Source organism: Chloroflexota bacterium (assembly GCA_026389585.1).
In the GTDB taxonomy this organism is placed as follows: Bacteria; Chloroflexota; Dehalococcoidia; order UBA2247; family RBG-13-53-26; genus JAPLHP01.
In genome coordinates, this window is the sequence record JAPLHP010000099.1 from 1 (window position 1) to 53,451 (window position 53,451).

General features: G+C 53.2%; 49 protein-coding genes and 2 pseudogenes. 29 read left to right on the forward strand and 22 right to left on the reverse strand.

What is annotated here, in order from left to right; all coding sequences use genetic code 11:
- Window positions 1-202 precede the first annotated feature (202 nt).
- From mog to purL, 10 genes and pseudogenes are all read left to right on the forward strand, one after another.
- A complete protein-coding gene (gene mog / locus NTZ04_09120) occupies window positions 203-691 on the forward strand; it encodes a molybdopterin adenylyltransferase (protein MCX5992460.1) in 489 nt (162 codons plus the stop codon).
- Window positions 692-705: 14 nt separating this feature from the next.
- Complete coding sequence (trmD, locus tag NTZ04_09125) at window positions 706-1,452, forward strand: tRNA (guanosine(37)-N1)-methyltransferase TrmD (protein ID MCX5992461.1); 747 nt, start codon at window positions 706-708, stop codon at window positions 1,450-1,452.
- Window positions 1,453-1,460: 8 nt separating this feature from the next.
- Window positions 1,461-1,787, forward strand: a pseudogene (gene rplS / locus NTZ04_09130) (50S ribosomal protein L19).
- 123 nt (window positions 1,788-1,910) lie between these two features.
- On the forward strand, window positions 1,911-4,343 hold the full coding sequence (gene priA, locus NTZ04_09135) for a primosomal protein N' (protein ID MCX5992462.1): 2,433 nt from the start codon (window positions 1,911-1,913) through the stop codon (window positions 4,341-4,343).
- Window positions 4,344-4,394: 51 nt separating this feature from the next.
- On the forward strand, window positions 4,395-4,748 hold the full coding sequence (locus NTZ04_09140; GenBank protein MCX5992463.1) for a TM2 domain-containing protein: 354 nt from the start codon (window positions 4,395-4,397) through the stop codon (window positions 4,746-4,748).
- Between the two features lie 126 nt (window positions 4,749-4,874).
- Window positions 4,875-5,363 (forward strand): peptide deformylase, encoded by a 489-nt coding sequence (gene def / locus NTZ04_09145; GenBank protein MCX5992464.1) that lies wholly within the window; start codon window positions 4,875-4,877, stop codon window positions 5,361-5,363.
- A complete protein-coding gene (locus NTZ04_09150; protein MCX5992465.1) occupies window positions 5,360-6,859 on the forward strand; it encodes an HD domain-containing protein in 1,500 nt (499 codons plus the stop codon). The genes def and NTZ04_09150 overlap by 4 nt, the downstream gene beginning before the upstream one ends.
- Window positions 6,860-6,921: 62 nt before the next feature.
- A complete protein-coding gene (gene secD / locus NTZ04_09155; GenBank protein MCX5992466.1) occupies window positions 6,922-8,517 on the forward strand; it encodes a protein translocase subunit SecD in 1,596 nt (531 codons plus the stop codon).
- A 17-nt stretch (window positions 8,518-8,534) separates the two neighbouring features.
- The gene (gene secF, locus NTZ04_09160; GenBank protein ID MCX5992467.1) at window positions 8,535-9,467 is read left to right on the forward strand and encodes a protein translocase subunit SecF; all 933 of its coding nucleotides are present in this window, start codon (window positions 8,535-8,537) and stop codon (window positions 9,465-9,467) included.
- A 17-nt stretch (window positions 9,468-9,484) separates the two neighbouring features.
- Window positions 9,485-11,719: a phosphoribosylformylglycinamidine synthase subunit PurL gene (purL, locus tag NTZ04_09165; protein MCX5992468.1), complete on the forward strand. Its 2,235-nt coding sequence runs from the start codon at window positions 9,485-9,487 to the stop codon at window positions 11,717-11,719.
- Here purL and NTZ04_09170 read toward each other — a convergent pair.
- Window positions 11,716-12,078: a hypothetical protein gene (locus NTZ04_09170; protein MCX5992469.1), complete on the reverse strand. Its 363-nt coding sequence runs from the start codon at window positions 12,076-12,078 to the stop codon at window positions 11,716-11,718. The genes purL and NTZ04_09170 overlap by 4 nt on opposite strands.
- A gap of 459 nt (window positions 12,079-12,537) precedes the next feature.
- On the opposite strand from NTZ04_09170, the gene kdpF reads away from it, so the two are divergent.
- Genes kdpF through NTZ04_09200 form a run of 6 tightly spaced genes read left to right on the forward strand, consistent with a single transcriptional unit; the run spans window position 12,538 to window position 20,521 of the window.
- Window positions 12,538-12,630 carry a K(+)-transporting ATPase subunit F gene (kdpF, locus tag NTZ04_09175; GenBank protein ID MCX5992470.1) on the forward strand — a complete coding sequence of 31 codons (93 nt, stop codon included), beginning with the start codon at window positions 12,538-12,540 and terminating at the stop codon, window positions 12,628-12,630.
- Window positions 12,627-14,366: a potassium-transporting ATPase subunit KdpA gene (gene kdpA / locus NTZ04_09180; protein ID MCX5992471.1), complete on the forward strand. Its 1,740-nt coding sequence runs from the start codon at window positions 12,627-12,629 to the stop codon at window positions 14,364-14,366. Before kdpF ends, kdpA begins: the two co-directional genes overlap by 4 nt.
- 5 nt (window positions 14,367-14,371) lie before the next feature.
- Entirely contained in the window at window positions 14,372-16,498 is a 2,127-nt protein-coding gene (gene kdpB, locus NTZ04_09185; protein ID MCX5992472.1) for a potassium-transporting ATPase subunit KdpB, read from the forward strand.
- A 25-nt stretch (window positions 16,499-16,523) separates the two neighbouring features.
- Window positions 16,524-17,093, forward strand: a complete 570-nt coding sequence (gene kdpC, locus NTZ04_09190; GenBank protein MCX5992473.1) for a potassium-transporting ATPase subunit KdpC — start codon at window positions 16,524-16,526, stop codon at window positions 17,091-17,093.
- A gap of 48 nt (window positions 17,094-17,141) precedes the next feature.
- Window positions 17,142-19,835, forward strand: a complete 2,694-nt coding sequence (locus NTZ04_09195; protein MCX5992474.1) for a sensor histidine kinase KdpD — start codon at window positions 17,142-17,144, stop codon at window positions 19,833-19,835.
- On the forward strand, window positions 19,832-20,521 hold the full coding sequence (locus NTZ04_09200) for a response regulator (protein ID MCX5992475.1): 690 nt from the start codon (window positions 19,832-19,834) through the stop codon (window positions 20,519-20,521). Before NTZ04_09195 ends, NTZ04_09200 begins: the two co-directional genes overlap by 4 nt.
- 183 nt (window positions 20,522-20,704) lie before the next feature.
- On the opposite strand, the gene NTZ04_09205 is transcribed toward NTZ04_09200, so the two are convergent.
- The 3 genes from NTZ04_09205 to NTZ04_09215 form a co-directional block, all read right to left on the reverse strand.
- Complete coding sequence (locus tag NTZ04_09205) at window positions 20,705-21,433, reverse strand: DedA family protein (protein MCX5992476.1); 729 nt, start codon at window positions 21,431-21,433, stop codon at window positions 20,705-20,707.
- A gap of 263 nt (window positions 21,434-21,696) precedes the next feature.
- Window positions 21,697-22,095: a YbaN family protein gene (locus NTZ04_09210; protein ID MCX5992477.1), complete on the reverse strand. Its 399-nt coding sequence runs from the start codon at window positions 22,093-22,095 to the stop codon at window positions 21,697-21,699.
- Between the two features lie 89 nt (window positions 22,096-22,184).
- Window positions 22,185-22,421 carry an AAA family ATPase gene (locus NTZ04_09215; protein ID MCX5992478.1) on the reverse strand — a complete coding sequence of 79 codons (237 nt, stop codon included), beginning with the start codon at window positions 22,419-22,421 and terminating at the stop codon, window positions 22,185-22,187.
- A 177-nt stretch (window positions 22,422-22,598) separates the two neighbouring features.
- Between NTZ04_09215 and ffh the strand changes: the two genes are divergently transcribed.
- Complete coding sequence (gene ffh / locus NTZ04_09220; protein MCX5992479.1) at window positions 22,599-23,924, forward strand: signal recognition particle protein; 1,326 nt, start codon at window positions 22,599-22,601, stop codon at window positions 23,922-23,924.
- A gap of 119 nt (window positions 23,925-24,043) precedes the next feature.
- Here ffh and rpoD read toward each other — a convergent pair whose 3' ends face one another.
- The 15 genes and pseudogenes from rpoD to NTZ04_09295 form a co-directional block, all read right to left on the reverse strand.
- Window positions 24,044-25,270 carry an RNA polymerase sigma factor RpoD gene (gene rpoD / locus NTZ04_09225; protein ID MCX5992480.1) on the reverse strand — a complete coding sequence of 409 codons (1,227 nt, stop codon included), beginning with the start codon at window positions 25,268-25,270 and terminating at the stop codon, window positions 24,044-24,046.
- Window positions 25,271-25,282: 12 nt separating this feature from the next.
- Window positions 25,283-25,357, reverse strand: a pseudogene (locus NTZ04_09230) (hypothetical protein).
- A 1,012-nt stretch (window positions 25,358-26,369) separates the two neighbouring features.
- The gene (dnaG, locus tag NTZ04_09235) at window positions 26,370-28,202 is read right to left on the reverse strand and encodes a DNA primase (protein MCX5992481.1); all 1,833 of its coding nucleotides are present in this window, start codon (window positions 28,200-28,202) and stop codon (window positions 26,370-26,372) included.
- A gap of 32 nt (window positions 28,203-28,234) precedes the next feature.
- The gene (locus NTZ04_09240) at window positions 28,235-29,290 is read right to left on the reverse strand and encodes a deoxyguanosinetriphosphate triphosphohydrolase (GenBank protein MCX5992482.1); all 1,056 of its coding nucleotides are present in this window, start codon (window positions 29,288-29,290) and stop codon (window positions 28,235-28,237) included.
- A gap of 30 nt (window positions 29,291-29,320) precedes the next feature.
- Window positions 29,321-31,591 (reverse strand): phosphoenolpyruvate synthase, encoded by a 2,271-nt coding sequence (ppsA, locus tag NTZ04_09245; protein MCX5992483.1) that lies wholly within the window; start codon window positions 31,589-31,591, stop codon window positions 29,321-29,323.
- Between the two features lie 21 nt (window positions 31,592-31,612).
- Complete coding sequence (dapA, locus tag NTZ04_09250; protein MCX5992484.1) at window positions 31,613-32,509, reverse strand: 4-hydroxy-tetrahydrodipicolinate synthase; 897 nt, start codon at window positions 32,507-32,509, stop codon at window positions 31,613-31,615.
- A gap of 169 nt (window positions 32,510-32,678) precedes the next feature.
- The gene (locus NTZ04_09255) at window positions 32,679-33,680 is read right to left on the reverse strand and encodes an aspartate-semialdehyde dehydrogenase (protein MCX5992485.1); all 1,002 of its coding nucleotides are present in this window, start codon (window positions 33,678-33,680) and stop codon (window positions 32,679-32,681) included.
- A gap of 16 nt (window positions 33,681-33,696) precedes the next feature.
- Entirely contained in the window at window positions 33,697-34,491 is a 795-nt protein-coding gene (dapB, locus tag NTZ04_09260) for a 4-hydroxy-tetrahydrodipicolinate reductase (GenBank protein MCX5992486.1), read from the reverse strand.
- Between the two features lie 54 nt (window positions 34,492-34,545).
- Window positions 34,546-36,732, reverse strand: coding sequence for a polyribonucleotide nucleotidyltransferase (locus NTZ04_09265; GenBank protein MCX5992487.1), 2,187 nt, complete (start codon window positions 36,730-36,732; stop codon window positions 34,546-34,548).
- 69 nt (window positions 36,733-36,801) lie between these two features.
- Window positions 36,802-37,065 (reverse strand): 30S ribosomal protein S15, encoded by a 264-nt coding sequence (gene rpsO, locus NTZ04_09270; protein MCX5992488.1) that lies wholly within the window; start codon window positions 37,063-37,065, stop codon window positions 36,802-36,804.
- A gap of 133 nt (window positions 37,066-37,198) precedes the next feature.
- Window positions 37,199-37,678 (reverse strand): GNAT family N-acetyltransferase, encoded by a 480-nt coding sequence (locus NTZ04_09275; GenBank protein ID MCX5992489.1) that lies wholly within the window; start codon window positions 37,676-37,678, stop codon window positions 37,199-37,201.
- 5 nt (window positions 37,679-37,683) lie between these two features.
- Complete coding sequence (locus NTZ04_09280; GenBank protein MCX5992490.1) at window positions 37,684-38,679, reverse strand: ATP-grasp domain-containing protein; 996 nt, start codon at window positions 38,677-38,679, stop codon at window positions 37,684-37,686.
- Window positions 38,664-39,671 (reverse strand): ATP-grasp domain-containing protein, encoded by a 1,008-nt coding sequence (locus tag NTZ04_09285; protein MCX5992491.1) that lies wholly within the window; start codon window positions 39,669-39,671, stop codon window positions 38,664-38,666. The genes NTZ04_09280 and NTZ04_09285 overlap by 16 nt, the downstream gene beginning before the upstream one ends.
- Before the next feature lie 66 nt (window positions 39,672-39,737).
- A complete protein-coding gene (locus tag NTZ04_09290) occupies window positions 39,738-41,084 on the reverse strand; it encodes a KamA family radical SAM protein (GenBank protein ID MCX5992492.1) in 1,347 nt (448 codons plus the stop codon).
- A 233-nt stretch (window positions 41,085-41,317) separates the two neighbouring features.
- Complete coding sequence (locus NTZ04_09295) at window positions 41,318-42,598, reverse strand: SLC13 family permease (protein ID MCX5992493.1); 1,281 nt, start codon at window positions 42,596-42,598, stop codon at window positions 41,318-41,320.
- 494 nt (window positions 42,599-43,092) lie between these two features.
- Between NTZ04_09295 and NTZ04_09300 the strand changes: the two genes are divergently transcribed.
- On the forward strand, window positions 43,093-44,436 hold the full coding sequence (locus tag NTZ04_09300; protein MCX5992494.1) for a hypothetical protein: 1,344 nt from the start codon (window positions 43,093-43,095) through the stop codon (window positions 44,434-44,436).
- Between the two features lie 45 nt (window positions 44,437-44,481).
- Here NTZ04_09300 and NTZ04_09305 read toward each other — a convergent pair whose 3' ends face one another.
- Both NTZ04_09305 and NTZ04_09310 read right to left on the reverse strand, forming a co-directional pair.
- The gene (locus NTZ04_09305) at window positions 44,482-45,024 is read right to left on the reverse strand and encodes a hypothetical protein (protein MCX5992495.1); all 543 of its coding nucleotides are present in this window, start codon (window positions 45,022-45,024) and stop codon (window positions 44,482-44,484) included.
- Window positions 45,025-45,044: 20 nt separating this feature from the next.
- Window positions 45,045-45,620, reverse strand: coding sequence for a flavodoxin family protein (locus NTZ04_09310; GenBank protein ID MCX5992496.1), 576 nt, complete (start codon window positions 45,618-45,620; stop codon window positions 45,045-45,047).
- A 420-nt stretch (window positions 45,621-46,040) separates the two neighbouring features.
- On the opposite strand from NTZ04_09310, the gene NTZ04_09315 reads away from it, so the two are divergent.
- The 4 genes from NTZ04_09315 (at window position 46,041) to NTZ04_09330 (ending at window position 48,762) form a co-directional block, all read left to right on the forward strand.
- Window positions 46,041-46,601 carry a hypothetical protein gene (locus tag NTZ04_09315; GenBank protein ID MCX5992497.1) on the forward strand — a complete coding sequence of 187 codons (561 nt, stop codon included), beginning with the start codon at window positions 46,041-46,043 and terminating at the stop codon, window positions 46,599-46,601.
- Between the two features lie 66 nt (window positions 46,602-46,667).
- Entirely contained in the window at window positions 46,668-47,474 is an 807-nt protein-coding gene (locus NTZ04_09320; protein MCX5992498.1) for a patatin-like phospholipase family protein, read from the forward strand.
- Between the two features lie 78 nt (window positions 47,475-47,552).
- Entirely contained in the window at window positions 47,553-47,873 is a 321-nt protein-coding gene (locus NTZ04_09325; protein MCX5992499.1) for a DUF4282 domain-containing protein, read from the forward strand.
- A 109-nt stretch (window positions 47,874-47,982) separates the two neighbouring features.
- The gene (locus NTZ04_09330; protein MCX5992500.1) at window positions 47,983-48,762 is read left to right on the forward strand and encodes an SDR family NAD(P)-dependent oxidoreductase; all 780 of its coding nucleotides are present in this window, start codon (window positions 47,983-47,985) and stop codon (window positions 48,760-48,762) included.
- A gap of 30 nt (window positions 48,763-48,792) precedes the next feature.
- Here the strand turns inward: NTZ04_09330 and NTZ04_09335 are convergent, their stop codons facing one another.
- Entirely contained in the window at window positions 48,793-49,020 is a 228-nt protein-coding gene (locus tag NTZ04_09335) for a hypothetical protein (protein ID MCX5992501.1), read from the reverse strand.
- Window positions 49,021-49,682: 662 nt separating this feature from the next.
- Between NTZ04_09335 and NTZ04_09340 the strand changes: the two genes are divergently transcribed.
- From NTZ04_09340 to NTZ04_09370, 7 genes are all read left to right on the forward strand, one after another.
- Window positions 49,683-49,853, forward strand: a complete 171-nt coding sequence (locus NTZ04_09340; protein ID MCX5992502.1) for a DUF2683 family protein — start codon at window positions 49,683-49,685, stop codon at window positions 49,851-49,853.
- Between the two features lie 12 nt (window positions 49,854-49,865).
- Window positions 49,866-50,453, forward strand: coding sequence for a LemA family protein (locus NTZ04_09345; GenBank protein MCX5992503.1), 588 nt, complete (start codon window positions 49,866-49,868; stop codon window positions 50,451-50,453).
- A gap of 28 nt (window positions 50,454-50,481) precedes the next feature.
- Window positions 50,482-50,766 carry a hypothetical protein gene (locus NTZ04_09350; GenBank protein MCX5992504.1) on the forward strand — a complete coding sequence of 95 codons (285 nt, stop codon included), beginning with the start codon at window positions 50,482-50,484 and terminating at the stop codon, window positions 50,764-50,766.
- Between the two features lie 75 nt (window positions 50,767-50,841).
- The gene (locus tag NTZ04_09355; GenBank protein ID MCX5992505.1) at window positions 50,842-51,108 is read left to right on the forward strand and encodes a hypothetical protein; all 267 of its coding nucleotides are present in this window, start codon (window positions 50,842-50,844) and stop codon (window positions 51,106-51,108) included.
- Window positions 51,109-51,149: 41 nt separating this feature from the next.
- Window positions 51,150-51,662: an NUDIX hydrolase gene (locus tag NTZ04_09360; protein MCX5992506.1), complete on the forward strand. Its 513-nt coding sequence runs from the start codon at window positions 51,150-51,152 to the stop codon at window positions 51,660-51,662.
- A gap of 91 nt (window positions 51,663-51,753) precedes the next feature.
- Window positions 51,754-52,326: a 2'-5' RNA ligase family protein gene (locus NTZ04_09365; GenBank protein ID MCX5992507.1), complete on the forward strand. Its 573-nt coding sequence runs from the start codon at window positions 51,754-51,756 to the stop codon at window positions 52,324-52,326.
- 263 nt (window positions 52,327-52,589) lie between these two features.
- Window positions 52,590-53,417, forward strand: a complete 828-nt coding sequence (locus tag NTZ04_09370) for an InlB B-repeat-containing protein (GenBank protein ID MCX5992508.1) — start codon at window positions 52,590-52,592, stop codon at window positions 53,415-53,417.
- Window positions 53,418-53,451 lie beyond the last annotated feature (34 nt).

Genomic DNA, 53,451 nt, shown 5'->3' on the forward strand with positions numbered 1-53,451 from the left:
CCGGCCCCCATCCACCTCTCTCCCATCTTGTTCAAGACCATTAGCCTCTTCTGTTCCTTCCTGTTCAATGTCACCGTCTCCTTCATAGGGTGACATTTTCCCTGAACGCTTAACCCCTGTCATAATCGTAGAACATCCACACTTTTACGATGCAAATCTTTGCAATATGAACCTGCTATGGTATGATTACGATGAGGATTTTATGTTTACTGCAGGCGTGCTTACTGTGAGTGACAAGGGATCGAGGGGAGAGCGTGTAGATGAGAGCGGCAAAGTGATTCAGGAATGCCTGGCCTCCCTTGGGGTAGGGCAGACGAAGTATAGCATTGTGCCTGACGAAAGGGAGGCTATTTCGGATAAGCTCAGGGAGTGGGCTGATGAGGGCCTGGATCTTATTCTCACCACCGGGGGGACCGGATTAGCGCCCAGGGATGTGACTCCGGAAGCTACGCTTGACATACTGGACAGGGTTGCCCCTGGTTTTACCGAGGCAATGCGGGCACAGGGCCTCAAGTTAACCCCTCGGGCCATGCTGAGCCGGGCTGTAGCTGGTATTCGCAAGAAAACCCTGATTATCAATTTGCCCGGCAGTCCTAAAGCGGTAAAGGAATGTCTTGAAGCAATATTGCCTGCCCTCCCTCATGCCGTAGAGACCGTTAGGGGGCAAGCGGCCGAGTGTGCCCAGAGGTAGGCGGACGGGACAGCATGCGCATTGAAATAGTCAGCCTGTTTCCAAAGATGTTTGATGGCCCTTTTGGCGAGAGCATTGTGAAGAGGGCGGTTGATCATGGCTTGGTGAGCATAGCTATTCACAATTTCCGGGATTATGCGCACGATAGACATCACACAGTAGATGATTGTCCCTATGGTGGTGGTGGAGGAATGGTACTGAAGCCCGAACCTCTTTTTGAGGCCGTGGAGTCGATTAAGGGAATGATAAATGATAGCTCTGTTCCGGTAATCCTGCTTACACCACAGGGGCGGCTCTTCTGCCATCAGATTGCGCAGGAGTTGTCAAAGCAAAGAAACCTGATTCTCATTTGCGGTCATTACGAGGGGGTAGATGAGAGGGTGAGGCAGTATCTGGTTACGGATGAGATCAGTATTGGGGAATATGTGATCACTGGTGGGGAACTGGCGGCTATGGTGGTGGTAGATGCTGTAGTCAGGTTGCTGCCTGGCGCACTGGGGTCGGAACAAGCGGCAGGGGATGATTCTTATGCCAGGGGTTTTCTGGAATATCCGCAGTATACCCGGCCGCGTGTATATAGGGGATGGGAAATACCGCCGGTGTTGCTTTCAGGAGATCATCAGGAGATTGCCAGATGGCGATGCGAGCAGGCTATCGAACGCACATTGCTGCGTCGTCCTGACCTCTTCAGAAAGGCTGTTTTGTCTGAAGAGGAGAAGAAGCTGGCAGACAGAATAAAGGCGAGAAGGGGGTTCAATTGACCAAGAATATTAGCTGGCTAGTCGAGACTAAACCCAATCCGAATATTCCTCCGATTCACCCTGGTGACAGAGTGAAGGTGAGTGTGAAGGCCAAAGAGGGCGAGAAAGAGCGCACTCAGGTCTTCCAGGGGGTGGTCATTCGGGTGCGGAAGGGTGCCAATAGTGCCAACTTCACAGTGAGGCACATGGCTCAAGGTATAGGGGTGGAGCGAACCTTTTTCCTGAATTCACCCTATGTGGAGAAGGTAGAAGTGATACAGGAGGGGGACGTGCGTCGGGCGAGGCTCTATTACCTGCGTGGTCTTAGCAGCAAGGCCACTCGCGCCAAGTTGAAGTCCAAGGCCAAAGTAGCGCCGGAGCTGCAAGTGGAGCCGCAAGAGGAACAAGAGCTTATTGTGGAACAACAGCTGGAAGGGCAGCCAGAACCGAAGGAATAATACAAGAATGGGAAGGGAGACATGGGCTATGCCGAAGTTGCCGTTAACTCGCCGATAGCTCAGCGTCGAACCTTCAGTTACAGCATCCCGCCCTCTGTCAATCTCGCTGTCGGACAAGCGCTTTGGGTCCCCTTCGGTTCCAGGGTGCTTCAAGGTATCGTCTTACAACTGACCAACTACCCTGGAGTTGAGGAAACGAGAGAGGTAGTTGGTGTTATAGATCCCCACCCCCTCCTCTCACCCGTTCAGATTGAACTGGCTCGCTGGATAAGCGAGTATTATCTAGCCCCTCTTTTCGATGCTGTTGCCTTGATGCTTCCACCGGGGTTTGAGCGGAGGCTGGTCACCTACTTCCATTTATCTCCCGAGTATTCTTCGGTGGCTTCTGCTTCACTTACCCCTGAAGAAAGTCAACTGCTGAACCTCCTGGAGGGAGGGGGAAGGATAGCTCTGGGAGTGTTGGAGAGGGCTCTGGGTAAGAAGAAGGCCAAGTTGGCCCTGGGGCAGCTCCTCAGCAAGGGATTGGTGACCAGGAGCCAGGAGATGGAAGGGGTGAGGGTAAAGCCCAGGGTTCTACCTTATTTACACCTGGGAGTTGATGTTGAGGCAGCAAGACAGGAGGCGAGGCGCCTGGTTGCCAGAGCTCCGAAGCAAGCGGCACTGCTCGAGTTCCTCGCAAGCAGACGGAATTCCGTTTCTCTCGAAGAAGTCAGGAAAGCGGCTCATTTTACCCCTGCCGTAGCCAGGGCATTGCAGGGCAAAGGGTTGATTTCCATAGAGCGTGTCCAGGTGTGGCGTGATCCCCTTTTGGATCGCAGCTTCTCTCCCAGTGCTCCCCCACCCCTTACTGCGGCACAGGAAGCAGCTTTAGATCAGATTCGTATCAGCTTGAAGCAGCCAGTGGTGGGCAGCCCGGCGGTGTTTCTTCTTCATGGGGTCACCGGCAGCGGCAAAACAGAGGTCTATATGCAAGCTCTGGCAGAAGCCGTGACTCTGGGCAAGCGCGCTATTGTCCTGGTGCCGGAGATATCGCTTACGCCGCAGACGATCGAGCGTTTTGCCTCTCGCTTCCCCCATCGAGTGGCTGTTCTCCATAGCAAACTGTCTCTGGGGGAGCAATTTGATGAGTGGCAAAGGATAAGGGAAGGAGCTTTCGATGTAGTCATCGGTCCTCGCGGGGCGATCTTTGCCCCTCAGCCGGATCTGGGGCTCATTATTATCGATGAGGAACATGAGTGGAATTACAAGCAGCAGGAGCAATCGCCCCGCTACCATGCCCGGGAAGTGGCTCTCAAGCTGGCGGAACTCAGTGGCGCGGTGACCATCCTTGGCAGTGCTACGCCCGATGTCGAAACTTACTATCGCGCTCAGACAGGCAGATACAGATTGCTGCGACTCCCTCAGCGGATCACCTTGAGGGGGGAGTCACCCCTCCCTGAGGTGAAGCTGGTGGATATGCGTGAGGAGCTTAAGGCAGGAAACCGGAGCATCTTCAGTCGATTGTTGAGTAGGGCCGTAGCCGAGACTTTGTCTGCCCAAGAGCAGGTTATCCTCTTCCTCAATCGGCGGGGCACTGCCACTTTTGTCCAGTGCCGGAATTGTGGTTTTGTACTGAGGTGCCATCGCTGCGACTTAGCGCTGACGTATCATGCTGAGGAGGAGACACTGGTCTGTCACCAGTGCAACTACAGAAAGCCGGTTCCCACGGTCTGCCCCGAGTGCTCAAGCAGGCGGATCAGATTCCTGGGTATAGGAACCCAGAGGGTGGCAGAGGAGATAGCCCAAGCCTTCCCTGAAGCGAGGTTACTACGCTGGGACCGTGACGCCACCGGAGGGAAAGACGCACACGAGAGGATCCTGAACAAGTTCCTCTCTCATCAGGCGGACATCCTTATCGGGACGCAGATGATTGCCAAGGGGCTGGACCTGCCCCTGGTAACCCTGGTGGGGGTAATCTCGGCTGACACGGCGCTTCATTTTCCTGATATTCGCTCCTGTGAGCGCACCTTCCAACTCCTGAGCCAGGTGGCGGGGAGGGCCGGACGCGGTTCCAGTCCGGGGCGGGCTGTGGTGCAGACATATACTCCGGAGCACTATGCCATTACCAGTGGCGCAAGGCAAGATTATGCCTCCTTCTACCGTCAGGAGATCGGCTATCGGCGGCAGTATAAGAATCCTCCTTTCAGCCGGTTGGTTTCTCTTGTTCATACGCATACTAATGCTGAGATGTGCCGTCACGGGGCGGAGAGAATGCATCAGCGACTAATGGCAAAGAGGAACTCTGAGGGTATAGATGTAAACCTGATCGGTCCTTCCCCAATGTTCTTCGGGAGGATACGAGGGCGATACCGGTGGCAGATCATATTGCGGGGCGCTGATCCCACCCGTCTCCTGGCCGGCCTGCCTTTGCCGCGAGGCTGGGTAGTGGACGTCGATCCGATTGGCCTGTTATGATGACCTCTTGTGTCCTGTGCGAAGGCAAGTGATTGACAAAGGAGGGCGACGATGTTTTGCAGGAACTGCGGGAAAGAGATAACAGATAATACGGCATTCTGCCCCAATTGCGGTACAAGGCTGGCGGCAGAGTCGATGGAAGGCATATCACCGAAATCGAGGTTGGCTGCTACTCTGTTTGCCTGGTTCCTGGGGCAATTCGGGGCACATCGGTTCTATACGGGCAAGATTGGCACGGCAGTCGTAATGCTTGTTATGGGTATCGTGGGGTGGGCCACCATATGGATCTTTGGCCTGGGATTGATTCTTCTTATACCTGTGTGGATCTGGGCGCTGGTCGACTTCATCTATGCGGTATCAGGATATGCCAAGGATGCTGAAGGTAGGATCATTAAGCACTGGTAGGATCAGCCAGGTCTTGCCAGAAGCCATCTCTCGGATGTCATTCTAGCCAGTCCGTAGATTTGCGGGTTCGATCGCACAAACCTATAATTCTTCTTGTGAGACTATACATTTCCAGGAGGCTTCAGGATGGCGGTTTTGCCACTCCGTTTTGCTCCTGACCCAGTGTTGCGACGGAAAGCCAAGCGAGTAAGCAACCTCGATGGGTCGGTACAGAAACTGATTGACGATATGCTGGAGACTATGCCGGCCGCCTGTGGTGTGGGATTGGCTGCTCCACAGGTTGGCATTTCTCTGCGAATAGCTGTGATCGGACTCCCTGATGAGGAGCCCATCGTGCTGGTTAATCCGGAGATCGTCAGGAGGTCAGGGGAGCGCGTTTTAGAGGAAGGCTGCCTCAGCGTACCGGGATACAGAGGGGAGATTAAACGCTCGGTTTCAGTGATAGTCAAGGCACGCGATCGCAGTGGGAAAGAGACTCGCATAAAGGGTACAGAGCTCATGGCCCAGGTTCTGGAACATGAATTGGACCACCTCAATGGGGTGCTGTATATAGACCACCTGAAGAGTACGGATGAGCTGTATAAAATTGAGCCTGAAGAAGAGCAAGGCTTATGACCAGGGTTTCTTTGGGGAGGGATGTCCCTTCGATACTGGCGGGGGCAGCGGATCTTCTTGTTCGAGAGGGCATCGATTCTTATCTCGTTGGCGGATACATTCGTGACACGTTGCTCGGTCGGGCTACCAGTGACATTGATATAGCCGTGGCAGGGGCGGCTCCACAAGTGGCACAGAAGCTGGCGGAGGCGCTTCATGGCAGGTATGTGCTTTTAGATGAGGCCAACGGGATAGCCAGGGTAGTAGTGACTGTCGGTGACGCAGCCGGAGAGGCTCAGTGGCATCTTGACATCTCAACTATTCGAGGAAGCATTGAGGCAGACCTTTCCCGCCGCGACTTCACCATCGATGCTATGGCGATTGATTTGAGGGAAGCGGGAGAGGGCAGCTCTGCTTCCTTGATTGACCCCTTCCAGGGGAAGCGAGACCTGGAGAAGAGGTTAATCAGAGCAGTGGGTGATACTGCCTTTGAAAATGACCCGGCCCGCCTGATAAGGGCGGTGAGGCTGGCAGCGGGATATGGTTTTACGATAGAGGGGGAGACCGAAGTCCTGCTCAGCAAACAGAGCCAGCTTATCCGCCAGGTGGCTGGTGAGAGGGTGAGAGAGGAACTCTGCCGAATACTCGCCAGCCGGAATGCGGCCCGTTTTCTATTCTATCTGGACCGCCTGGGATTGCTGACTGCCATTGTCCCTGAGCTGGCCGCGACGAAGGGGGTAGAGCAGCCCAGAGAACATTATTGGGACGTATTTCACCACTCGATAGAGACGGTAGCTGCTCTGGAACGGCTGCTAAACAGGGAGAAAGAAATTGAACTTCTTGCCCTTGCCCCGCACCTGGTGCCCCATATTGAGGGTTTTGAGGAAGAGATCGGCATTGGTGTGACCAGGGCTGTTCTGATGAAGCTGGCTGCCCTTCTCCACGATATTGCCAAGCCACAAACCAAGACTATGGAGGCGGATGGCAGGGCCCGCTTCCTGGGGCACACCAAGGAGGGGGGGGCGATAGCTGGCGGTATCCTCCAGCGGCTCAGATTCAGCAACAGAGAAACAGGAATGGTGCAGAAGATGATAGAGGCCCATCTGCGGCTGTGGCAGATGGGGGGTGACCATGGAATGCCTACCCGCCGGGCTATCTACCGCTATTTCCGTGATACTGGTGACGTAAGCATTGATATCATGTTCCTCACTCTGGCTGATTTCCTGGCCACTCAGGGACCGAATCTTGACCTGACGGAATGGAGACGGCATTGCGGCCTGATGGAGTATGTATTGTCGCAGCGTGAGGAAGATGAAGCTTTGGTGAGGCCTCCGAAGCTGCTCGATGGGGATGACCTGATGAAAATCCTTGGCCTGAAGCCTGGCCCGAAGGTGGGTGAACTTCTGGAAGCTGTACGTGAAGCCCAGGGGGCAGGCGAGATTGCGACCAGGGAAGAAGCACTGGCCTTTGCGCTGGGGCGGTTGGCTGAAGACAAACCCACTGGAAAAGTGGTATGATAAACGTAATTTGTGCCGTTTCCAGGAAGAGTATCCGAAATTAGGAACATGCAGATAACCTCATGATGCAGCGCCGACCATTGAAGAAAAGGCCGAGGATAGGCAGAATCCGTTGGTTGCTGCTGTTGATCATTGTCTTATTGGGCGCGTCCATCTGGATAATGACACCCAGTGGGAGCAGCGTTCTGCACAACAGAAGTAAGGAAGACCTGGGGTTGCGCCTGGGGCTGGATCTCAGGGGTGGAAGCGAGCTCATCTATCAGGTTAGGTTCTCGGATAATGCTTCAGTCGCCGACAAGGCGCAGGTCATGGAGGCGGTTGTCACGACTATTGAGAAGCGGGTCAATAAATATGGGGTTGTTGAGCCCATCATCCAGAAGCAGGGAGAGGACCGCATCCTGATACAGTTGCCGGGCATCGCCGATGTTAATGAGGCCAAAAGTCTCATAGAGCAGACGGCCTTCCTCGAATTCAGGGAGGTGGAAGTTAATGGCAGTAGTGCAGCCACTCTCCAGAATTATCTTGATGATCCGAGCCGTACTACATTCTTCCACAGCTCAGTGCCGGGCAGCCGTATCTTCTATATCTATAGTGGCAGCCCGGTCCCGGTAGTAATCCTGAACTTGAAGGATGGAGTTTTCACGTATACGGACAAGGATGGGAATACGGTTGATCCAGGAACACTGGGGTCGGATGTGAGCGGAGCCTACTCCTGGATGCCGGCCGTTGGGACAGGAGTAAAGCCACTCACGGGGTCCTATCTGACGAAGGCCACCGCGCAGGTCAATAGTCAAACTAGTGAAATCAGCGTTGGTATTCAATGGAATGGAGAGGGAGCGGATATTTTCAATCAGATCGCCGCGCAGCTTTATCCCTTCTATAGCTCGACTGGGTCAGACCCGCGTAATCTGCTGGGCATTGTCATCGATGGCGAGATGATCTCCAGTCCCCGGATCATGCAGGCATCCTATGAGAGTGGCAGCGCAGAGATCACCGGAAGCTTCACCTGGAAGGAGGCGCAGGTGCTTGCTGTTGAATTGACTTCAGGTCAGTTGGTAGCTCCCATAGAACAACCACTCTACGAGGAAAATATATCAGCCACTCTGGGAGCAGATTTTGTTCATAAGTCGCTGATTGCTGGGGTAATTGGGTTACTGGTGGTGATATTGTTTATGGTGCTCTATTATCGAGCGCTCGGGGTTTTAGCTGGCGTTGCCCTGCTCATTTACACCGCTCTAGTTCTTGCCATCTTCAAGCTAATACCGGTAACTCTGACCTTGGCTGGGATAGGTGGCTTTGTTGTGTCGCTTGGTATGGCAGTAGATGCTAACGTGCTTATCTTTGAGCGGATGAAGGAGGAGTTGCGTGCCGGGAGCACTATAGGAGCGGCTGCTGAAGCTGGATTCAACCGTGCCTGGTCGGCTATCCGAGACAGCAATATTACCACCTTCATTGCTTGCGCGGTCTTATACTGGCTAGGTAGCCGCATTGCGGAAAGCTCCCAGGTGAAGGGATTCGGTTTAACTTTATTCATTGGTGTAGCGGTGAGCATGTTCACTGCCATAACCGTTACCCATAGCTTGATTCGTTTTCTCATTACTACCAGGCTGGGCGGAAGGCTTTTTAGCCCGTGGATGGCACAGAAAACCGATAGTTAAGGTTTAGAGGGGGAGAGTTGTTCGATTTTGTTGGCAAGAAACGTTGGTTCTTCCTGGTATCGGCAGTAATCATCCTTGCCGGGCTTGTCTCTGTTTTCCTGCCGCATGGGTTGAAGCTGGGTGCTGACTTCGAGGAGAGTACCTCTTTTGTCCTTCGCTTTAGTCCATCTATAACCGAGGCTAGCCTAACGCAGGCTTTAGCGGAGGCTGGATATGCTGGCGGTCAAACTACCATTCAGGAGGCGACAGGAGCAGATTATGTCGATTTCACGATTCGCACTCGTCTGCTGAATGAGAAGGAGCAAAATAACTTAACGAATTCCTTAAAGCAGCTCGGCTCCTTTGAAACAAAAAGCTCTGGCCGCACTAGCGCTATAGTGGCGGCAGAAACTGTGCGCAATGCAGTTATTGCCGTAGCTGTGGCCAGCCTTGGTATTGCACTTTACATGGCCTGGGCATTCCGAAAGATGCCCAAGCCATTCCGCTATGGTACCTGTGCCATCATATCCCTGGTTCATGATCTCCTGGTGGTGTTAGCAGTTTTCTCTCTTTTCGGGAGAGTGTTTAACCTGGAGATCAACGCTATGTTTATCACTGCCTGTCTGGCTATCGTGGGTTATAGTGTTAATGATACCGTCGTGGTATTCGACCGCATCAGAGAAAACGTCAAGAAGGGCATCTCGGATGAGTTTGCAGTCACCGTCAATTACAGCCTGACTGAGACGCTTACCCGTTCTCTAAATACCACGTTGACTACCCTTCTGGCTTGCCTGGCGGTGTATCTGTTTGTGGGTGGGCCGATGGCCAGCTTCATGTTAGCATTGATGGTTGGCTTTACTTCCGGCGTCTATAGCTCTTTCCTTGCCAGCCAGCTATTGGTAGTCTGGGAAAGAGGAGAATGGTTTAAATTTCTTCCCAGAATCCCCTTGCTCCGGAGGAGCAGAGCATAGAAGGAAGACCATCAGGCGTGCCCGTCTCCAAAGAAGTCCTCGATGAAATCGCCCTCAGTGAAGCAGAGTACCAGCTCATAGTCCAGAGGCTGGGCAGGGAGCCCAGCGAGGTAGAGCTGGGGATGTTCGGCGCACTGTGGAGCGAGCACTGCGGCTACAAGCACTCCAAGCTGCTGCTGAATCTCTTTCCTACCACAGGCAAGAGGGTATTGGTCAAGGCAGGTGAGGAGAATGCCGGGGCGGTGGACATCGGCGATGGGCTGTCGGTGGTGATGAAGATGGAGTCCCACAATCACCCCTCGGCTATCGAGCCTTTCCAGGGGGCGGCCACGGGGATAGGCGGAATTGTGAGGGACATCTTCACTATGGGGGCTCGCCCCATTGCCCTGCTCAATTCTTTGAGATTCGGGCCCCTGAAGGAACCCCGCAACCGCTATCTTTTCAACGGTGTGGTGGGGGGAATCGCCGCCTACGGCAATTGTCTGGGCATCCCGGATGTGGGCGGTGAAATCTATTTCTCTCCCTTCTATTCGGACAATCCCCTGGTGAATGCCATGTGCGTTGGCATTGTTAAAAGCGACAGACTGGTCACGGCAAGAGCTGCTGGCTCTGGCAACCTTTTGATGCTGGTGGGAGCGGACACTGGCCGGGATGGGATTCACGGTGCCTCCGGCCTGGCGTCACGGACGTTTGAGAAACAAAGGGAGCTGCGCTCTGCCGTGCAGGTAGGCAATCCCTTCCTGGAGAAATTGCTCATTGAGGCCTGCCTGGAACTGGCCGAGACCGACTGGATTGTGGGGGTGCAGGACCTGGGAGCGGCTGGGCTGACCAGTAGTGCTGTGGAGTCTGCCTCCAAAGGCGGCAGCGGGATAGAGGTGGATACAGCGAAGGTCCCCCGCCGTGAGCAGGGGATGAGTCCCTATGAGGTGATGCTCTCTGAGTCCCAGGAACGGATGCTGGTTGTTGTCAGGAGAGGATGCGAAGATAAGGTCAAGGGACTTTTTGATCGCTGGGGTTTGCATTCAGACATCATAGGACAAGTCACTGATGATGGCATGGCGCGGATCACAGAGGGGGAAAGGGTGGTCGCCGATGTCCCGGTGAAACTCCTGTCAGAGCCTCCCCTCTACCGTGTCCCCTGCCGTAAACCGGTATGGCTGGCAAAACTGCAGCGCTTTGACCTGGAGACTGTGCCCGATCTTTCTCCGAAGGAATGTCAGCCGGTTCTGCTGAGGTTGCTCGAGAGCCCTGATATTGCCAGCAAGGAGTGGGTGTACCGCCAGTATGATCATCAGGTACAGACCAACACGGTGGTGCCTCCCGGAGGCGATGGGGCGGTGCTGCGCATCAAGGACACTATGAAGGCGATTTCCCTGACCGCTGATGGAAACGGACGATACTGCTATCTGGACCCCTTTAATGGTGGGGCGATGGCAGTGGCTGAAGCGGCCCGTAACCTGGTCTGCACCGGGGCTGAGCCGCTGGCTATTACTGACTGCCTCAATTTTGGCAATCCGGAAAGGGCCGATATCTATTATCAGCTCAAGGAGTGTATAAGGGGAATGGCTGCGGCCTGCCGCCGACTCAATGTCCCCGTCATCAGCGGCAATGTGAGCCTGTACAACGAGACGAAGGGCCGAGCTGTTTATCCTACCCCTGTGGTAGGGATGGTAGGTTTGATTGATGATGTGGATAGATACTGCACCAGCGGCTTTAAGAATGAGGGCGACCTGGTATTTCTCCTGGGAGACCTGAATGAAGGCGGGCTGGCGGGGAGTGAATATCTGGAACTGGTACACGGGTTGGTGCTCGGCAGGCCCTTGATAGACCTGGGATTGGAAAAAGGGGTGCAGCGATGCTGCCTTTCGCTGATCCGGAGCGGTGTGATCAAATCTGCTCATGACTGCTCTGATGGCGGGCTGGCAGTGGCCCTGGCTGAGTGCTGCTTCTTCGGAGGCATCGGGTTCAGAGGGGGTTGGAAGATCAGAGGCAGGTTAGATGCTGCTCTTTACGGTGAGATGCCTTCGAGGTTTGTGGTATCGGTGGCCCCGGCGAGGGTGGCTGGCCTGAAGAGGGAAGCAACCCGGCATGGCATCGGTGTGAGAAGGCTGGGGTCAGTGGGAGGCAAGAAGTTTATAATTGAAGGGCTCATCGACGTCAGGCTAGAGCGGGCAAGGGGAATGTGGCATGATGGACTGGAGAGGACGTTGAGGGAGGCTTCAAAGATACGAGATGGTGAAAGCGTGACTTAGTGTCCGCCTATTGCACGGGCAATCCACATTAGAAATCCTATCAGCATGGCGAACAGCAGCAATCCAAAGTAGGCCAGCACTGGTGGAAAACCCAGATCGCGTGCCTCGCGTGCCTGTACACCAAATGGTACCAGCACAAAGCCGAGGAATGCCATACTGAGTGCTCCGTAGAGTGCTCCGACACCAGGGCCAAACCCCAGGGCAACGCTCCAGATGGCCCCGGCCGCGCTGCCGAAGAGACCCATCAAAACAGCCCCACAGCCAGCCCGCTCAAGAAAATGGCGGAAGCCTTCAGGGCGACTTCCTGTATCGTATATCCAGGTTCTTCTTTTGGGGGTTCTTCTGAAACGTCTTAGCAAGATTTATGATGCTCTAGCCAACTTGAACAGTCTAAAAACTACGAGTGCCCAACAGGTCAGGTATCATATCACTTTCAAATTCGAGCTATTGGCAATCACTTCAACTTTTTGAACTCAACAGACGTGGCCAGTCTAGAGTTTTCGTGTCTTGGTGTCAACTTTCAATCGAGTGTGGTGCAGTTTCTGGGCTGCGGATATTCTGGGCACATCCATTCTGCCCTCAAAGTCTGAATCCATCGCTTGCCTCGATGAGCCTTTCGAGTCCTGTTTCTTGACACTTTCTTGACTGCCTGTACTTCTTTCTTGACAACCCTTTGATCTCTATTTTGCTACAATAGGGAAATTTGATGACGGGAAGGGGGTTCCTATGAGAGACCTGCTCTTTCTGATCCTCATCGTACTGTTTTTCCTGGCGAGCCTGGGACTGCTGTTGATCTTTCAGCGCCTGATGAAGTGAATATGAACGTCCTCTACATTATTTCAGGCGTAATTTCTGTGGGCCTGTTGGTATACCTCGTCTTAGCGCTTTTGAAACCGGAGTGGTTCAAATGACGACTCTCACGTGGCTTCAACTCGGGCTGTATCTAGTTGTTCTGCTGTTGCTCGTTAAGCCACTGGGAGCTTATATGGCGCGCGTCTATGCGGGTGAACGCACGTTCTTTGGCCGTATTGTCGGACCTATCGAGCGCCTCATCTATCGTATCGTAGGTATGCGCCCTGATGAAGAGATGGACTGGAAGACTTATGCCATTGCCATGCTGCTCTTCAGTCTAATAGGGCTGCTGGCGCTCTACGGTCTGCAGCGTCTTCAGTCTGTCCTGCCGCTCAACCCCCAGCATTTGGGGGCCGTTAAACCTGATCTGGCCTTCAACACTGCGGCCAGCTTCGTCACCAACACCAACTGGCAGAGTTACAGCGGCGAGACCACTATGAGCTATTTGACCCAGATGCTTGGGCTTACGGTGCAAAACTTTGTCTCTGCAGCTATAGGCATGGCGGTACTGATGGTGGTGATACGTGGCTTCGTGAGGCACTCCACCAAGATGTTAGGCAATTTTTGGGTTGACATGACTCGAGGCATTTTGTACATCCTGCTGCCTCTCTCGTTTATGCTGGCACTGGTCTTGGTATCGCAGGGTGTGGTGCAGACATTAAGTGGCGCCCACGAAGTGGCAGTTCTACAGTCGACCGACAACGTCAGCAGCCAGAGCGTTGGTGGGCAGATCCTGGCGCTGGGCCCGGCTGCTTCTCAGGTTGCCATTAAGATGCTCGGAACGAACGGTGGCGGCTTCTTCAACGTTAACTCGGCGCATCCCTTTGAAAACCCTACCCCCCTCTCGAACTTCCTGGAGGTGCTGGCAATCCTGCTCATCCCTGCTGCGCTGTGCTATACCTTCGGCAAGGTGGTGGGCGATACACGCAAAGGCTGGGCGATACTGGCCGCCATGACCATTATCTTCGTAGCCTGCTTGGCCGTAACTGCCTGGGCAGAACAGCGCGGTAATCCGACTTTCACCGAACTTGGCGTGGACCAGAAGGCCAGCGACCTGCAGTCCGGTGGCAATATGGAGGGCAAGGAGGTGCGCTTCGGAATCGGCAACTCAGCCTTGTGGGCTACCGCTACCACCTCGGCGTCAAACGGCTCGGTGAACTCCGTGCTTGACTCATATACACCGCTCGGTGGCTTAGTGCCAATGTGGCTTATGCAACTGGGAGAAGTGGTGTACGGCGGCGTGGGCTCCGGTCTCTACGGCATGTTGGCTTTTGTCATCATTGCGGTGTTTGTAGCGGGGCTGATGATCGGGCGTACTCCCGAATACCTGGGCAAGAAGATCGGCTCCTACGAGATGAAGATGGCTTCTCTCATGGTCCTCATCCCGATACTGCTCGTGTTACTCGGCACGGCAATTGCCGTGTCCATATCTGCGGGTAGGGCGGCGGTGTATAATCCTGGTGTACATGGCTTCAGTGAGGTGCTCTACGCCTTTTCTTCAGCAGGCAACAACAACGGCAGTGCCTTCGCCGGTCTCGGGACGAATACGCCCTTCTACAATATCGCCCTTGGCTTCGCCATGCTCATCGGCCGGTACTGGCTGGCCATTGCAGCGCTGGCAATAGCCGGTTCGCTGGTGGGGGAGAAGAAGGTGCCCTCTACCTCTGGCACGCTCCCCACACACGGGCCGCTATTCATCGCCTGGCTTATCGCGGTGGTCATCATTGTGGGTGCCCTGAGCTTCTTGCCTGCCCTGTCTCTGGGACCTCTGGTAGAACACCTGATGTTGAGGTAACAGCAATGGCACAAGACACGCAGATAACAGGTGACAAACCAATCAAAGGCACGGCAACTGGGTCTCTGAAAAGGCAAGCTGCTTTCGGATGGCAAATCTATCGCCAGGCGATTATTGATGCTTTCCTGAAACTCAATCCCCGCTACATGGTACGCAACCCGGTCATGTTCGTCACCGAAGTGGGTGGTGTATTGACTCTCATCTTGTTCGTGCAGGCGCTTCTCGGGCATGGTGAGGCTAAAGCCAGCTTCATTGGCGGCGTGTCGCTCTGGCTCTGGCTTTGTGTACTCTTCGCCAACTTCTCTGAAGCGTTGGCCGAGGGTCGCGGTAAAGCCCAGGCTGCTGCGCTGCGTCGTACACGCCAGGAGACCCAGGCCAAGAAGCTCAGGCATCCGAAGCACGGGGCTGAATATGATCTGGTTCCTTCCACTCTACTGCGACAGGACGATGCATTCCTGGTAGAGGCCGGTGATGTTATCCCGGCCGATGGTGAGGTGATTGAAGGAATCGCCTCGGTGGATGAGAGCGCTGTCACGGGCGAGAGCGCCCCTGTTATTCGTGAATCGGGTGGGGACCGGAGCGCTGTCACCGGCGGGACGCGCGTGCTATCAGACTGGCTGATAGTGCGAGTAACGGCCAGCCCCGGTGAAGGATTCCTCGACCACATGATCAGCCTTGTGGAAGGAGCAAAGCGGCAGAAGACGCCCAACGAAATTGCCCTCAATATCATGTTAGCGGCATTTACTATGGTCTTTCTCATTGTCTGCGCCACGCTGCTGCCTTACTCACTGTACAGTACTGAAGTGAATCATCAGGGCACACCGATTACCATCACGGTGCTCGTGGCATTACTGGTCTGCCTTATCCCAACCACCATCGGCGGGTTGTTGCCGGCCATCGGTATTGCCGGGATGGATCGCCTTATCCGCCGCAATGTCATTGCCCTATCCGGCCGTGCGGTGGAAGCGGCTGGAGATGTCGATGTGCTGTTGCTGGACAAGACAGGCACTATTACTCTGGGTAACCGCCAGGCGGTGGCGTTCATACCAGTTGAGGGTGTAAGCGACCATGAACTGGCAGAAGTGGCGCAAATGGCTTCACTGGCTGACGAAACCCCCGAGGGTCGCAGCATAGTGCTGTTGGCCAAGGAAAGGTATGGGCTGCGAGGAGGTGCCGATGGCGTTGGACCTCAGGCCATGCATTTTACGCCGTTCTCGGCGCATACGCGTATGAGTGGTGTGGATATGGATGGACTGAGCATCCGCAAAGGCGCTGCTGATGCCATCAGGGCTTACCTTGAGGAGCAGGGAAAACAAGTGCCGCCGGAAGTGCAAACTAGAGTGGATCACATTGCTCGTGCCGGCGGCACACCGCTGGTGGTGGCACGCAATGGCGAAGTCGTAGGTTTGGTTCATCTGAAGGATATCGTCAAAGGTGGCATCAAAGAGCGCTTTGCGCGTCTGCGCACCATGGGCATAAAGACAGTTATGATTACCGGCGATAATCCACTCACAGCAACTGCGATTGCTGCTGAAGCGGGAGTGGACGACTTTCTGGCGCAGGCCACTCCAGAGACTAAGCTCCAGTTGATACGTGAGTATCAGACTGGCGGACGGCTTGTAGCTATGACCGGCGATGGCACAAACGATGCTCCGGCATTAGCACAGGCCGACGTGGGTGTGGCAATGAATACCGGGACACAGTCGGCTCGCGAAGCTGCCAATATGATCGATCTGGATAGCAATCCCACTAAATTGATCGACATTGTGGAGACAGGCAAGCAACTGCTGATGACGCGGGGGGCTTTGACCACGTTCAGCATCGCAAATGACGTGTCCAAGTATTTCGCCATTATCCCAGCAGCCTTTGCCAGCACTTACCCCGCCCTGAAAACGCTGAATTTCATGCATTTGGCCACGCCGCAGAGTGCCGTCATGTCGGCGGTGATATTCAATGCCCTGATTATCATGGCACTCATTCCGTTAGCCCTGCGGGGTGTGTCCTATCGTCCGCTCGGGGCGGCCAAACTCCTGCGTAGAAACCTGTTGATCTACGGGGTGGGAGGGTTAATCGCGCCATTCATTGGTATCAAACTGATTGACATGATCTTAGTAGCTTTACAGTTGGCGTAGCTGCGAAGATGGGAGGGTTGTTGACATGCGTCGTCAACTTCGATATGCCGTAGTATTCCTGGTACTGCTCACTGTGCTCACTGGAGCTATCTATCCCCTGGTCGTGACCGGTCTTGCGCAAGCCTTTTTTCATCATCAGGCCAATGGAAGCCTGATTACGGAAAATGGAACGGCTGTCGGCTCTGAACTCATAGGCCAGCCGTTCAGTGATCCCCGCTATTTCTGGGGACGGCTCTCAGCAACAACGCCCCCCTATGATGCCTCGGCCTCCTCCGGCTCCAACTACGGACCATCGAACCCGGCACTGCAAGAAGCGATTCAAGCGCGGATAGATGTGCTGAAGGCAGCGGACCCAGAGAACGACCAACCCATTCCCGTGGACCTGGTGACCTTCTCAGCAAGCGGCCTTGACCCACACATCAGCCCAGCCGCGGCGCTGTATCAGGTTCCTCGTGTAGCGCGATACCGCGGATTAAGCGAGGAGCAAGTCTATGCACTTGTAGCTCGTTCTACCGAAGGCCGTCAGTTCCACATCTTCGGAGAGCCGCGAGTAAATGTCTTGAAGCTCAATCTGGCATTGGACGAAGTGAAATAGACTTGCCCGGCAACGGAGTGTAACATGTGGCTTGCAGAGACAAATCGCATGGCCAAAGACGATTTTCGCCCCAACCCCGATGAATTGCTGGCACAAGTCAAGGCCGAGGAAGAACAGAAAAAGCGCGGCAAGCTAAAAATCTTTCTCGGCTATTGTGCCGGTGTCGGGAAGACTTATGCCATGTTGGAGGCGGCCCGCCAGCGGAAAAGGGAGCTGGATGTTGTCGTCGCGTATGTGGAAACGCACGGTCGTCCTGAAACCGAGGCTCTTCTCGAAGGGCTGGAGATTGTTCCTCGCAGAGGGGTGGAATATCACGGTGTGAAATTATACGAGATGGACCTGGACGCAGTGCTGGTACGGCGACCTCGTCTGGCATTGGTAGATGAACTCGCGCACACAAATGCCCCGGACTCACGCCACACCAAGCGTTATCAGGATGTGGAAGAGCTCATAGAGGCTGGCATTGATGTCTACACAACGCTCAATGTGCAGCACATAGAGAGTCTGCGGAACGTGGTGATGCAAGTCACCGGTAGCTGGATGCGTGAAACGGTGCCCGACAGTGTGATTGATAAGGCGACAGAGATCGAGCTGGTTGATCTGCCTCCGGATGAGTTGTTAAAGCGACTCAAGGAAGGCAAGGTTTATGTTCCCGATGAAGTAGCACGTGCCACCGCGGGCTTCTTCCGGGAGGGTAATCTCATCGCCTTACGTGATTTAACTATGCGGACTGCCGCAGGACGTGTCGATGAACAAATGCGGGCTTACATGCAGATCCATGCCATCCGCGGCCCCTGGCCCACTGGGGAACGCCTTCTGGTGTGTATAAGCCCCAGCCCTCTAGGCGCTCGCCTGGTGCGTACTGCTCGCAGGCTGGCTTTCCAATTGAATGCCGAATGGTTTGCCATCTATGTTGAGACACCTGATGATGTTCGGCTATCTCCTGAACAACGCGACCGACTAACGGATGCGTTGCGATTGGCGGAGCGTATGGGAGCCAAGACTGTAACTGTCCAAGGGGAATCTGTTGCTGTGGCTGTGACAGAGTACGCCACTAAGAGCAACATCACCAAGATAGTGGTGGGCAAACCGCAAAACCGCTGGCGGAAACTGTTGGGCAGAGCCGTGGTGGATCAAATCATTCGCCGAAGCGAGCATGTTGATGTCTTAGTGGCTACCGCCGAGGAGGAGCCTCTGAAGCAAGATAAAGCGCCGACTGGACGGGCATTCGGCAGTTGGCGAGGCTACCTGCAGGCTTTGCTGTTAGTGACAGTGGCTAGCTTGCTGGGTGAACTGGTACACCAGTTCTTTGATCCTACTAACATAATAATGATCTACTTGGTATGTGTTGTTATCACAGCTATTCTCTGGGGGTTTGGGCCATCCATCCTGGTCTGCATTGTGAGTGTGCTGGCCTGGGATTTCTTTTTTGTCTCACCGAATCTGACTTTTGCGGTAGCTGATACGCAGTATGTCTTTACATTTATTACATTGCTTGTGGTTGGCCTGATACTTAGCTATCTGACAATACGGATTCGTCAGCAAACTGCGGCAGCACAGCGTCGCGAATCCGAAACAGCTACTCTGTATGCTCTAAGCCGAAAACTGACTGTTGCCATCGGGCTGGAGGCTACCCTCCGCGCTATTATCAGTGGTGCAAAGGAGACGTTTGGGCATGATGTCGTAGTCTTCTTGTCTGACGCTCAGAATAAGGGAACACTCAAGCCACATGTAGAGAATCCTGAGGTCACCGTTGCTGAAAATGATGTCGCGGCGGCATTCTGGTCTTTTCAGCACCAAAAGATAGTGGGGCATGGCACCGATACACTCCCCAATGCTAAGGCACAATACTTACCTCTGGGTACAGCCAGAGGACCGGTGGGAGTAATGGCTCTATGGGTAACTGATGCTGCCAGTCGGTTCACCATCCAACAAACGCGGCTCTTGGAGGCTTTTGCCGACCTTGCAGCAGTGGCCATTGAGCGCACTCAATTGGCCGAGGAGGTGCGTAATACCGAGATTTTGCAGGCCACAGAGAAACTGCAGACTGCCCTTCTCAATTCGATCTCGCACGACTTGCGCACTCCACTGGTGTCTGTCATCGGCGTCCTGAGCAGTCTACAGGAAGAAGGCATAGGTCTGGACGACACCGCCAGGAGGAATCTAATCCAGGTGGCCCGTGAGGAAGCAGAAAGGCTGAACCACTTGATAACCAACCTCCTTGATGTGACCAGGATTGAGGCCGGTGCGATGAGAGTATCCAGACAACCCTCCGATGTGGAGGACATGATCGGCGCAGCTTTGCAACAGTTGGGTAGCCGCTCCGACAACCGTCCGATCAAAACAGACATCCCTGCAGAGCTGCCTTTCGTGTCTGTGGACTTTGGTCTTATTGTACAGGTGCTTGCCAATATTCTGGATAATGCCCTTAAGTATTCGCCACCGGGCTCATCTGTTGAAATCAGTGGGCGGCAGGCTGCCCAGCAGGTTGAGATCGAGGTGGCAGATCGCGGAGTTGGTATCCCTCCAGAAGACTTGCTGCGCGTTTTCGACAAGTTCTATCGTGTGCAGCGTCCGGATAATGTGGCTGGCACCGGATTAGGGTTGGCTATCTGCAAAGGAGTTGCTGAGGCGCATGGTGGTCATATCACAGCCGGGAACCGTCCGGGCGGTGGTACGATTATCAAGCTGACACTGCCGGTGGCTGAGGCTACTCCGGAGGACAGGGGGCAGAGGATATGAGCGGGGATAGATTACGCGTGCTGGTAGTTGATGATGAAGAGCCTATCCGGCGGTTCCTGCGTGTCGCACTGACATCTCAGGGCTACACGGTTTTTGAAGCCGCCTCCGGTCAGGAAGCGGCTTCGGATGCTGTTACTCACAAGCCAGACGTGATCATTCTCGACTTGGGCTTACCAGATATCGATGGTGTTGAAGTCACTCGCCTGCTGCGCCAGTGGACGCAGATTCCAATCATTATACTGTCCGTTCGAGGCTCAGAAAGTGACAAGATTGCTGCCCTTGATGCCGGGGCAGATGATTATCTGATCAAGCCATTCGGTGTGGGTGAATTGCTGGCTCGGCTGCGAGCCGCCTTGCGCCATGCGACTCAACCCACAGGTGAATCAGCCTTCACGAACGGTGACCTAAGAATTGACCTATCACGACGGCTAGTGACAGTGGCAGACCGTGAGGTACAGTTGACGCCTACTGAGTATAATATGCTTCGAGTGCTTGTAACTCACGCAGGAAAAGTATTGACCCATCATCAACTGCTGCGTGAAGTGTGGGGAGCAGGCTACGAGCAGGAGTTCCACATCTTACATGTGAACATCAGCAATCTGCGCCGCAAAATCGAGCCCGACCCGGCGCGCCCGCAGTTCATTATTACCGAGCCTGGAGTAGGCTATCGCCTGAGGACCACCTGAGGATCGACAATTGTGTCAGTAACAAAAGACGTTACCTCAGCCTCAACCTCAGCTGTATGTGGGCAGCATCTGTGGAACTGGGGATATGGCGGCAGGGCTGAGTCCTCTAAGAATGGCCAGCCGGGAGTAATAGATGGGGATTGGTGTGCCGAGCCCACTCTGGGGACTGGGATTCTCGACCTGCTATGTTCCCGGTTCATCCTTTTTGTCAGCCGACGCGCTTTTCCCGGCAGCCGGTCTTCTCAAGACGCGTGTCTTCACGAAGGCGAAGATCTCGTGCCGTTCTGTTCTCCAGAGGTGGATGGCAGCCGGCAGCAGCGACACAACGATGATGACCAGGACAATGATGAGGAAATACTTGTCGAGGACATCGGGTGGGATGAGCCGGCCCAGCGAATAGCCTGCTAACGTCACCCCGATTGCCCAGAGAAAGCCGCCGAACAGGTTGAAGAACGTGAAGCGGCGCCATTCCATATTCACCGCGCCCGCCACGATGGGCACAAAGGTGCGGATGAAGGGCATAAACCGGGCGAGCGTGATGGTCTTGCCGCCGTGTTTGTCATAGAATACCTTGGCTGCCTGTAGATTCTTCGGCCGGAAGAGCAACGACTTCGGGCGTTTGAAGAGCGGCGGCCCCGCCTTTCTGCCAAACCAGTAGCCCACGTTGTCACCCAGCACTGCTGCCACAAAGAGCAGCGGCATCAGTACCCATAGACTGAGCTTCAGTTCTCCCCCGCCCGTCAACTCCACTCCTTTGTAGGCGAACAGTCCGGCGGTGAGCAACAGGCTGTCACCTGGGAAGAAGAACCCGAAGAATAGGCCGGATTCCGCAAAAATGATGGCAAAAAGGATGACATAGACAACGGTAGTCCCGTGGTCTGCTATCAGTTTACCCAAATCAATGAAGTTCATGGAGAAATCTTGCCGCCTCATTATAGCAAAATAGTGTGGAGGTAGGGTACTGTTGACTGTACGTCGTCAGGCCCTATGAGACAAGTCGGCTATTTTGGTAATGAACAGTTGGGAATGTGAAGCCAAGAGCAGGTCAAGGTGGGGTCGAGAGTCTAATTCTGACTGAACTTCTACGAGGTGGTGCTGCTGGAAGTAAGATGCAGGGGAAACTGGGGCATATTTGCTTCAGCGGCTTGGGACAAGACACAGTGGGCGCAAGATGGTCACTTGAATGTTCGGATGTGGAGGATATGGGTGGTGACGCCGATGGCTACTAGGGCCAAAACGACTCTGATTGGGAGAGCCTCAACCACGAAAATGACTGAATATCCTATGGTTATCCACAGGAGAGAAATAGAGAAAATCTTTGCTCTTAGGGGCATTCCCTTTCCTTCCAGATAGTTCTTAATGTAGCTCCCCAACAACCTGTTGCCCAAGAGCCAATTGTAAAACCTCTGTGAGCTTCTGAGATAGCAGGCGGCAGCGAGCAGGAGAAAAGGGGTGGTAGGCAGCAGGGGCAAAAATACCCCCAGGATTCCGAGACCTAAGAAGAGGGTTCCAGCGACAACCAATATCCCTCTGGCCAGTTTCCCGTGTCTTGGCTTTTCGTCATCCCTTTTCATGGATTTGTCAGTTGTCCAGTTGGTTCAGTGTTGTTTGCGCCCCTGAGCTATCAGCGCATGAATTGGGATGTTGAAATAGTTATGGCTATTTAACGGAAGACCTGACAAGCCGGGGAGACATCTACCTTGAATTGTAGAGCATATACCAAGGAACATATGCTACACGTGATATTCTGGGGTGCCCAGGTAATGGCATCGATCAGGGCGGACTTGCCATGGCCGTTATCTCCACAAAGGCAGGCCAGCTGAATGCCATCAAAGTGGAGTGCGGGCACATTATCCCGATAGCACATGAAGTTGCGCAGGAGGAGCTTTGAGGGTATCATGTCTGGTTCTCAGATCCTGGGGTTATTATATCCTTGTGTTGCCGCATGCGCTATTGGGAATCGTATCTTTTGGCCCGCAGAGGTTGCAGTAACACTTCTTTCATTTCAGACTGACAACGACTAAAATGTTAATCGGCGTTTATTATGGATCAAGAGCGATGATTGTGGCGATGAGAAATGTTTGAGCTTTTGTCTGAGAAGATAGGGGCCGTTTTCAAGAAGCTGAGCGGTAAGGGGGGGCTCACTGAGAAGGATGTGGATGAAGCGCTACGGCAGGTAAGACTGGCGCTTTTGGAGGCAGATGTTAACCTGAAGGTGGTGAAGGAGTTCACTGCCAAAGTGAGGGAGCGTGTGCTTACCAGCCAGGTCCTACAGAGCTTGTCTCCAACGCAGCAAGTGGTGAAGATCGTTCATGAAGAGCTTACGGCTATCCTTGGTGGAGGACAGAGCACACTGACCACAGCAGGCCATCCTCCCTCTGTTTTGATGCTGGTGGGGCTTCAGGGCAGTGGTAAAACTACCACGGCGGCAAAGCTGGGTCTGCATCTGAGGCACTCGGGGCAACGTCCTTTGCTGGTAGCTGCCGATACGCGCCGGCCAGCGGCCATAGATCAGTTGGTTATTCTGGGGAAGCAGCTTGACATCCCTGTCTATGCTGAGGACCAGAAGTCGGCCCCGCCGGATATCTGTGCCCACTCTATCCAGCGGGCTAAGGAACTGGCAGCTACCTGGCTGGTGGTAGATACCCAGGGCCGTCTCCATATCGATGAGGCGCTGATGGAGGAGTTGGTGGAGGTGAAGAAGGTGCTTCAGCCTTCTGAGATACTTTTGGTGGTTGATGCCATGACGGGTCAGGAGGCGGTACGAGTGGCTGAAGAATTCAACACCAAGGTGGGCCTGACCGGCTTGATACTCACCAAGATGGATGGTGATGCCAGAGGTGGCGCTGCTCTATCCATAAAATCAGTCACTGGAGTCCCCATCAAATTTATTGGAACGGGGGAGAAGGTTGATGCCCTGGAGCCTTTCTATCCCGATCGCATATCTTCTCGCATTCTGGGCATGGGGGATATGCTTACCCTGATCGAGAAAGCAGAGAAGGTAGTTGATGAGAAGTGGGCCAAGGATATGGAGAAGAAGCTGCGTACAGCCACCTTCACCCTGGAGGACTTTCTGAGTCAGCTACAGCAAGTCAAGAAGATAGGTTCACTGGGGCAGTTGATGGAGATGGTTCCCGGGCTTTCCTCCCTGGCCCGCCGGTTGCCCGAGGGAGTTGATGAGAAACAGCTGAAGAAAGTGGAAGCGATAGTACTCTCTATGACGAAGGAAGAGCGCCAGCGCCCTGAGATGATAGATGGCAGCCGAAGGAGACGTATTGCTCAAGGCAGTGGGACCACTCCCCAGGATGTAAACCAGCTCCTCAATCAATTCCGTCAGGTACAGAAGCTGATGAGGCAAATGGATTCTGGTAAGGCCAAGAGGTTGCTCTCGGGGTTGAAGTAATCCCCTCGCTTTCTTACTTCTTATATTTCTTACGTTTCACTGGGGCATGCCGGGCGCTAAGCCGGCTTGTCCGAAGGAGTTCCCAGTGGCTCGTATAGGTTGGGCGCGAGAGGTGTTGTTTACTCCAGGTAGTCCTTCAGTTTTCTGCTACGGGTAGGATGACGCAGTTTGCGCAGTGCCTTAGCTTCGATTTGCCTGATTCGCTCTCGGGTTACCTTGAACTCCTTGCCCACCTCTTCCAGGGTACGGGCTCTCCCATCGTCAAGCCCAAACCTCAATCTGAGCACCCTCTGCTCCCTGGGAGTCAGGGTGTCCAGTACGCCGGATATCTGGTCCTTGAGCAGTTCATGAGAGGCGGTATCGACGGGGGACATTATCTTGCGGTCCTCGATAAAGTCTCCCAGGTGGCTATCCTCTTCCTCTCCGATGGGGGTTTCCAATGAGATGGGTTCTTGGGATATCTTCATGATCTCCTCCACCTTTTCTGGAGACATTTCCATCTCGGCGCTGATCTCGTCAATGGTTGGCTCGCGCCCAAATTCCTGGGCTAGACGGCGGGTGGTCCGATAAAGCTTAGTGATGGTCTCTACCATATGCACGGGTATGCGGATGGTGCGGGCTTGGTCGGCGATAGCTCTGGTGATCGACTGACGGATCCACCATGTTGCATAGGTGCTGAATTTGAATCCCCGACGGTAATCGAATTTCTCCACGGCGCGAAGGAGGCCGATGTTTCCCTCCTGGATAACGTCTAGGAATGACATCCCCCGTTCTGCATATTTCTTGGCTACGCTGACTACCAACCTCAGATTGGCTTCAACCAGGCGTTCTTCCGCCGCCCTTCCTTCTTGCTCGATGACTTCGAAATACTTATCGATTTGTTCCTCAAAGGGTTTGAGGGTGTTGGGGAAGTCGGGGTCGTGTATGAGGGCACTTAGTGCAGATGGTGATCCCTTGCCTGTAATATCGAGGACGTCTTGGGGCAAGAGGGAGCTGGCAAGCGAAAGGTCTTTTAAGGACTGCGCTACTTTTGGGGGGGGTTCTTCCATTGTGTGGGACAGGGCTTCTATCATTTGTTCACTTAGTTCCCTGTCCAGAGCGGCTCGCAACTGCGGATTTGAAATTCTCTTGTCCAGACGTTTGTGCGGAGCCAGGTCGATTTGCTTCTCTACTGCGTTCAGAAGAGGAATAGTCTGCTCTAGCCGCTCCAGCAGAACAATGACGACATCAGTAGCTGTTGCCGTAGCCGCAGTTGTTGCTGTAGGTGTAGTTGTAGGTGTTGCTGTTGCTGTTGCTGTTGCTGTTGCTCCTGACTTCCGAGAGTATTCCTCTTTTATGGCATTGATATAGTCTTTTTCCTCTTTGTTCCTGGCCAGGACCTTCTCCTCATCCGCAGTGAGGAGAGATACCCTGCCGATTTGGCGTAGATACATGCGCACAGGGTCATCGGCTATTTCCAGTTCGTCAAGCGCTGCCTTCGGTAGCGCAGGTTCAAGTCCGGCACCAGCCTTCTTCTCCAGGGGAGCTACTTCGGGCGACTCCTCTTCGTCTTCCTGACCTGCAATGGCGTAGATGTCCTGTAATAGCTCTGGCTCAAAGCCAGCCCCCATGTCTTCGAAAGACCAGTACTCAGACCCTGCGTATGAGAGGCCGGAGGACGGTTTCCCCTTTCCTGGTGTTGAAGGCCTGGTCTTTGTGACTTCAGCCCTTTTGCCTTTAGGGCGTCCTCTTGCCTTCTTCGTCTCCGAAGCCGCTGCTTCGGGTGGTGCCTTGACTTCTCCCGCAACCCCTTTCGATTTAGGGGACGGTTTGGCCTTAGTAGTATCCTCTGCCGTCTTAGTTTTGGTCTCGGGTGCTGCGTGGGGAAGCCCTGATGACTTTTTGCCTTTAGGGCGTCCTCTTGCCCTTTTCGTCGCCGAAGCCGCTGCTTCGGGGGGTGCCTTGACTTCTCCTGCAACCCCTTTCGATTTAGGGGACGGATTGGCCTTAATATCTTTCACTGTCTCAGTTTCCAGCTCAGACGCTACGCGGGGAAGCCCTGATGACTTTTTACCTTTAGGGCGTCCTCTTGCCCTTTTCGTCTCCGAAGCCACTGCTTCGGGTGGTGCCTTGACTTCTCTTGCAACCACCTTCGATTTAGGGGACGGTTTGGCCTTAGTAGTATCCTCTGCCGTCTTGGTTTTGGGCTCAGGTGCTGCGTGGGGAAGCCCTGATGACTTTTTGCCTTTAGGGCGTCCTCTTGCCTTCTTCGTCTCCGAAGCCGCTGCTTCAGGCGATGCCTTGACTTCTCCTGCAACCCCTTTCGATTTAGGGGACGGCTTGGCCTTAATATCTTTCACTGTCTCAGTTTCCAGCTCAGACGCTACGCGGGGAAGCCCCGATGACCTCTTGCCTCTTTTCGGCATCTTTACCTCTTCTGAACTCTTGGCTTTTTTATCCTTGCCTTTAGCTCGTCCTTTTGTTTTTTGTTTGCCTGCCATGAAGGAAAGCCTCTCCTAGTTGAGTATTCAGCCTTACTGCGGATTGTTGTATCTCTTCTAAATTGGCGTTGTTGCCCTCGGCCTCAATCTCCGAAATCAAGTCCTTCAGCCATCGCTCGCGTAAGCGGTAGATGCACTCACGAATGGCACGTTCCTTTTCCTCTTCGCGCAGTGGGGGTGAGGGTTTTGTTAGGATGGTGTCCAGATGCTCCTTGAGGGTCTCATCCAGCCCTTGGCGCATTGAATCGATATCAGCAGCACCCTGCCACGCAAGGAATAGTTCACGGTTTTGGGTGTGGGGGAAGAAATCGGCTGAAAGTCCTGAAGCATGGCTTCGGAGTTGCGGATAGCGAAACAGTAGAGTGAGGCAGTACTCAGCCTGAGGGTCGTTCGAAGACAGGGACGAGATGAGACTGGAAGGCTGTTTCGAATCACCACCCCGTTTTGAGGCGCTTGGTTTCTGCCCCAGGTGGCTGAGTGCTGAAGCCAGGGTTTGTTCATCCACAGCTACGGCGCGGGCCAGCTTCTGAATGTAATGAGCTTGACGGACCGGATGCTTGATTCCAGCAATGAGCGGCAGTAACTGGTCCACAGCCTGAGTCTTGTCTTTCAGCCTCGTCATGTCTAATTTGGAAACCACAAGCTGGAAGGTGTAATCGACTACCGGCGGTGCCTCTTTGAGTAGCCGCTCCCATTCCTCAGGTCTTTCCTTAATGATATCGTCAGGGTCCTTGCCTTGAGGCAAGACCATAACGCTTATCGCTGCATCGAGAAGATCCTCATACCTCACCAGGCCCGCTGAGGTTGGCAGGGGCACTACCTTCCGATCAAAGGTTTGGCTGGCAACCTCAATTCCTCGCAGTGTTGCCATTTCACCAGCGGCGTCAGCATCGAGGGCCAGAGTGAGACGTTTGGTCAGCCTCTTGATGATGCTCACCTGTTTCTCGGTGAGGGCTGTGCCCAGGGAAGCCACTACGTTGATGAAGCCGTACTGGTGGGCGATAATGACATCCATGTAGCCTTCTACCACTACTGCCAGGTCCTGCTTCCTTATAGCTGGTTTGGCCCGGTCAATGCCGTAGAGGGCGTTACTCTTATCAAAGATGAGCGTCTGAGGCGAGTTGAGGTACTTGGGCAGGGAATCATCGAGCGCTCGTGCTCCAAAACCCAGGACTCTTCCGACTGTATCCCGAATAGGGAACATCAATCGGTTGCGGAAGCGGTCATATGTGCCCGCCTCTCGCTCCTTTTCTACCAACAGGCCGGCAGCTTTCAGATCATTCTCTCTGTGGCCACTCCGTATCATTTCCAGACGTAGTGAGTCCCAGCTATCAGGGCTGTAGCCCAATTGGAAGTCGCTGATTGTTTTTTCTGAGACTCCCCGCTGTGCCAGGTAGGTTCGGGCCTGCTGGCCGACTGGAGAGCGGAGGAGCAAGTTGTGGTAGTATTCAGAGGCTGCCTCGTTTATCTTCTTGAGTTTCTCTGCCTCTGTCTCGCCCTCATCGGCTTTCCTTGGAGTAAGAGTGACTCCTGCCCTTTGTGCCAGAATTCGTAGTGCTTCCCCGAAGTCAAAGCCTTCCTTTTTCATAACGAAGGAGAAGACATCGCCCCCTGTGCCGCAGGCTCCAAAGCAATGCCAGCTCTGACGCTCTGGAAAGACGTAGAAGGAGGGGGTTTTCTCCGGGTGGAATGGACATAGGGCTTTGAAGTTTCGTCCGGACTTCTTCAAGTCAGGCACGTAGCCGGAGACTATCTCCACAATGTCTAATCTCTGTTTTATTTCGTCAATATCGTCCATATCAAATCAAGCGAAACCCTGCGCAAAGGGGATTAGCCTAACAAGCCCAGGTTCTCGGACATCCCGATAGCGTATTGGTCAGTCATCCCGGCCACATAATCCACCACTCTTCTGGGAAGAGGTTCATTACAGAGAGCATATTCGCCGGGCAGACCATCTTCGTGTTCCATGAAATATTCGTAAAGCAGGCAAACTATCTTCTTGGCCTTTTCTGCTTCTTGGTTTACCAGGTCGGAATTATAGACTCTCTCGAAAAGGAAGTTTCTCAGGGTGTTCATAGCCTCGCTGACCGCAGGGCTGATGCCAATAATCGGCCGTATTTGATTGCTTGTCAAGTCCTCTCCCCTAGCGGCCCATGAATAGTCTAATATGTTGCAGATCACCGTATTTATCCGCTTGGAACGGGATTCCCCCAGCAGGAGGGTGGTGGCGCAGGGAATGTCGCTCTCCTTGATAACTCCAGCGCGTAGAGCATCATCGATGTCATGGTTGATGTAGGCGATGATGTCGGCGATTTTGCATATCTGCCCTTCAAGCGTGTCTACTGGCTCCCACCCTTCGCCAAGAACGTCTGCCCTGGACTTGGAGTGCTTCAAGATGCCCTCTCTTACTTCCCAGGTGAGATTGAGCCCCTCGCCACCTTTCTCCAAGAAGTCAACAACCCGCAGGCTCTGCTCGCTGTGCCTGAATCCCAGAGGCGAGATTTCATTCAGTACGTCCTCTCCCGTATGACCAAAAGGGGTGTGTCCCAGGTCATGTCCCAGGGCAATTGCCTCTGTCAGGTCCTCATTGAGGTTAAGGCCTCGTGATATGGAACGGGCGATTTGGGCAACCTCCAGTGTATGGGTTAATCGGGTTACGTAATGGTCTCCCAGGGGAGCAATAAAGACCTGGGTCTTGTGTTTCAGGCGACGGAAGGATTTGCAGTGAATTATGCGGTCCCGATCACGCTGAAATGCAGTGCGAGTGGGACAGGGCTCTTCGGGTTTGAGCCTTCCCTTGGAGAGCCTGTTCCTTGTGGCATAGGGGGAGAGATGCTCCTCCTTCTCTTCCAGCCAAAGACGGATATTCTGATGGGGTCTGTTCACTGCTTGCCATCTGCCGGGACAACTCTGGGGTTAAGTATCGGTGGGTCGAATTCCCAGCTCGTCCTCTGCCTTAGCTATTATGCCCCTGGTTTGCTCAATCATGTCAGGATTGACGGAAACAGAGGTAATTCCCCACTTTACCAGCTTGGTAGTAAGTTCGGGGTACACGGACGGCGCCTGCCCGCAGATGGAGGAGGTGACTCTTCTCTTCTTAGTAGTGCTGATCGCCTTCTCCAGAGACCAGAGCACAGCTTCATCCCGCTCGTCAAATATCTCAGCGAGTTTAGGGCTGTCCCGGTCTACGCCGAGGATGAGCTGGGTCAGGTCGTTGGAGCCTATGGAGATGCCATCAATGCCAACGTCTAGAAACTTGTTCATCAGGATGATATTGGAGGGCACCTCAACCATCATCCAAAGCTTGAAATCTTTCGAGCGAACCAAGCCCAGGGATTCCAGGATATCACTGGTTGAGGCCAGCTCTTTCACAGTGCGCACAAAAGGTATCATCACCCACAGGTTGGTGAAGCTCTCCCGCACCTTTTTCAGGGCCTCTATCTCCAGTTTGAAGATATCGAGTTCCTTGACGTAGCGGGAACATCCTCGGTAGCCGAGCATGGGGTTCTCTTCCATCTCTTCATATTTTTCCCCGCCCTTGAGGTTGCGATATTCATTGGTCTTGAAGTCAGTGGTTCGATAGACTACCGGTCTTGGGTTGAAGGCTTTGGCGAAGATATTAACGTCATGAGCGAGTTTATCCGCAAACTTGTTGCCCCTCTTCTGTTCTATCATGTAGCGGGGGTGCTCACCAATGTTAGCAATCATAAACTCGGCTCGTAGAAGTCCTACGCCATCCACATCACGGGCAGCTACTTTACCAGCCAGATCCGGGTCTGCCAGGTTGACATAGAGCTTGGTAGCTGTCTTCAGCCGCTGTCTTATAAAAGCGGGAGCCTCCACTTTTCTGTCACTGATCACCTTGCCTTTATAGATTTTCCCCTGGTAACCATCCACGGTAACCATTTGTTTCTCTTTCAATAACTTGGTGGCAGTGCCAGTACCTACTATGCAAGGCACACCCAGTTCTCTGGCCACTATGGCAGCATGGCATGTTCTGCCGCCGCGGTCAGTAATGATAGCCGCAGCTCGCTTCATAGCTGGCACGAAGTCAGGCGTGGTCATCTCGGCTACGAGGACCTCGCCTTCCTTCAGCTTGACTATTTCAGAGGAATGAAGAATGATCTCAGTTCGGCCAGCAGCCATGCCAGGGCTGGCGGGTATCCCGCTCAGAATCTCGACACCTTTGATTTCTTCGGTTGGCCCTTCCTTGGCTTTCAAAGTGGTTATCGGGCGAGTTTGGACGATGTAGATCTTGCCGTGCTCCTTGGCCCATTCAATGTCCTGGGGGCATTTGTACAAGGCCTCTATCATCTTTGCGACCTTGGCCAAGGCTAAAACATCTTTATCTGGCAGTTTCTGATGAGTCTGATCAGCGGCAGCAATTGGTACCTTGATGTTCTTTCGTTGTCGATCTTTGGCGTTCGGGTTTCTTATCAGTTGCCAGTCCTGCACAGCGATCTTTTTCTCCAGAAGCCGCAGTGGATCCTTGTCCAGTAGATACATATCAGGTGTCAGCTCACCTGAAACCACCGCTTCTCCCAGCCCGTAGACGGCTTCGATAACGATCTTCTTCTCATCACTGCTCAGAGGCTCTGCTGTAAAGGCAACACCCGACACCTCTGATTGCACCATTCTCTGCACTACTACGGCAATGCCGACCTTGAAATGATCAAAATGCTGTTCATTTCGATAGAAAATGGCCCGGGCTTCGAAGAGGGAGGCCCAGCAATTTTGCACTGCGGTAACGACGTTAGATCCACCCTGCACGTTGAGAAAAGTGCTCTGCTGCCCGGCGAAGGAGGCCTCTGGCAGGTCTTCAGCAGTAGCGGACGACCTTACTGCTACCAGCCCCTGGTGCATTCTCCGATAGGCCTGTTTTATCTCATCAGCCACACTGGGGGGCATAGGTGCGAGACTGATCATCTGCTTGATCTGGAAGGCGGTATCCTGGAGCATGTCGCTGTCTTTGGGATCCAGGGCCTTGAGATAGCTGCTGATTTTCTGGGTTAGACGGGCTTCCTTGATGAAATGGGAGTAGGCATCAGTGGTGACAATGAAGCCAGGGGGGACAGGAATCCGGGCCCTGGTTAATTCTCCAAGATTGGCTCCTTTGCCACCGGCGATGGGAATATCTGCTTTGCCAATCTCTTCAAACCAGGCAATTACCTTTAAGGGTTTCTTCATTAGAGCGGATCCTCCTCAATTTCATTTCGGCGCTTTGACAGGCAGGTCAATGCGGTAGCCCTTTAAGGCGGACTCTATTGCAGCTTTGCTTTTCTCATCTGGCTCCGTGAGAGGGAGGCGTGGTTTGCCTACAGTGAAGCCTATATGGTTAAGGGCGTGCTTGACTGGTATGGGGTTAGAGACAATAAACAGAGCATTAACCAGAGGCAGCAAGTCCCGGTGAATCTGGGCGGCCTCTTCTGTTTTGCCGCCGAGGAATTTATCCATCATTTCCCTGATTTGATTGCCTACCAAGTGAGAGGCAACACTGATGACCCCGTAGCCTCCCAGGGCCAGAATGGGCAGGGTATCGCTATCGTTGCCGCTGTAGACCAGGAAATCCCTGTTGGCACCTTGCACAATCCTGGCGATCTGGTCCAGGTTACCGCTGGCCTCCTTTATCCCTACGATGTTGTCGATCTGAGACAAACGGATAACCGTGTCGGCCGAGATGCTGGTAACAGTCCTGCCGGGCACATTGTATATGATGCAGGGCAAACTCGTACTTTGAGCAATGCTTTTGAAGTGCTGGAACAGGCCGTCCTGAGTTGGTTTGTTGTAGTAGGGAACAACCAGTAGTATCGCATCAACTCCGACCCGCTCGGCTTCTCTTGTCAACTCGATACTCTCCCTGGTGCTGTAGGTGCCGGTGTTGGCCACTACACCTTGTTTTGCAACTGACCTTACTTCAGCGAAGAGGCGTAACTTTTCTTCCCTGGTCAGGGTAGGAGACTCGCCGGTGGTACCTGAGACTATCAATCCTTGGCTACCAGACTTAAGCAAGGCCTGGGCCAACCTTTTTGCCTGTGGATAGTCTAGCTCTCCCTTTTCATCAAATGGGGTTACCATGGCTGTCAGAAGGCGACCGAGATTGATCATTGTTGGCTCCTTAGGATATTTTTATAGATTATGCTGTGCTACAGCACCCGTATAAGGCCCCCCACGTTTTCCCACCGGATAAATCGAGTCAGTCTGACCAGGCAGATTGCCAGGTGGCAATCCCTAAAACGTTAGCAATGTTCGAAATCCAAACCAAGCCTATTCAGTCTTATTGAACGAGCCTCTCAGCTATCTGAACTGCGTTAAGGGCAGCCCCTTTGCGCAGGTTATCACCCACGATCCAGAGGACCAACCCATTGGGATGAGAGGCATCCTTCCGAATCCGGCCCACAAACACATCGTCCTGTCCGGCTACCATCAAGGGATAAGGATAGAGCCTGGCAGCAGGGTCATCCATCAACTTTACTCCGGGGGATTTGGATAGGATGCGTTTTGCTTCCTCGGGAGACATAGGGTGGCTGAATTCTACCTGAACAGCTTCGCTATGTCCAATCCTTACCGGTACCCGCGCGCAGGTAGCCGATATGGCAATATCCGGCGCATGCATAATCTTGTGCGTTTCCTCAACCATTTTCCATTCCTCTTTTGTGTAGCCATTCTGGAGGAAAACGTCAATTTCCGGCAAGACATTAAAGGCAATCTGGTATGGATACACTTGAGGGTTGGTCTTCTGTCCTTCAAGTACAAGCCTGGACTGGGTGGCCAACTCCTCTATGGCGGCTAAGCCGGTTCCCGAGACAGACTGGTAAGTAGCCACAGTGATCCGCTTGATGGGGTTGACCTTATGCAATGGGTACAGGACAATCACCATCTGAATGGTGGAGCAATTGGGGTTGGCGATGATACCATGATGCATCTTCATATCCTCGGGGTTCACCTCGGGCACCACAAGAGGAACGTCCGGCTCCATTCTGAAAGCAGCACTATTGTCGATCACAGTTGCTCCGGCCTGCGCAGCAATAGGGGAGAACCGGCGGCTGATATCGGCGCCGGCAGAGAAGAGGGCAATATCAATACCATCGAAGGATTTCGCAGTTGTCTCTTTGACCTCCAGCTCCTCACCGTGGACCTTCATCTTTCTCCCGTGCGAGCGGTCGGAGGCATAAAGCTGTACAGAGGTCATAGGGAAACGACGCTGCTCCAATATCTTGATGAACTCTTGCCCCACCATTCCGGTGGCACCAACGATAGCAACATTCGATTTTTCCATTATTCCCTCTGGCCCTCTATAAACCTAATAATGCGTCCAGGCCATAGGTTAGTCCTTTCAATTCGACCACCTTCTTTATGGCCAGGACTACACCCGGCATGTAACATTCCCTGTTAATGGTGTCGTGGCGAATGGTAAGTGTCTGCCCTGATATTCCGAATATTACCTCCTGGTGGGCCATCAGTCCTGGCATACGCACGCTGTGGACAGCAATACCCTGAAATTCCCCTCCCCTGGTTCCACTGAGGGTTTCCTTTTGCGTTTTTGAATAGAGGAAAGGTTTTCCTCTTGCCTCTGCAATTGCTCTGGCAGTAGAGAGAGCCGTTCCTGAAGGAGCATCAAGTTTCTGCTCATGGTGCAATTCTATGATTTCAGCGTAGTCGAAGTATTTTGCCGCTATCTTGGCCAAATGGGCCATCACTACAGCCCCCAGGGCGAAGTTGGGGGCTACTATGGCGCCTACGTCATTAGCCCTGGCTAGCCGATCGATCTCGCCCAATGCATCTGCGGAGAGGCCGGTAGTGCCAATCACCAAGCTGATCTTCCGTTTTGTGGCCAGTCTCACTGCATTCATGGTAGCCTCGGCCACACTGAAATCTACGAGAACCTGGGGCTGTGTTTGTGTCAAAATGGCCTCCAGGTTTGAGGAGAGGGGGATAGAGCCGGCTCTGTCAGGCAAAAGAAGGCTTTTTTCATCAGCCTTCGCATCCACCGCTCCCACTGGCTGCAGGTGAGGATCCTTGCAGGCAGCATTTATTGCCTCCTGCCCCATCCTTCCCAAGGCACCTTGGATTACTACTCTGATTGGCATTCAGCTTTGCTCCCTAGTCGTTTGTTCTGGGGAGAATCACCTCTAAGACGATGGTTAGCGAGGGCCTTCGGGGGGCTTCCTTTCGGTGCGTTGACCATCGGGAGGTCTTCTGGGAGAGCCTTGGGTTGGCGGGCCACCCTGGCCTTGCTTCGGCTCGTTGCCTGCTTTGGATTGTTCCTGGAATACGGCGCGTCGTGAAAGGCTTATTTTGCCCATGCGGTCAATTTCAGTCACCTTCACCATGATCGAATCACCTAGTTTGACCACCTCTTCCACGCTGGGTACGCGGTAATCGGCGAGTTCGCTTATGTGAACCAGTCCTTCCTTCCCGGGGAGGATTTCCACCAAAGCTCCAAAGCCGAATATACGAGTCACCTTTCCAGTGTAGATAGAGTTAACCTCGACTTCTCTCGTCAGGCTTTGGACGATGGCGATGGCTTTCTGGGCTGCCTCTGGATCGGCTGAACCGATAAGCACAGTCCCGTCATCCTCAATATCTATGGTTGTCTTTGTTTGTTCGATGATCGACCTTATTGTTTTACCACCGGGGCCAATGACGCTCCCGATCTTGCTGGGGTCGATGTTCAGCCTGATCATTCGGGGTGCATATTTGCTCAACTCAGGCCGGCTGGTGGCGATGGTTTTCAGCATTGTGGTAAGGATTGACAGGCGAGCCTGGTGAGCGTCGTCCAGTGCTTTCTCCAAGATCTCAGGGCGCAGGCCTTTGAGCTTGGTGTCCAGTTGCAACGCTGTTATCCCGGCGGCGGTGCCCGCCACCTTGAAATCCATGTCGCCATAGGCATCCTCCATGCCCTCGAGGTCGGTGAGAACAACGAATTCACCTTTTTCACCAGTGACAAGGCCCATGGCTATCCCAGACACTGGGGCCTTGATGGGTATACCAGCGTCCATTAGGGACAGTGTACTGGCGCAGACAGAAGCCATAGAGGTACTCCCGTTGGAGCTGAGAACTTCAGAGACCAGTCGAATAGTATAGGGGAAGTCATTCTCGGGTGGAAGCACAGGAATAAGGGCCTTTTCCACCAGAGCGCCATGCCCAACCTCACGACGTCCCGGGGTGCCAATACGTTTCACCTCCCCAGTGGAGTATGGGGGGAAGTTATAGTGATGCATGAAACGCTTGCTCTCTTCCAGCGTAATGCCATCCAACCTCTGCTCTTCCCGTGCTGAACCAAGGGTAGTGATATTCAGGACTTGAGTCAGGCCTCGGGTGAACAAGCCTGAGCCATGGGTGCGGGGAAGGAGCCCCACGGCGCACTGTATAGGACGTATCTCTGTCACGTGGCGTCCATCAGGACGGGCGCCCTTCTCCAAGATACGGGCTCTCAATACTGCCTTAAGTCTTGCTTCGAACAACGGGAGTATTTCCTGGCGGGGATACTTCTCCCCCAGCTTCTCCAGCAATTCTTCCTTCAAAGCTGATATCGCCTGATCTCGCTCCATTTTCCCCTGGCCAAACAGCCGGGAAATCCTATCACCAAGAGCAGAGGAGACGGCTGACTCCAACTCATGGTCAACTGCATGTGGCTCGAATCTTGCTTTGGTCTTGCCGCACATACTGACTAGTTGTTCCTGCAGTGCGATGACTTCCTGGTTAATTCGCTGACCAAACCTGATTCCCTCCATGATAAGCTTCTCAGGAGCCTCTTTAGCCCCTGCCTCCACCATGGCTATTTTCTCTTTGGTACCGACAACAACGAGGTCGATAAGACTCTCTTGAAGTTGACTGAAGGTGGGGTTAATCAGGAATTCCCCATTGATATAGCCCACGCGGACGGCCCCCACCGGCCCCTCGAAGGGGATTTCAGATATGGAAAGCGCAGTGGAGGCGCCGATAATGCCCAATATGTCAGGCGAGTTCTCCTGGTCTGCTGAGAGAACGGTAACGATGATCTGTACCTCATGACGGAAGCCTTTGGGAAAGAGAGGGCGCAGAGGGCGGTCAGCCAGGCGGCTGGCCAGGGTTGCCTGTTGACCCGGACGTCCTTCTCTTCTGAAGAAGCTTCCTGGAATTTTGCCAGCGGCATAGAGCCGTTCCTCATAGTCTATGGTTAATGGAAGGAAATCAATTGCCTCTCTGGGCTCTTTATCCATACAGGCTGTGACCAATGCCACTGTGTCACCGTAGCTCACGGTAACAGCACTGACTTGCATAGCCAGGTCTCCTGTTTTGAGGGTGAGAAGCCTTCCCCCGAACTCTCTTTCAACCTTATGTAACATGTTAGCCAATACAAACCTCCTAACGGGACTACCAGTGGAAGCACTTGTGGGGGGATGGCCAGAAAAAGGCTATCTCCGCAGGCCAAGCCTGGTTATAAGCGCCTGATATCGTGCCACGTCTTCTCTTTTCAGATGGGCCAGCAGGCTCCTCCGTTGCCCTACCAACATTTGCAACCCCCGTTGAGAGTGGTGATCGTGGCGGTGTATTTTCATGTGCTCAGTTAGTCCGTTTATCCTTCCTGTGAGCAAGGCTACCTGAACCTCTGTCGAGCCGGTGTCCTTCTCGTCGGACCTGTATTGCTCTATAATGGCGCTCTTTTTATCCTTCTCCACCCCATACTCCATTATTCATTCAATCAATCGGCTACATTATAGCATGAGTCCAGTAGGGTGCAAAATAGCCATCGGGATTGATGAATAATCTGGGGGTGGGAGGCGGGGACATTGAGTCAGGGCCTGTTCCCCGTCAGGCCAGCCGTTTCTCGAAGAATAGTTTGTCATCCCCAGGCGCGTAGAAGTCGGCGATCAGGCCGGCCATCTTGTAGTTCAGTGAAGAGTAGAAACCTCTGGTTTTCTCATATTCCGGTTTGCCGGATGTCTCAACAATGATCAGCCTGCCCTGATTCTCCCTGATCTTGTCCTCGGCGAATGCCATCAGGGCATGTCCCAAACCATGTCCCTGACTCTTAATATCTACTGCCACCCAATAAATATCCCAGGTTCCTTTGGTCAATGGTGTTGGGCCGTAACAGATGTATCCCGCCACTGATGAACTGATCTCAGCTACAAAGGCGTGGTAGCCCGAGCCGGACAGATCCTGCAAATAACAGTCGATGACTTCCTCGGCCACAACTACTTCCTCAGGCATGAATTCAGGTATAGCCTGCAGGATCTGCATTATGGCCGATTTATCCTCATTGGTCATCGGCCTGATCACGGGTCTCATAGCCACTACTTCTGAATGGTGAGCGTTATGATTTTCTCAATAAACTGGCTGTAGGTCATCGAAGCGGCCTTGGCCTGGCGAGCTGCGCCAGTGCCGGGAGATATATCAGGATTGGGATTTACTTCCAGGACGTTGACTTTGTCCTGGGCGTCCAGCCGCATGTCTACCCTGGCGTACCCGTGGCCGATCAGTAGCCTGAAGGCAGCCAGGGCGGTCTCGATTATTTGCGCCTGCTCCCCGGTCCCTATTTGGGCTGGGCAGACAGGCTTCGTGTGCTGGGAATAGACGCTATCCAGTTCCCATTTGGCGGCAAAGGTAAGAACACGAGGCATTGAAGGTGGCAGTGAATAGACTATCTCTGAAATGGGCAGAACGGTTGCCTCCCCATTGCTCAGGACGGTGGCGTTGAACTCGCGGCCTTCGATGAACTCCTCCACCAGCGCCCTTCCTCCGAAAAGCTGGCTCATGCGGGTCACTTGTTTCTGCAGCGAGTCGTAGTCGTGCACCACGCTATCCTGGGACAGGCCGTGGCTGGCATCTTCTCCGCATGGTTTCACAATGCAGGGGTAGCTCAAGTGGAATTCGGAGGGGGTTTCCGGGCTTACTACCTGGTATCTTGGTGTGCTTATTCCGGAGGCTTCCATAATGGCCTTGGCCTTGGCCTTGTCGAGGGCCAAGGCTATGGCTGTGCTTGAGCAGCCTGTATAAGGCAAGCCAACCTCGGACAGCATATTGGTTACAATAGCTTCTGTTTCCGGGCAACCATCAAAGCCTTCGAAAAGATTGAATAGCAGATCTGCATCTATATTCTGCAGGCTCTTGGCGGCGTTCTCGAGGGGTGGCTGCAAAGGTACCCGCCTTACCGCGTAGTCTAACTCGACGAGGGCCCGGTGCACTGCCTTCACTGCATCGAGGACGCCCACAACTGCCTTTTCCTCACCCATGTTCTCGTAGCGGCTGAGGATTGGCTCGTTATAGACAATGGCTACTTTGCGGCGCACCGGGGGCACCTCCCTAAGGCAGCTTTGAGGATGGCTGATATCAATGCCTGGTGAGTCCACCCCATCATGCCGGCCATGATGGGCAGGTCGCCTGACTGAGGGTTAAGTCCCGGCAGGGGGTTTATCTCCAGGAAGTAGGGTATTCCGTTGGAACCGACCCTGAAATCCAGCCTGGCAAAGTCCCGGCAACCCAAGACTTCAAAAGCCTTTAGACTGGAGTCTGTGATCGTCTTCAGAATACCTGTCTCGAGTTGAGCAGGACATTCGTAGTTCACAAGGGCCTCCCAATCCCGCTTTACCTCTAAGGAGTAGATGAAATAGTCCGACTTTTTCTTGGGAACAATGCGCATGATCCCCACCACTTGGGGTGGGGATTTGCCGACCAGCCCTACTGTAACTTCATCTCCAGTGATGAACTCCTCCACCATCACCGGCTGTTGGTAGTGCTGCAACAGTCTCTTGACTGCTGCAGTGATCTGCTCCGGGCTCTCCGCTCTGGAAGCGAGGCGGATGCCTTTGCTGGAACCCTCATGGGCTGGCTTAACAAAGGCGGGGGTGGGAAAATCCCCCCAATCCATTTCTTCTAGCTGCTGTCTATGGTTGATTACCCGGCATCTTGGGGTGGCGACGCCAGCCAGGGCCACTATTTTGTTGGTCAGTGGCTTGTCCAGGCATAGCGCCAGGCACAGAGGGTCTGAGCCTGAATAGGATATATTGAGCATCTCCAGAACGGAGGGCACCTGTGCCTCTCTGCTTCTGTAGTTGCCCAGCCCCTCGGCGATGTTGAAGACAAACTCAACATTCTCCTGAAGAACGTTGGTGAGGAAGTCTTTACCCCCGCCCAACCTGACTACTGTGTGGGATTGAGCCTCAATCGCCTTTGCGACAGCCTCAACCGTTTCCAGAGAATCGTACTCTTCGAGGGCGTCCTCAGGGCTGCCCCGGGTTGCGGGGACCTTCTCCTTGAGGTCGTAGGATAGCCCTATCTTCATCCTACAAAAAAGAGACAACCTGGACGACCCTATCCATTCGCCGGTTGGAGACAATGATCTGGTTCTTCAAGACGCGCTTGAACCCTGTTGGACCTTAACGCCGACTTTGGATGGTGATGCCAATGCAGGAAAAGCCAACTGATTTACGTTGCCGTTGCGGCGGCCATTATTGCCCCCAACCTTCACTGGGCCTGATTTTGAGATATTGGGGTTTCGGTAATGAATGAGACGCCCCTGGTAGTTCCTTATCAGTAGCTCTTCAGTGGTTTGGAGCACCACATAGTTTGGCTGAAGGGGAACTTTACCTCCACCCTGAGGCAGGTCAACCACAAAGGTGGGAATAGCCAAGCCCGACGTATGCCCTCGCAGTCCCTCAATGATCTTTATACCGGTTTCCACCGGCGTTCGAAGGTGCTCTGTGCCTCGTACCTCGTCACACTGGAAGAGATAGTAAGGGCGCACCTTTATTTTGAGGAGCTCATGGCAGAGCTTCGTCTGTATTTCTACGCTATCATTTACTCCACGAAGGAGCACAGACTGGTTGTTCACAGGAATTCCAGCCCGCAGTAGCTTGTCACAGGCAACAGCAGCCTCTGGTGTTACCTCATGGGGATGGTTGAAATGGGTATTGACCCATATTGGCCCGTATTTTGATAACATCGAACATAGTTCGTCATCTATACGTTGCGGCAATACGACAGGGAACCTGGTCCCGATACGTATTATCTCCACGTGCTCAATCTGTCGCAGGCCGGCTAGTACCTTCTCTAAACGTCTGGTGGAGAGGGTCAATGGGTCACCGCCGGAGATAACAACATCGCGGACCTTTTTGTTCTGGCGGATATAATCCATCATACGGTTGATCTCGTCACTGTTGTGCACCCATTGACCATTCCGCCATTCCCGTTTCCGGGTGCAGTGACGGCAGAGCATAGGGCAGATGTCAGTAAGTACCATTAATACCCGGTCAGGATACCTGTGAACAAGTCCGGGGACAACAGAGTGTCCATTCTCGTCAAGAGGGTCGTCCATGCCAATGCCAGACAGGCCTATTTCCTTAAAGCAAGGTATGGCCTGAATCCTGACGGGGTCATCGGGGTCATCAAAGTTGATGAGAGAGAAATAGTATGGGGTTACTGAAAGAGGATATTTAGTTGTAACCAGCCGGATCTGCTCTTGATCCTTGGCTGATAAAGAGATATACCTTGTCAGTTCGTCAACAGTAGTGATACGGTTGCGGAAATGCCATTTCCAGTCGTTCCAGTTTTCTTTTGAGACATGCCCGAAGAACCGGCTCCTGTTCTTCAGGGCCACTCTACCTGGGGGCTCTTCTTCTACCTCGCTTCTAAAAGCAGTAGTACTTGGAGGTTCCTCCTCTATACGGCCTTCCATGATCTCTGTCGACTTTCTCATTCTATTTTATGCGCCTCCTTTTTCGTTTAGTTTTCCGGTTTCTGGCCGAAAATCAGGTGACTAAAGTTATGCCCCTTATGCTTTATGAATATCCAATAACATCATTAGTGCATTTATATAACCAGGGGAAACCCATGTCAAGTGGTTTTGGCGTGGTGTCCAGCACATACTGATGTTAACATTTTATTAACATTTTGCAATCCTTTGCCTTCAAGCTTCAGGGTTACGATGAATCAACCCCATAACACGCTACAGATATAAATGCTCAGGGCACCGACGATGAGCATTGGGGGGGTGATGATGAGCCCCAGCTTCAGGTATTGAAGGGGATGAATTTCAAGCCCTCTACGCCTCAGGAGCACCAGCCAGAGCATGGATGACAGTGAACCCATGATAGTGATGTTCGGCCCCATGTCGGCTCCCATGATGGTGGAGTAGATAATGCTTTGACTCAATGATGACACCGGGTGGCCGATACTTCCCAGGCTGGACACTGAGACCATCATCATTGACCAGTTGTTGACCAGGTTTGAGCCAAGGGCTGTGCTGAATGAAACGGCCAGGATTGCCCCGATGGTGCCTTTGGAGGAAAGGCTGATCACTGCCTCGCCCAGATAATGGGTAACCCCAGCGTTCTCTAACCCCTTCACTATCAGTGCCAGGCTGAAAATAAAGAGGAAGATGGGCCATGAAATACCTGAGCCCACGCTGGCTGGCTTAAGACGTCGGAAGGCAAAGCCGCCTGCAAGGAGGATAGCCGCGCCGGCCAGTGCTGGCCAGGAAAGCGGCTTCCCATACAGAGAGGCGAGTATGTAGCCAACAGCGGTTAGTGCCAAGCCGGAGCAGGCAAACAGGAAAAAGGCATCAATCTTGACAGGGGATTCCGGTTGCTCATCCTTGAAGGAGACTGAAATATCCTTTCGGAATATGAGAAAGAAGATCAATATGTTTATGGAGACTGCCAGTATGCTGGGCAGGAGGGAGAATCGAAGGTATTCACCCAGAGTAATCCCGAACCTGTCCACCGGCAGCAGATTCACCGGATTGGACACAGGCAAGAACATGGAAGCGGTATTGGCGATAAAGGCGCAGGCAAAGACATAGGGCAGCGGGCTAAGTTTCAGTCTGGTAACCAACACGAAGACGATCGGGGTCAGTATCAGGGCTGTGGCATCATTGGAGAAGAAGATAGTAATCACTGTTCCCAGGCCAAACACGATGAGGAGTAATGTGCGCCCGTTGCCCCTGGCTAGCCTGACAGCCTTGAAAGCGCTCCACTTGAAGAATCCTGCCTGGTCTGCCACGGTGCTGATCACCATCAGGCCCAGGAAGAACAGGAGGATGTTCGCCGTGTTCCGGAGCACCTCGTAGCCCTCAGCGGGCAATACGATGCGAGTGATGAACATGGCGACAGCGCCCAGCGCTGCCGCGGTGGCTTCGTTCAGGGGCTTTGGCCTGGTCATGATCAATACCACGGTCAAAGCGAAGATACATAAGCTCAGGGTCAGGGTCATGAAAACCTTCTCCTCGTAAAAAGCGGAAGAGCTCCCCTCTTGGAAGCGAGCCCTTCCGCATTGCTAACCAGGGTGTCAGGGCAGCAACTACTTCTTCTTGGAAGGCGATGACGGCTTTGCTTTGTCTGGCTTGGATGGTGTGGAGCAAGGCTGTTTTTTAGTCTTGCAGGGCATGGGGCACCTCCTTTCTCAATGAACTTCCGTAGTCTCACGGAGACATATTCAAAATGATGAGTCAGGTGGCATTTGTGTCATACTACTGCATGTCCATGCCCCAGTAAAGTCATCAGTCGGGAAAATAGATCAACTTGCTTGTGCCGAGTTGGGATAGTAACAGGCGCATGGTTTTGTGATATCATCGTCAAGAGAGGTTGTCAAGACATTTTCGGGAAGAACGCGCGCAGGTCTACTGATATCGGCGAGCTGCTGAAGGCTCCGGGCTGGAAGCGAAGGGAAGCTTCCGATTCAGAGGGGTGAAGTGTGGAGGTAGGAAGATGATCTATCTGGCACCGCTATTACATTTCTATCAGCCGCCAACTCAGTTCCACCGGATATTGAAGAAGGTTTGCAATGAGTCCTACCGACCGCTGGTGAACCTGTTTCATGAACAATCTCATGCCCGGGTTACGGTAAACATTAACGCTGTGCTTACCGAGATGCTGGATGAGCATGGGATGTCAGATGTAATTGATGGATTGCGAGAGCTGGCTGAGGCGGGGCGGTTGGAGTTTGTCGGTTCGGCGAAGTATCACCCTATCCTGCCCCTCATCCCTCAGGATGAGATGCTGCGGCAGATAATGCTGAACTATCAGACCAACAGGCGGTTTTTTGGCAAGAGCTATTCGCCTCAAGGGTTCTTTACTCCGGAGATGTGCTACAGTCCTGACATCGTGAAGCCGATACTGGAAGCGGGGCACAAGTGGCTCATCGTGAGCGGGCTGGCCTGTCCTGTGGCCTGGCCTACCGATGTCATCTATCAGATAAAGGCTGGTGGCCAGAAGCTGGCCGTATTCTTCCGTGATGACATCTTGAGCAACCGCATATCTTTTAAGCAGACTGATGCCAGAGGGTTTATTGAACAATTGAAGGGACTTGGCCGTAAGGGAGCGGATATCTACGTGGTAATAGCTATGGATGCCGAGACCTTTGGCCACCACATACGCCACTGGGAGGAACTGTTCCTGGCTGAGGTGTATGAGGCGCTACAACCAGAAACAGGCGCTGGAGGCCATGGGGCAAGCCGAACGGGTGTTGAGAAGGCCGGTGATGGGGTTCAAAATTTGGGGCAGTCTGTTGATCCGGCAAAGGAGCAGGTCGAACTGCTGCGCACTACTGCTGAGACGGGCGAAATCCAGGTGGTCACTATGAGCGAGCTTCTGAAGCATTTCCCTGCTGGCGAGCTTGTTGAACCCCGGCCCTTGTCGTGGAGCACTACTATGGATGATGTCCAGGCCGGGAACCCCTACCCTCTGTGGAACTCAAAGGACAACCTGATCCATCAGTTGCAGTGGCAGCACCTCAAGATAGCCATCGAACTGACCAGGAAGGCCATGGAAGGCGCTACCACCGAGTCTGTCAAGTATTATGCTGATATAGCTAGGGGGCTGTTGGACAGGGCGATGCACAGTGACCAATTCTGGTGGGCCAGCCGCAGGCCGATGTGGGACATAAACCTGGTCAACCGAGGCCTGATGCAGCAGCGTGAGGTGGTCTTTAATGCTTACAAGGCTATCAGGATGAGCGATTTAAGCGAGGATGAGAAAACGGAGGCGTATTACCGGGTTATTGTCTCCCGTGATCTGAGGACCAAGATCATGGACCAATTATTCATTCTTTGAGTGCAGGTTCGTGGTCTCTCCTCTTCTTGTTGGCTATAGCCTCACCTACAGAGGCTTACAGATGATCTCGTGAATGTGAAGGTCGGCCAGCCTGGTTGTAGGTGCAGAGGTAACGACCACAGCAGTATCGGCCCCCAATCCAGTACCGGCCACAGCTATGACCTTCTCGCCGGGGATAACCAATCCCCCGTCGCATGCCATCAGGGTGATTTCGATGCAGACCTTGAGGCCCTGGCAAAATGTTCGGAGAAGAGTCGCCATGAGGCGGGGTGTTCGGTTGCCGTAGAAATCCTCGGTATGGAAAAGCATAGTGCCGAAGTGAACACGGTGCCCTTTCTGCTCAAGCTCTGAAACCAGTGTTTGAGGAAATCTCTGTTGCTGCCCGAACCCGAACTGGTGGGGGATGATTGCCAGTTGAATATCCGACCCGGCGAAAGCCTGGCTGGCGGCCCTCGCCGTATCTCCCCGGGTGGAGGCAAGGACCACCTTCTTGACGTCTCTTGCCTGTGCTCTTTCCTTGACCAGCCTGAGAACCTCACCGGTGTTCTGCTCACCCGCCTTCTCGAAGTAGACGATCTTTTCTTCCATTTTATAGCTCCTTTTTGTGTCTAGCCATGTAGCTTTTTGAGCAGCCAGGCCATGTTCTGCCCCAGGACTTGCATGGTCTGAATGCCTTCCGCATCCTTATCAACGTCACCCTTTTCCAGGCCAAAGGCGAAATTCCAGTAGGAGGATCCCGGCACAATCATTTCGCTCATCAGGAAGAAGTGATTCATGGTATCCAGCGCATGCACCTGGCCGCCGCGACGCACAGCGACTATGGCAGCGCCGGCCTTGTGCCGGAGGAGGCCGCTGTTAGCTTTGCAAACCATGACAGCGCGGTCAATCAGAGCCTTCATGGTTGGAGATACACTGGCGACATAGACAGGCGAAGCCATGATTATGCCATCCGCTTGCATCATCTTTTCGATGTACGTGTTCAGGGCATCGTTCTCTTGAATGCAGCGCTTGTTGACGTTGATGTAGCACTTATAACAGGCGAGGCAACCTCTAAGCTCTTTGCCGGCAAGCTGTATCATTTCCGTTTCAATACCTTCTTTTCCCAGCTCAGCGAAGACATGCTTCACCAGAATAGCGGTGTTGCCATCCTCACGGGTGCTGCCGTTGAAGGCTACCACTTTCATTGGGGCTCCTCCTTTAGACGAAGTATCACGATAGTGAGCGGGGCAATCCCGGCGTTGGCCGAGTCGGCCTGACCACGCTATCCCCTGTATCTTAACAGCCTGTCAGATGAGGGGCAACCCGCTTCATATTGCCAGACGCGGTACCTCTATTGCCCCGGTGCTTGATTTGACTATAAGCGGGTGCTACTATTGCTTCCACAGATCACTGAGAGGCCAGCCGGCTGATGGTTAGCAATGCTGGCTGTGACATAGTCATGTGACGAGCGGTTCTTCTGAGGGGAAAAGAGCGCCCAGATGTATTCCCCTGGGAGGGAGGATGGGGTGGTGAACGAGCGCATCAGATTGCATCTGATGTATCCTCCATGTTACGATTCAAACTGCCAGCAGAAGTGAGTGACAACATGAGGGAAGATTCTCCTGATGATGATGCCTTTGGCCGAGGAGTTGCCCATGCCAGAACAGGGAGATAAGGGAGGCATGTCCCCACAGGAATGGGGTGAGCTTGTAACATCGATCCTTAGCAACAAGCTGGTTAGAACTTTGCTTGAAGTGGATGCGGAGGTACTCAGCAGAGCAGACATTGTGGCTATACTGGAAGAGGAACTCCGAGACTTCCTGGTGTTGAAAGCAAAAGCAAACTCCAAACAACCGGAAGCAATTGTGCTGCGGCAGGCTCATCTGAAGCTAACGGAACTGATTCAGAGGTCATTCATGGTCACCCAACTGGTCTTATTGGACAGGCCGACAGTTGAGAGTAAAAAGGCACAAGACTCAAAGAATGAGTCGTTAACCCAGATGCAAGATGAACCTATTACAAAATATTTGCTTAAATGGCATGCTGCGAGGATGAATGACATTGGCTTGCAGTTTGTCGCTGCCCTGGTGGGGGTAGCTCAAGACCACGGGGATGTATACAAGCAACTTGGTTTGCCTGCTGAGATTGAGTCTAGATTGAAGGCCGTTGGTTATAGACACGCCTGAGATTAAATGAGATAGGCAGGGGCAAATCGTGAGCCAAATCGATATTCTGAGGTCAGGAGAGGGGCAATGGCAACTGCGGTCAGAGGCAAGATAGGCTATGCACTGGGCGGTGGTGGTGCTCGGGGCATGTCTCACATTGGTGTGATCAAGGTTCTCGAGGAGCACGGGCTCTTCCCGGAGGTTATCGCGGGAACCAGTATCGGCGCGCTGGTCGGTGCTCTCTACGCCTGGGGACTCAAAACCAGTGAGATAGAGCAGTGGGCGTTGGGGGTGGACTGGAAACGTATGGCGCTTCTGGTCGATCCCGGTCTATCTGTAAGTGGCCTCATTCATGGCAAGAGGATCACATCGATGCTCAAGTCTCTCCTGGGAGATGTGACGTTTTCTGATCTGAAGCTTGGTTTTGCCTGTGTGGCGACGGACATCCTGAATGGCCAGGAGGTGGTATTGGACAGTGGCCCAGTAATCAAAGCTGTCCGGGCCAGCATCTCCGTTCCTGGCATCCTGACCCCGGTCAAGGTGGGTGGGCGATACCTTGTCGATGGCGGTCTGGTGAATGAGGTTCCCGTGAGTACGTGCCGTCACATGGGTGCGGAGTATGTTGTGGGAGTGAATGTTGTACCTGGCCCAGGCGACATGCAGCAGGAGTCGAAGAGCAAACGCCCTCCGACTCTGGTCAAGGTACTGAGTCAGTCTCTGCTTATCGCCGGGCACCGGGCGGCTATGCAGAATATGGAGGATGCTGACTTAGCCATCAGTCCAGCAGTAGGGAGGATAGGCTTCTTCCAGTTCGATAAAGCGGCTGAGGCTATTGCTGCTGGGGAGGAGGCGGCGCGCCATGCTCTTGATCAAGCTGGAATACCACATGGCTAGCATCCTGGTTGCCAACAAGGTGAGAGGCTGCAGACAGGCACTTCCAGATAGTTTCCATAGAGAAAAGGGGGTTAAGGTATGAATGACAAGCCGGGTTTCGCTCAGTCAGTAGGTGATTTCCTCGTTTTCCGACGGATGCTGGGTACCAATTTTATTAAGCTGCTCTGGGTTGTTGGCGCAATCTGGCTCACCGTCGGTGCTGTGGCGCTCGTGTTGCGGTCGCTTGACACCCACGGTGCGTGGGCTACATGGGGTGTCGTCTTGAGCATTTTTTTCGTCATTTTTGGCAACATGGTCTGGCGGCTTGTCTGTGAAATAGTAATGGCGTTCTTTACCATGTTCTTTGCCATGCAAGAATCTCTGATGGCAATCGACAAGTCCCTGAAACAACAGAAATAGTCCTTATCATTGCTCAAGTAACTTACTCACCCGGATAAAGGTCGCTGAAAACCGCAGGTGAGCCTCTCCAAGCCGAGAGGCGAAACAAGCTGCTGCCAGGGGGTGAACAATGCAGGCAAACCTAAATGGCAAAGTAGCATTAATTACGGGCTCAAGCAAGGGCATCGGCAGGACCATAGCCCTAAGATTTGCGGAGAATGGGGCGGATATCGTGGTGAATGCAAGGAGCCAGGGCACTGCTTTACAGGTGGTGGAGCAGATCGAGGGTTTGGGGCGGAAAGCCAGCTTTGAGCGGGCAGACATATGGAACTATCAGGAAGTAAAGCAGATGGTGGATAGTGCGGTGCAAAAGTTTGGCAAGGTCGATATACTGGTTGCCAGCGGTGGGGGAGGTGGTGCTCCTCCTGAATCCTTCCATAAGATTGCTCCTGAAGCATACATGGATGTCATGAGGAGCCATTTATTCTCCAGGCTCTACTGCGTAAGGGCCGTTCTTGACCACATGATGGAGAGGCAAACCGGGAAGATCATCATTATCACCTCAGACGCAGGCAGAACACCTACCCCGGGGGAATCCTTGATCGGTGGTGCTGCGGCTGCTCTCGTGCTTATGACTAAGGCGCTGGCACAGGAAATTGCTCGCTCGCAGATACGGATAAACACCATATGTACTACTGTGACCAAAGATACGCCAGGCTATGAATACGCTATGGCAAACCCCGATAGCCGCATATTTAAGATATTCAAAAAGGCAGAGGAGCGGATGCCCTTTGGCATGAACCGACCCGATGATATCGCGCAACTGGCGTTGTTTCTCGCCTCAGAGGACTCAAATCAGATCACGGGGCAGATCTTCAGTATAAGTGGAGGGCTGTCCTTCCCAGGTTGAATATAGACCACCTGAATATGGGTAGTATCCCTACCAGAGCAAGGGCTCTGCCTCAGCCAGTCTCCCTGCCATCTTATCAGCCAACCCCTCAGCATCGGCGCCATATTCCTGGAGAAGACTTTTCTTTGCCCATATGGCAACACAATTGAGCGAACATGATTCTTCTTGCCCCTCTTTCCCTGTTTTATTGATATGAAACACGCACGCAGCATGCCAGCGAGACACGGCACAGCAGCCGGAGAGAGCTTCTGCGCCCATGCACTGATATTGCCTTTTGTATCCAAGCTGAGGTTGACATGCCTCCCATCTGATGGTATTGTCCGAGATGAATTCTTCGCAGACTACGAAGACCACAGGGAAGGGAGTCTGTCGTTGGGCCGTCCTGGTTTATTGTATAGGTTATTCCACCTGAGAGTCCATGTTCCAAAGCTAACGAGGCAAAGAATACCTCGAACTTCCTCATGTGCACAGGGTAGGCATAGGTTCAACAAGGAAGGGATATGCAAGCGATGTGGCCTATATGCTCATCCACGCGACTATGGTGAAGCTGAGGAAAACAACCATATAAAGCAAATGGGATATCCCCGCCGCAAGGCCGCGAATCCAGTTCCCCGAAGGTTCCGGAAATGGTATAGTGCTCAGAGGCCACTTCTGCCAGGTGAGCGGGTGGCAGGAGCACCTAAATACTATGGCCCAGGTGGCATCGTACGACGACGCAAACATAGAAAGGGAAGGTAGTGAGTCAACGCCCTTCTCTATGATAAGGTAATCGCGCAGTCGCTCGGCGGATTTCGACACCCCTATAGAGCAAGTTCAGCTCGCCCATGAGCAGAACCCCCCACTCCTAATTTGATGTTATAGCTTGACATATCATATAATATAGTGTTATATATAGTTACCCTTCTACAAAGAGGTTGAAAATGACCAAGATACTAGTTGACCTGTCAAACGAAGAGGACAAGATTGTTGAGGTCTATAAGATCGTGCATGACCTTAACAGCAAGCAGGACGCTATCAAACAAATGGTCAGATACTTTGAAGCTGACATCAAGCCGAAAAGAATCAAGGACAAAGACTACTTCTCGGTATAGGAGGTATTAGTCATGCCAGTCTCAGCTATAGTCGGAGTAGTGGTCGGGGTAATCCTATTGATAGCCCTGTTCCTAATGATCAGGGGTTGGATCAGCATCTACAACAAGTTTCAGTATTGGATCAACAGGGCTGAAAGAAAATTCGCTGACATAGACGTAGTCATGCAGCAAAGGATTGACAACATCCACGCCCTGGCGCAAGTAGTGAAGAAGTATGACATTCATGAGTACAAAGCTCTTAAGGATGTTACCGAAGCAAGAAGTCGCTGGACAAAAGACACCAGTCTCAACGACAAGGTGAGACAGACTTCTGAATTGGAGAACAACTACTTCAAACTCCAGGCAGTGTTTGAGAAGTACCCAGATCTCAAAGCTGACAAGATGCACCTCACCCTAATGGAAAGGGACTCTCATGTGGAGGCAAGGCTCCGTCAGACCAGGTTGAAGTACAACCACGCGGCCCAGCAGTACAACCAGAAGATCAAGATATTCCCCAGGAACATCGTCGCGCGGGCGCACAACTTCACGAAACTGGATTATCTGTCATTTGAGGGCCAAGAGAAGTATGAGCCAAAAGAAATCTTCGATGATGAACCGTGACTCCCGTATGGCGTGAGGAACCAGAGCCATGCTGGTAGAGTACGAGACAGGATATGCGATTGCTAAGGACGTTGACACGGTCATCAATTCGGCAAATGGGTTCCTGCTTCTCGGTACTGCTGGAGCTGGCAAAATAAGGGAAGTCTCTCGGCGACTGAATGCTGCGGAGAAACTGGAATATGATGCGTTGATCGCCAGTTTACCTAAGAGCACAGGACGATGGTATCGCCATGTCTACCGGACGAACAAGTGGCATCGAACATACGCTCAGTTATCTTGCCTCAGAATCTTGTCGAACAAGAAGGACAACTAATTTCGGAGAGGAAGAGCTGTTCTGGATACGGACTGGACAACTACTGACAAGCGAAGGTTGATTCATGCGGTTGCCATGTCTTATGAACTCACCGGGAAATGGGCGAAGAGAAAGAAGGCAACCAAAGACACGATTAAGGAAGCTCTTCGCGAGTCACTCAAGATCGCCGATTCAATTGAGTCGCGAAGCATTGCCTTGCCCCTACTTTGCGCAAGGCCTTCCTATGGGGTAACGCCAAAGGAGTCTCTCGCCGCAATACTTGACGTACTTAAGGAATTCGAGAGTTCATCCATACAGAAGGTTATTGTCTGTTTCGGGAGAGCAAACCCACCAACCGTTTGAGATGTCTGAGTTTGGTACGTTGGGCCTTTAGGGAGTCTGTGATGTCAAGGGTAAAGAAGCGCCGAAGAGGAACCGCAATAGTCGAAACAGATGAGGGGATTCTAGTCGCCGCAGGTAGGGGAGGCGTATTTATCCTGCCAGGCGGAGGAACTAAGAAAGACGAATCAAGAACCCAAGCCGCGATGCGGGAACTGCGAGAGGAGACAGGTCTACATCCACACCGTGCCAAATATCTATTTCGGCACGTCGGCAAAGTCAATAAGTCCCACGGCCATGGTCACTTCCAAGACCACCACACCGTCTGCCTCGTAAGCGCGACAGGTGTGGCTAGTCCGCATCACGAAGTGAAGCATGTTGCCTATTACAAGCATGGCTCCGGGGTGAGGATATCGGGCACTACTAGGGAGATCATTGAGAGGTACTACGCCTACAAGAAACGCAGCAGGACAGCACAGAAACGGATTACCATCGTCAATAGAATACTCGAATGGCTCACAGGGACAGGCCGCCATACGCCCCAGGGAGTGTCCGACGACTACCAGTTCTATGACTAGCTTCTTTGTCGAATTCCGTCTTCATGGGTATGCGAACACCCACGCCAAGCATGTGATAAGGGATGTGGCCAGAAGATATCGTGTTCGTGGCATGATCAGAACCAGACCCGTGCCCCACGTGGGCCTATACCCCCCATCAACTGCTCACGATATTAGGGATGTCATCCGCACAGTCCAGAGAGTAGGGCAGAACTACACATTGGTGCCATTCAGCATAAAAGGCTTCGGCTCCTACAGGGACTCCAAGGTCATCTACATGGACATAGAGCCGTCGCTCGTGCTGAAACAGCTCCGCACCGAACTTACTCAGGAGCTCAACAGCGCACTCGGCAAAGCAAATCCAGAGTACGACTTTCACACGACTATTGCCTTCAAAGATCTGGGCTACAAGTTCGACTCAATATGGGAATACATCAAGGCAATGGAACAGCCAGATATCGAACAATACTTGCTCAGAATTACCGTGCTTGGGAAGAGATCCAGGATTGTCTGCGAATACGATCTGGTTTTGAAGCGGTTGCTCAGTCGCCGACAAGCGTTGAGTAGATATTGGTGGAGGAGAACCGTGGACGAAATGAGGCGGTTGCAGGGCACCGAGGCTAAAGAGCCCACTTCTATTCTTGCTAGAGCGTGGCATTATCTTGCGAACATCTTCAGACTATGAACGGAGCCACTGTACTCTTCTTACAATCACGAAGGCATGAAGGTGGGCCTGACCCCAGCAGGTGTACCATTTCTTGGGTTACAAGTGCCAGAGGATGAGCCCACCCCTCGATATCCAGGCTGAGGTAGGCTGGCAGACACAATAAGCATAGGTTGACACCCTCTGTTCTCTCGTGCTATTGTCCGAGGTGACTGACACGGAGACACTCGTGCTAGCTGCTTGGTAAAGGTCAGAGTCACAGTTCCACAAAAGGAGGGGGAATCATGCCAAGACTAAAGGTGCTGTTTTCGGTTGTTGCTTTGGTGGCTCTTTTGGCTCTGAGCTTAAGTGGCTGTGCCCCCTCAGAGTACAAGCTATCGTCATCAAGTAATCCTGATGCTGGTGGCACTATCAGCCCTGCCAGTGGGACATACCAGAAGGAAGTAGGAGTGGATGTTACTGCCACCCCGTCTTCAGGATATCGGTTTGATCATTGGGAGGGCGGTGCATCAGGTGAATCGCCAACAGTATATGTAGTTATGGACAGCAATAAGAACCTCGTTGCCTATTTCACCAAGACCTATGTGCTTTCTGCGTCTAGCACGCCCAGCAGTGGTGGCAGTGTAAGCCCCACCAGCGGGACGTACGACGAGGCCGATAACGTGACAATCATTGCCACACCGGCCCAGTACTACAAGTTCAATGGCTGGGCTGGTGATGCCTCAGGCAGTTCTGACCATCTAACCATAACAATGGACTCCAACAGGACCGTAGTCGCCTCTTTCACCAAGCTTACCTACAGTCTCCAGACTCAGGTTGATGCCTCTGGTGGGGGGACTGTTGACCCAGACAGTGGAACCTTTGAAGCTGGAACTCAGGTCTCAGTAACTGCCACACCAGCCAGTGGGTATAGATTCAACCATTGGGGAGGCAGTGCCACAGGAACCTCCAATCCAGTGAACGCCCCTATTGACACCAACAAGACCGTCACTGCCTATTTCACCACGCTCTCCCACGGGCGGAAGCGGCTGCTGGGGCCAAGGTTGACGATCTTGCCCGGTTGGCAGATCAGCTTGGGCTTACCGCTCAGGATGCGGGGCATAACGAACTGACCCGCTTCTTGGAGGCCAAGACTCCTGGCGAGTT

Excerpts from the sequence above, each read along its gene's own strand:
- mog (MCX5992460.1), top strand. The coding sequence starts at position 203 with ATGTTTACTGCAGGCGTGCTTACTGTGAGTGACAAGGGATCGAGGGGA.
- trmD (MCX5992461.1), top strand. The coding sequence starts at position 706 with ATGCGCATTGAAATAGTCAGCCTGTTTCCAAAGATGTTTGATGGCCCT.
- priA (MCX5992462.1), top strand. The coding sequence starts at position 1,911 with ATGGGCTATGCCGAAGTTGCCGTTAACTCGCCGATAGCTCAGCGTCGA.
- NTZ04_09140 (MCX5992463.1), top strand. The coding sequence starts at position 4,395 with ATGTTTTGCAGGAACTGCGGGAAAGAGATAACAGATAATACGGCATTC.
- def (MCX5992464.1), top strand. The coding sequence starts at position 4,875 with ATGGCGGTTTTGCCACTCCGTTTTGCTCCTGACCCAGTGTTGCGACGG.
- NTZ04_09150 (MCX5992465.1), top strand. The coding sequence starts at position 5,360 with ATGACCAGGGTTTCTTTGGGGAGGGATGTCCCTTCGATACTGGCGGGG.
- secD (MCX5992466.1), top strand. The coding sequence starts at position 6,922 with ATGATGCAGCGCCGACCATTGAAGAAAAGGCCGAGGATAGGCAGAATC.
- kdpF (MCX5992470.1), top strand. The coding sequence starts at position 12,538 with ATGAACGTCCTCTACATTATTTCAGGCGTAATTTCTGTGGGCCTGTTG.
- kdpA (MCX5992471.1), top strand. The coding sequence starts at position 12,627 with ATGACGACTCTCACGTGGCTTCAACTCGGGCTGTATCTAGTTGTTCTG.
- kdpB (MCX5992472.1), top strand. The coding sequence starts at position 14,372 with ATGGCACAAGACACGCAGATAACAGGTGACAAACCAATCAAAGGCACG.
- kdpC (MCX5992473.1), top strand. The coding sequence starts at position 16,524 with ATGCGTCGTCAACTTCGATATGCCGTAGTATTCCTGGTACTGCTCACT.
- NTZ04_09195 (MCX5992474.1), top strand. The coding sequence starts at position 17,142 with ATGGCCAAAGACGATTTTCGCCCCAACCCCGATGAATTGCTGGCACAA.
- NTZ04_09200 (MCX5992475.1), top strand. The coding sequence starts at position 19,832 with ATGAGCGGGGATAGATTACGCGTGCTGGTAGTTGATGATGAAGAGCCT.
- NTZ04_09205 (MCX5992476.1), bottom strand. The coding sequence starts at position 21,433 with ATGAACTTCATTGATTTGGGTAAACTGATAGCAGACCACGGGACTACC.
- NTZ04_09210 (MCX5992477.1), bottom strand. The coding sequence starts at position 22,095 with ATGAAAAGGGATGACGAAAAGCCAAGACACGGGAAACTGGCCAGAGGG.
- NTZ04_09215 (MCX5992478.1), bottom strand. The coding sequence starts at position 22,421 with ATGATACCCTCAAAGCTCCTCCTGCGCAACTTCATGTGCTATCGGGAT.
- ffh (MCX5992479.1), top strand. The coding sequence starts at position 22,599 with ATGTTTGAGCTTTTGTCTGAGAAGATAGGGGCCGTTTTCAAGAAGCTG.
- dnaG (MCX5992481.1), bottom strand. The coding sequence starts at position 28,202 with ATGGACGATATTGACGAAATAAAACAGAGATTAGACATTGTGGAGATA.
- ppsA (MCX5992483.1), bottom strand. The coding sequence starts at position 31,591 with ATGAAGAAACCCTTAAAGGTAATTGCCTGGTTTGAAGAGATTGGCAAA.
- dapA (MCX5992484.1), bottom strand. The coding sequence starts at position 32,509 with ATGATCAATCTCGGTCGCCTTCTGACAGCCATGGTAACCCCATTTGAT.
- NTZ04_09255 (MCX5992485.1), bottom strand. The coding sequence starts at position 33,680 with ATGGAAAAATCGAATGTTGCTATCGTTGGTGCCACCGGAATGGTGGGG.
- dapB (MCX5992486.1), bottom strand. The coding sequence starts at position 34,491 with ATGCCAATCAGAGTAGTAATCCAAGGTGCCTTGGGAAGGATGGGGCAG.
- NTZ04_09265 (MCX5992487.1), bottom strand. The coding sequence starts at position 36,732 with ATGTTACATAAGGTTGAAAGAGAGTTCGGGGGAAGGCTTCTCACCCTC.
- NTZ04_09275 (MCX5992489.1), bottom strand. The coding sequence starts at position 37,678 with ATGAGACCCGTGATCAGGCCGATGACCAATGAGGATAAATCGGCCATA.
- NTZ04_09285 (MCX5992491.1), bottom strand. The coding sequence starts at position 39,671 with ATGAAGATAGGGCTATCCTACGACCTCAAGGAGAAGGTCCCCGCAACC.
- NTZ04_09290 (MCX5992492.1), bottom strand. The coding sequence starts at position 41,084 with ATGAGAAAGTCGACAGAGATCATGGAAGGCCGTATAGAGGAGGAACCT.
- NTZ04_09295 (MCX5992493.1), bottom strand. The coding sequence starts at position 42,598 with ATGACCCTGACCCTGAGCTTATGTATCTTCGCTTTGACCGTGGTATTG.
- NTZ04_09300 (MCX5992494.1), top strand. The coding sequence starts at position 43,093 with ATGATCTATCTGGCACCGCTATTACATTTCTATCAGCCGCCAACTCAG.
- NTZ04_09305 (MCX5992495.1), bottom strand. The coding sequence starts at position 45,024 with ATGGAAGAAAAGATCGTCTACTTCGAGAAGGCGGGTGAGCAGAACACC.
- NTZ04_09310 (MCX5992496.1), bottom strand. The coding sequence starts at position 45,620 with ATGAAAGTGGTAGCCTTCAACGGCAGCACCCGTGAGGATGGCAACACC.
- NTZ04_09315 (MCX5992497.1), top strand. The coding sequence starts at position 46,041 with ATGATGATGCCTTTGGCCGAGGAGTTGCCCATGCCAGAACAGGGAGAT.
- NTZ04_09320 (MCX5992498.1), top strand. The coding sequence starts at position 46,668 with ATGGCAACTGCGGTCAGAGGCAAGATAGGCTATGCACTGGGCGGTGGT.
- NTZ04_09325 (MCX5992499.1), top strand. The coding sequence starts at position 47,553 with ATGAATGACAAGCCGGGTTTCGCTCAGTCAGTAGGTGATTTCCTCGTT.
- NTZ04_09330 (MCX5992500.1), top strand. The coding sequence starts at position 47,983 with ATGCAGGCAAACCTAAATGGCAAAGTAGCATTAATTACGGGCTCAAGC.
- NTZ04_09335 (MCX5992501.1), bottom strand. The coding sequence starts at position 49,020 with ATGGGCGCAGAAGCTCTCTCCGGCTGCTGTGCCGTGTCTCGCTGGCAT.
- NTZ04_09340 (MCX5992502.1), top strand. The coding sequence starts at position 49,683 with ATGACCAAGATACTAGTTGACCTGTCAAACGAAGAGGACAAGATTGTT.
- NTZ04_09345 (MCX5992503.1), top strand. The coding sequence starts at position 49,866 with ATGCCAGTCTCAGCTATAGTCGGAGTAGTGGTCGGGGTAATCCTATTG.
- NTZ04_09350 (MCX5992504.1), top strand. The coding sequence starts at position 50,482 with ATGCTGGTAGAGTACGAGACAGGATATGCGATTGCTAAGGACGTTGAC.
- NTZ04_09355 (MCX5992505.1), top strand. The coding sequence starts at position 50,842 with ATGTCTTATGAACTCACCGGGAAATGGGCGAAGAGAAAGAAGGCAACC.
- NTZ04_09360 (MCX5992506.1), top strand. The coding sequence starts at position 51,150 with ATGTCAAGGGTAAAGAAGCGCCGAAGAGGAACCGCAATAGTCGAAACA.
- NTZ04_09365 (MCX5992507.1), top strand. The coding sequence starts at position 51,754 with ATGATCAGAACCAGACCCGTGCCCCACGTGGGCCTATACCCCCCATCA.
- NTZ04_09370 (MCX5992508.1), top strand. The coding sequence starts at position 52,590 with ATGCCAAGACTAAAGGTGCTGTTTTCGGTTGTTGCTTTGGTGGCTCTT.